The organism is Streptomyces sp. SCPE 10, assembly GCF_051980735.1.
Taxonomy (GTDB): Bacteria; Actinomycetota; Actinomycetes; order Streptomycetales; family Streptomycetaceae; genus Streptomyces; species Streptomyces misionensis.
This window is the reverse complement of sequence record NZ_CP197069.1, coordinates 3,329,313-3,386,704: the sequence shown is the minus strand read 5'-3', so window position 1 is coordinate 3,386,704 and position 57,392 is coordinate 3,329,313. Positions and strand designations below refer to the sequence as shown.

The window sequence follows — 57,392 nt, the reverse complement described above, 5'->3', positions numbered from 1 at the left end:
GTCCGGGGCCGAAGGGCCGTGTGTGGTGTGTACTGGAAGGCATGCCCGAGCATCTCTCGACGATCCAGCTGGCAGCCGCGGCCATCCTCACCGTCGCCGGTGTGGTCTGGGCGATCGGCGTCCTGCGTCTGCTGCGCCGGTATCGGGCACAGGCGATACGTGAACTCGCGGCCGCCCGCCTGCCGTTCCTGCCGGCCCAGCCGGGGACCGGCCCGCTGCGGGAGTCGGTGGAGCTGACCCCGGCCGAACAGGACGCCTTCGCCGGACTGATACGGCAGCTCGGCCACCGCTGACCGGACCGGCAGCCGCCCCGGCCCTCCGGGCCGACCGCCGCCCAGCCCGTCGCCTTGGCCGCCGCGCTCGCCTGTCGCCGACCCGGCTTGATCCAAACGAGAGGCCCTAGCCCTGTCGGGCCGCGCGCCGTTCCATCGCGGAGCGGGCCGCCTCCTCCGACGTGTACACCTCGCACATGTGCCGCCCGTCCGGCGTCGCCGTGTGCTCGACCTCCCACAGAGAGGCCTCGCTGCCGTCCGGCAGCAGGAACGCGTGCTCGTAGAGCACATAGCTCAGTCCCGACCGGCCCACCCGGCCCGGGCGGCCGAACGCCTGGGTGATCTCATGGGCCGTCGCCGTGGCCAGCAGGGCCGCCGTGCGGGCGTCGGGGCGGTCCGGGTTCTCCGCGCGGCGCAACAGCCGGCGGACGTGGTCGGCGCAGTCGCCGGAGGCGAACACATGCCGGGGCGTGGGAAGCGTCCACAGCCAGATCGGCGAGGGCAACTCCAGCTCGGGGGCGTCCGGCGCCAGTCCGAGGCGCGCGGTGGCGGCCCCCAGCTCCTCCTCGTCCACGTACACCTCGTGCTCCGGGGCGCCGCCCGGGGTGGTGTTGTGCACCAGCTCCCACAGCGTGACGGCCGAACCGTCGGCGAGCAGCCAGGTGTGCCGGTACGTCTCCCGGTGCAGCCCGGCGCTGTGGTGCGCCGAGTACAGCGAACTGTCGTGGGCCAGCGCGCAGTCGAGCCGCCGGATCACCTCGTCGGGCAGCTCGAAGGAGTTCAGGGCACGGCCGAGGAGCCGCGCGAGGTGCTCCTCCGGAGACTCGGGCGACTCGGCTGGTTCGTACGCTGCCGTCTCGTACGGAACGCTCAAGGCATCTCCCGGCGTTGCTGCATGTCACCTTGTGGGTGCATACCGTAGCCCCTGGGTCGGACATCATGTCCCGGGATTGAGGAAAACGAACACCGGGAAAACGCGCGGGCCGCGCGATAAGTTCCCGCGCGGCCCCACGTGATGTCAAAAGTCGCCGCTCAGACGGCACTTCCGGCGGTCCAGGCGCTCCAGGACATGTTCCAGCCGTTGAGGCCGTTGTCCGGGGAGACGGTGGAGTCGGGGGAGTTCTTCACGATGACGACGTCGCCGACGAGCGAGTTGTCGAAGAACCACTTCGCGGGGGTGTCGCCCTGCGCGCCCTGCACGTCCGCGAGGCCCACGCAGCCGTGGCTGGTGCCCTGGCGGCCGAAGGGCGGGTTGCCGCGGTTGTACCAGTAGTTGCCGTGGATGAAGGTGCCCGACGTGGTCAGCCGCATCGCGTGCGGCACGTCCGGGATGTCGTACTCCCCGCCGAAGCCGACCGTCGAGCCGTTCATCCGGGTCTGGGTGAACTTCTCGGAGATCACCATCTGCCCGTTGTACGTGGTGTGCTGCGGGCTGCCCGCGGAGATCGGCATCGTCTTGAGCGTCTGGCCGTCCCGCACCACGGTCATCGTCTCGGTGTTGACGTCGACCGTGGAGACCTGGGAGCGCCCGACGGTGAAGGAGACGGTCTTCTTCTGCACGCCGTAGACGCCCTGGGCGCCCTGCACGCCGTCCAGGTCGATGTTCATCGTGACCTTGGAGCCGGCCTTCCAGTACTCCTGCGGCCGGAAGTCCAGGCGGCGGTCGCCGAACCAGTGCCCGACCACCTGCTGGCCGCTGCTGGAGTTGACCGTGATGTGCGACTGCACGGCCTTCTTGTCGCTGATCGACTTGTCGAAGGTGAACGACACCGGCATGCCCACGCCGACCGTGGAGCCGTTGTCCGGGGTGTAGGTGCCGATGAAGCTGTTCGCGGAACTCACCGTGGTGAAGATGGCGTTGGCCGCCGCCGGGCGCCCGTCGGCGTCCTTGGCGGCCGCGGCTATCTGGTACTTCGTGCCGCGCTCCAGCTGCTGCTTCGGCTTCCAGCTGTGGCCGTCCGTGGATATCGCCCCCGGCACGGTCTGCCCGGACCCGGCCACGGTCATCTTCACGTCCGTCAGCCTGCCGTCGCTGACCTTCACCCCGGTCGCGTTGATGGACGCGTCCGTGGCGCCGTCCTTCGCCGAGATCGCTATCTTCGCCGTCGACGTCTTGGGGGAATCCTTGCCGCCGCTGTTGGAGGCGTTGGCGTTGCCGCCGCAGGCGGTCAGGGTGAGGGCGCCGACCATCAGGGCGGCACAGGCCCCCAGTGCGCGCCGCGCTGTAATGTCCGGCGTTGTCACGGGCTGCTCCAGGTTCGTGTGATGTGAGTGATCCGTTCCAGCGTCAATAAAGAGCGCGCAAACCCTCGCTGAGGTTCCCGCCAGCGCCCCGGAACAGCATGACGTGACAGAACCGCGACAATCCCCGTCCTCACCAAGCCTCTACGGGCGCCCGTACAACTCCCCGTACGACGGCCACGTCCCGCCCGGTCCGGCCACCGACTCGGCCGCGCGCACCGCCCGTACGATCGCCCGGGTCACCAGGTCCGCGCCCGCGGCGAGCAGTTCGTTGAGGGCGTACGGGCGCGCGTCCAGCGGGCGGGCGCCGGTGGCCAGGGCGAAGACCGTGTCGCCGTCGTGCAGCAGATGGACCGGGCGCACGGCACGGGCGATGCCGTCGTGGGCGGTGCCCGCCAGCTTCTGCGCCTGGGCCTTGGAGAGGTCCGCGTCGGTCGCGACCACCGCGAGCGTCGTGTTCAGCGGCGGCGCGCCGGCGGCACCGGCCTGCGCCAGCCGCCGCCGCGCCGCCTCGTGCACGTGCTGCTCCGGGTAGGCGACCCGGCCCTCGTACAACTCCCCGTACAGCACCCCCGTCTCCGGATCCAGCACCGAACCCGCGGCGTTGGCCACCACCAGCGCGGCCACCGTGATCCCCGAGCCGAGCACCGTGCTCGTGGTGCCCACGCCGCCCTTGAGCCGGCCGGCCACCGCGCCGGTGCCGGCCCCCACGCAGCCCTGCGGCACCGGGGCGCCCGGCGCGGTCGCGGCCGCCGCCTCCACCGCGGCGCGTCCCGTCGCGGCGTCCGGCCGGGCGCGGAAGTCGCCACCGCGCCCCAGGTCGAAGACGCACGCGGCGGGCACCACCGGCACGACGTGCGCCGGGTCCGTCCCCACCGGCACGCCCCGCCCGCGCTCCTCCAGCCAGGCCATCACCCCGGACGCCGCGTCCAGCCCGTAGGCGCTGCCCCCGGTGAGCACGATCGCGTCGATCCGCTGGACCATGTTGCGCGGGTCGAGGGCGTCGGTCTCCTTGGTGCCGGGCCCGCCGCCGCGCACGTCCACGGCGGCGACGGCGCCGCCCTCCGGGGCCAGTACGACCGTGGTCCCGGTGAGCCGGCCGTTCCCGGTGCGGGTGGCGTGCCCCACCCGCACCCCGGCGACGTCGGTCAGTGCGTCGACTGTCATGCCGGCCAGTCTGGCCCACTCCCGGCCGCCGCCGAAGGGGTCAGCCGGCCGGTGTCGTGGCGGTCGCCGCGCGTTCCGCGCGCACCGTGCGCGCCGTCAGCGTCACCCCGGTCGCCACCGCCGCCGCGCAGACCAGGCCCGCCGCGAGCACCGCCCGGTCGCCGAGGAAGGTGCAGCAGAGCACCAGCAGGGCCGTGACCGGCAGCACCAGTTGCTGGGCGAGGCCCACCTTGAAGTGCCGTGCGTGCAGTGCCCAGACGGCCAGCAGGTACAGCGCCGTGGGCAGGGTCACCGCCGCCGAGGCGGCCGTCGCGGAGAGGTGCGAGGAGCCGACGGCCTGCTCCACGGACACCTCCAGGCCCGCGCCGATCGCCGCCGCCGACGCGAAGATCAGGTAGTGGCCGTAGCCCCACAGGAACGCCCGCTTGCTGGAGCGCAGATGGCCGTGGATGGGCACCACGAAGTAGATCCACCAGGCGGAGAAGACGATCAGGAGCCCGCCGCCCGCGATCGGCAGCAGCTCGCCCAGCGCGGAGTGCCTGTCCATGGCCGACTTCACCGCGACCGTGGCCGCGGAGATCGTCTCGCCCAGCACGATGATCGTGAACAGGCCGTACCGCTCCGCGATGTGGTGCGGATGCCAGGACGTCTCGTGGTTGCGCTCGGCGAACAGCGGCACGCACATCTCCAGCACCGCCATCACCAGGAACACCCAGGGGCGGGCCGGCTGCGGCAGCACGACCAGACCGAGCCAGCCGACCTGGCACAGCAGCACGCCGCACGCGTACCGCAGCGTGGCCTGGCGCTCGGCGCCCCCGGCCGTGCGCGCCGCTCTCAGCCACTGGGTGGCCATCGCCACCCGCATGATCGCGTAGCCGAGCCAGACCGCCAGGAACTCGTGCTGCCGAAAGCCCTGGGAGACACCGGCGGCCAGCACCAGGACGCCGGCGATCTGCACCAGTGTGACGACCCGGTAGGGCACGTCGTCGTTGTCGTACGCCGAGGCGAACCAGGAGAAGTTCATCCAGGCCCACCAGATGGCGAAGAACAGCATGGCGTAGTCGAGGACCCCGGTGCCCGGGTGCCCGGTGCCGACGGCGTGCACCAACTGCACGCCCGCCTGTGCGATCGCCACGACGAAACACAGGTCGAAGAAGAGCTCCAGCGGGGAGGAGACGCGGTGGGCCTCGTTGCGCCCGCGCGCGGTGAGCCGCTTCACGGGGGAAGAGGGGTGCGGGGCGCCGGGGGAGGCGGGGGCCGGGGTGGAACTGGACGTCATGGCTCCCAGCACACCAGAAAACCGGGCCATCGGGTGGTGAAGCGTCTCACCGGCGGTCGGGGGGCCACCGGGACGGGGGCCGTACCCTGGACGCATGAGCGACGCCCCCGCATCCGAGCCGCGTGACCCGAAGCCCGCGCTGGTCTTCGACGATCCGCTGGACCAGCAGTCCGCGGACGACACCGACCGGGGCTGGGGCGAGCGGCCGGACCGCGACAGCGCGTCCGACCTCAAGCGCTTCCTGGACGAGAAGCCGCCGCACCACATCTGAGCCGGCGGCGGACACCGCCCTAACGTTCGTCGTGCCCCGCCGCGCGCTGGGCCAGCAGCGCGTCGCGGATCTCCTTGAGGACCTCCAGCTCGGTCACCTCGACGATCTCCTTCGTGCCCTCCCGCGCCGCCTTGCGGTCCGCCTGGCGGGCCAGGTACTTCGACATCGGCAGGACCATCAGGAAGTACACGACGGTCGCGGTGATCAGGAAGGACAGCGTCGCACCGAGGACGGAGCCCCACATCAGCTGGATGCCGTGCGTCCCGTGGCACGAGCCGCTCAGGCACGTGCTGTAGTTGTCCAGGTTCTGCGTGCCGATCGCACCCACCAGCGGGTTGATGATCCCCTTCACCAACGCGTTCACGATGTTCGTGAAGGCGGCGCCGATGACCACCGCGACGGCCAGGTCGATGACGTTGCCGCGCATCAGGAAGGCCTTGAAGCCCTGCCAGACGCTCGGTTCCTTCTTCGCGCTCACCTCTGGGACGCTCCTCGTGTACACAAGTTGTGGAACAAAACGCTCCGCAACCTACGGCACGGTGCCGCCATTGTGTCCAATCCTGTCCCTCGAACGAGCGACTTGACGGCGAGTCGTCCAGCAGGGGACCGCTCCGGTTCAGCACAGCGTCACCGCCAGCCGCGCCGTGGTGCCCGCACCGACGAGTGCCGTCGCCGTGGCGCGGGGCACCGCCAGCACGATCAGCGCGCCGCCCTCGGTCACGCCGTCCGGCGGCCGCGGCACCCTCGTCACCCGCGCTCCGCGCGCGAGCACCCGGGCGCCGCTCCCGGCCGCCGTGTCCTGCGCGGCCACGACGTCCACCCGGTCACCGGGGCGCAGCAGCCGGACCGTGTCCGCGTCCGCGATCCGCACGGGTGCCGCCACCAGTTCCGCCGGGCGCTGCCGGTGCGGGGCACTCGCCGGGTGTCCGCGCGCGTATCCGGTGTGCGGCGCCGCGGCGGGACGGTCCGCCGGAGCGCGCGGCCCCGCCGCCACCAGGGCCGCCGCGGTCACCGCGAGGCCGGCCGCGATCGCCCGCCCCCGGTGCCGTACCAGCCGCTGCACCCGGTACCGCCCGCCGCGCACCCGCACCGGAGCGAACGGCGGCACCTCGCAGGTCGCGGGCGCGTCCGTGCCCAGGGGCCGCGGCGGTCGCGGAAAAGGCGACGGCGCGGCGGACGAGGGCGCGGGAGGCGCGGGCGGAGGGAGCGAAGGCAGAGGGGAGGAGGGCGGGGAAGGCCAGGGCGGAGGGGACGTGGGCAGGTTGGACGACGGCTGGGCGGACAAGGGGGTGGACATCGGGATCACCGCCTGCGACGAGATTTCGGCTTGCGCTGCCACGATGACGCCTCGCGCCGCATCCCGCCGGAGCCTGTGGACCGCGGATCGCCTGTGGACAACTCGCCCACCCGAACGAGCCGTTCCGCTCCCGCTACCGCACCCCGTCCGCGTTTCCGCTACCGCACCCCGCTCCCGCACCCCGTCCCCGCTACGGCAGCTCGAAGCCCGGGTCCATCCCGCCGAGCGCCTGCGTGCACAGGCAGTCCCGCGCCCCGTTCTCCGGCAGCGCGGCCACCGCGTCGAAGAGCACCCCGCGCAGCCGCTCCACATTGGCCGCGAACACCCGCAGCACCTCCTCGTGGGAGACGCCCTCGCCGGTCTCGGCGCCCGCGTCGAGGTCGGTGACCAGGGTCAGGGAGGTGTAGCACAGCTCCAGTTCGCGGGCGAGGGCCGCCTCGGGGTGACCGGTCATGCCCACGACCGACCAGCCCTGCGCCTGGTGCCACAGCGACTCGGCGCGCGTGGAGAAGCGCGGTCCCTCGACCACGACCAGCGTGCCGCCGTCCACCGGCTCCCAGTCCCGGCCCCGGGCGGCCTTGAGCGCGACGGCCCGCCCGGTGGGGCAGTAGGGGTCGGCCAGCGAGACGTGCACGACGTTCGGCACCGTGCCGTCGGGCAGCGGCAGTCCGTCGAAGTAGGACTGGGCGCGGGACTTGGTGCGGTCGACGAACTGGTCCGGCACCAGCAGGGTGCCCGGCCCGTATTCGGGGCGCAGGCCGCCCACCGCGGAGGGGCCGAGCACCTGGCGCACGCCGAGGGAGCGCAACGCCCACAGGTTGGCGCGGTAGTTGATGCGGTGCGGCGGCAGATGGTGGCCGCGGCCGTGCCGGGGCAGGAAGGCGACCCGCCGGCCGGCGATCTCGCCGAGGAAGAGGGAGTCGCTGGGCGGCCCGTAGGGGGTGTCCACCTGGACCTCGGTCACGTCCTCGAGGAACGAGTAGAAGCCCGAGCCGCCGATTACGCCGATCTCTGCGTTCGCCATGGCCAAGACATTAGCTGGCCGCGCGCCCGCGCAGCAGGGGGTTCCGCGACGGCTCGCGCGCCCCGGCCGGGGGACGCCGTGGGCCCCGCCGTCGTGCGACAGCGGGGCCGGCGTCGAGCGGAAGGCGTCAGGCGGCGGAGCTGCCGGTCGAGCCAGTCGACGACGCGGACGACGTCGAGGACGACTTCGAGTCGGACGACGTCGAGGACGTCGACGAGGAGCCGGACGACTTCGCCGCCGGGCTGCTGCTCGACGTGGAGCCGCGGGAATCGTTGCGGTAGAAGCCGGAGCCCTTGAAGACGATGCCGACCGCGGAGAACACCTTCTTCAGGCGGCCACCGCAGCTGGGGCACTCGGTCAGGGCGTCGTCGGTGAACTTCTGCACCGCCTCGAGGCCCTCGCCGCACTCGGTGCACTGGTACTGGTAGGTCGGCACTGTCTTCCTCCTGGCACTCTCACTCAATGAGTGCTAACGACGCTCCATAGTGACGCATTCCCGGGGATCAGTCCACCGTGACCGGCGTGCGGTGACCGACGCCACGCGCCACCTCCTGGCTCGCGCGGCGTCCGGCGAGCCGGGAGCGCAGCGTGAGCAGGGTCACCAGGGCGAGCACCGTGCCGCCCATCGGCACCAGGAATCCCGAGCCGTCCCACAGCCGGTCCTCCAGTTGCCCGGCCACCGTGACCGCGGCCGCCTGGCCCAGCGCCACCGCGCCGGTCAGCCAGGTGAAGGCCTCGGTGCGCGCGCCCGCCGGCACCAGGCCGTCGACCAGGGTGTAGCCGGTGATCAGCGACGGCGCGATGCACATGCCGACCAGCAGGCCGAGCGCGCCCAGCAGCGGTACGGAGTGCGCCGTCCACAGCGCGGAGGCGGCCACCGCGAGCGCCGTGTAGCCGACGACCAGGCGGCGCTGGGGGGCCGTCTTCCAGGCGACGGCGCCGCAGACGACGCCGGACAGCATGTTGCCGGCGGCGAACACGCCGTACAGGACGCCGTTCAGGCCGGGCTCGCCGATCGACTGGGTGAAGGCGGCCAGGGAGACCTGCATGCCGCCGAAGACCGAGCCGATGCCGAGGAAGGTCACGATCAGCACGCGCACACCGGGCACGCGCAGCGCGGAGCCGTGGTCCTCGCGGGTGTGCCCGTCCCGCGCGCTCACCCGCGGCTGGGTGCCCTTCTGGGCGGCGAACAGCAGACCCCCGACGAGGGTCAGGCCGGCCTCGGTGAGCAGGCCGGCCGCCGGGTCGACGGCGGTGCACAGCGCGGTCGCCAGCAGGGGTCCGAAGACGAAGGTCAGCTCGTCGGTGACGGACTCGAACGCGGCCGCGGTGGCCATCAGGGGCGTGCCCTGGAGCTTCACGCCCCAGCGTGCCCGGACCATGGGGCCGACCTGCGGCACCGAGGCGCCGGTCGGGACGGCCGCCAGGAAGAGCGCCCACAGGGGGGCGTGCGCCAGCGCGAGCGCGGTCAGGGTCAGGCCGGACAGCGCGTGCACCAGGACGCCGGGGAGCAGCACGGCGCGCTGGCCGTAACGGTCGGCCAGGCGCCCGCTGTAGGGCGCGAACAGCGCCATGGAGACGCCGGTGACGGCCGCGGCGGCGCCCGCGGCGCCGTACGAGCCGGTGGTGTGCTGCACCAGCAGCACGATGGAGAGGGTGAGCATCGCGAACGGCTGCCGCGCCGCGAAACCGGGGAGCAGGAAGGTCCACGCGCCGCGGGTGCGCAGCAGTGGTCCGTATCCCGGGCGGGAGGACGCCGTCGAGGTCTTCGCCGATTCGTCGGTGACCGTGGATCCCACGGCCCGTGCCTTTCCGCCGCCTGGTAGCGCGCGGTCCCCGTGCGGGTCCGGTCGCCGAGAGCTGTCCTCTTGCGCGGACTGCGGTAGATACCGGCGCCCACGCTCAGGTGGGGGGCGTCCCGGCCGCCATACGGTCGCGCCAGCTCTGCGTCAGGCAGAGTTGGTTCGATCAGGGTGCGCCCTCATCGTACAGGCGTCACCGTTTTCCGGTGCTCGAGCCGCCGGCCTCCGCCCCGTCCGTGCCCAGCCAGCTCGCCAGCTTGCCGCCGTGGGCGACCGCGCGCAGCCGTCGCTCCGCCGCGTCGCGCACCGGGTCGGTGGCGACCACCAGCAGCTCGTCGCCGTGCCGCAGCACGGTGCTGGGCATCGGAACGAACGATTTTCCCTCCCGGACGACGAGAGTGACCGCGGAGCCCGCGGGCAGCCGCAGCTCGGCGATCTCCACGCCGTGCATCCGCGACTCCTCCGGGATGGTCACGGACAGCAGGTGCCCGCGCAGCCGCTCCAGGGGCGCCGACTCGATGCCGAGGTCGGCGGCCTCGCCCTTCTCGCCGAGCCGCAGCTTGCGCGCCAGCCAGGGCAGGGTCGGCCCCTGCACCAGGGTGTAGACGACGACCAGGACGAAGACGATGTTGAAGATGCTCCGGCTGCCCTCGACGCCGTTCACCATGGGGATCGTCGCCAGGATGACGGGTACGGCGCCGCGCAGTCCGGCCCACGACATCAGGGTCTGCTCCTGCCAGGGCACCCGGAACGGGGTCAGGCTGAGCACCACGCTGAGCGGCCGGGCCACCATGGTCAGCACCAGCCCGATCACCAGGGCGGGCACGACGTCGTCGCCCAGTTCGTGCGGGGTGACCAGCAGGCCGAGCACGACGAACATGCCGATCTGGGCGATCCAGCCGAGCCCCTCGGCGAAGCCGCGGGTGGCCGGCCAGTGCGGGAGCTTGGCGTTGCCGAGCACCATCGAGGCCAGGTAGACCGCGAGGAAGCCGCTACCGTGCCCCAGGGCGCCGGCCGCGTACGCCGAGATGGCGATGGCCATGACGGCGATCGGGTAGAGGCCGGAGGCGGGCAGCGCCACGTGCCTGAGTCCCCAGGCGCCGGCGAAGCCCACCGCGAGCCCGACGGCCGCGCCGATGGCCAGCTCCAGGGCTATCTCGCCCAGCAGCAGGGACCAGTGCTCGACCGGTCCGGCGGTGGAGAAGGCGACGACCAGGATGACCACCGGGGCGTCGTTGAAGCCCGACTCCGCCTCCAGGGTGCCGGTCACCCGGGACGGCAGCGGGATCCTGCGCAGCACGGAGAAGACGGCCGCCGCGTCCGTCGAGGACACCACCGCGCCGACGATGAGCGCCTGCCGCCACTCCAGCCCGACCAGATAGTGCGCGCCCGCCGCGGTCACCCCGACACTGACCGCGACGCCCCCGGTGGCGAGGACGGAGGCGGACGACAGGACCGGCCGAATCTCCTTCCATTTCGTGCCGAGACCGCCCTCGGCGAGGATCACGACCAGGGCCGCGTACCCCATGACCTGCGTCACGGCGGCGCTGTCGAAGCGGATGTGGCCCAGGCCGTCCTGCCCCATGACGACGCCGATCGCCAGGTACACGAGCAGGCTGGGGAGCCCGCTGCGGGAGGAGATCCGCACCGCCGCGACGGCGACGAGCAGGACGAGGGAGCAGACGAGCAGTAGCTGGTTGAGGTGGTGAACAGTCAGCGGCGGTTCCCTTCCTTGGCCCGGGCGCGGGGACGCGCGGACGGCGCGAACACAAGATCCGAGGCTGCGGCGCACCGCATCCAGGTACTTCGTTACCTTACCTAATTCTTGACGCTTTCTTGACGTTCTCCAGAGAAGACCGAACGCTCGTGCGCGTTCGTTCCCGACTCCGCGTCAAGGCGGGCGGGGTCCTGCGCCTATGGTTGCTCCAGCGCTCATTCAAAGTCACAGCCCGACCTGCCGCTCGCGTTAGGACAGCAAGGACAGCGATGCCCCCGAACACCACCGCCACAACGGGTGACACCGCCACCACCGGTGCCGCGCCCGCCAAGTCCGGCAGGAAGAAGGGGCGAAGAGCCCGACTGCTCGTACTGCTGCTGGTCATGGCCGTCATCGCAGGCATCGCCTACGGCGGGTACTGGTCGGTCAGCACGGTGCGCGCCTCCCTGCCACAGACCACCGGAACGATCAAGCTCGACGGTCTGTCGGGTCCGGTCGACGTCAAGCGGGACGCCAACGGCATCCCGCAGATCTACGCGTCCTCGGACGAGGACCTGTTCATGGCGCAGGGCTACGTCCAGGCGCAGGACCGGTTCTACGAGATGGACGTGCGCCGGCACATGACCGCCGGGCGCCTGTCGGAGATGTTCGGCAAGAGCCAGGTCAAGAACGACGAGTTCCTGCGCACCATGGGCTGGGACCGGGTGGCGAAGCAGGAGTACGACACCAAGCTGTCGGCCGCCACCAAGCGGTACCTGGACGCCTACTCCAAGGGCGTCAACGCCTACCTGAAGGGCAAGGACGGCAAGGACATCTCCCTGGAGTACGCCGCCCTCGGCCTGACCAACGACTACAAGCCCGAGCAGTGGACCCCGGTCGACTCGGTCTCCTGGCTGAAGGCGATGGCGTGGGACCTGCGCGGCAACATGCAGGACGAGATCGACCGCGCCCTGATGACGAGCCGGCTCGGCCCGCAGCAGATCCGGGACCTGTACCCGGACTACCCCTACAGCCGCAACAAGCCGATCGTGCAGGAAGGCCAGTACAGCGAGCTGACCAAGAGCTTCGAGCAGAACGCCGGCGCGGGCACGACGGGCACGGGGACCACGGGCACGACGGGTACGACCGGCACGACGGGTACGACGGGCACCGGCACGACCGGCGCCACGGGCTCGTCCACGGGCACCACGGGCACCACCGGCACCGGAACCTCCACCGGCACCGGTTCGGGCCTCACGAGCCAGCTGGGGGGCCTCTACAACGCCCTGGACAACCTCCCGACCGCCGTCGGCGTGAACGGCCAGGGCATCGGCTCCAACTCCTGGGTCGTCGCCGGGAAGTACACCATCACCGGCAAGCCGCTGCTGGCCAACGACCCGCACCTGGAGGCGTCCCTGCCGGGCGTCTGGTACCAGATGGGCCTGCACTGCCGCACCGTGTCGGCCAAGTGCCAGTACGACGTCACCGGTTACACGTTCGCCGGGATGCCCGGTGTGATCATCGGCCACAACGGCGACATCGCCTGGGGCATGACCAACTCCGGGGTCGACGTCTCCGACCTCTACCTGGAGAAGGTCACCGCGGGCGGCTACCAGTACAACGGCAAGGTGCGGCCCTTCAAGACCCGCGAGGAGACCATCAAGGTCGCCGGCGGCGCCTCGAAGAAGATCGTGGTGCGGCAGACCCAGGACGGGATGCCGCTGCTGTCCGACCGCGACGACGAACTGGTCCAGGTCGGCAAGAAGGCCACGGTCAACACCGCGGCCCCGGACCGCGGCGACGGCTACGGCATCGCCCTGCGGTGGACCGCGCTCGACCCCGGCACCTCCATGGACGCCGTGTTCGCGCTCGACAAGGCGTCCGGCTGGACCGACTTCCGCGCCGCGGCCGCCAAGTTCGACGTGCCCTCGCAGAACCTGATCTACGCCGACACCCACGACAACATCGGCTACACGCTGCCCGGCAAGATCCCCACGCGCTCCGCCGCCGACGACGGCTCCGTGCCGGCGCCGGGCTGGGACCCGCAGTACCGCTGGACCGGCTTCATCCAGCAGGACGAGCTGCCGTACGAGTTGAACCCCAAGCGCGGCTACATCGTCACCGCCAACCAGGCCGTGGTCGACAAGGACAAGTACCCGTACACCCTGACCACCGACTGGGGCTACGGCACCCGCAGCCAGCGGATCACCGACCTGATCGAGTCGAAGATCAAGGGCGGCGGCAAGATCTCCACCGACGACATGCGGCAGATGCAGCTGGACGACAGCAGCGAGATCGCCAAGCTGCTGGTGCCGAAGCTGCTGAAGATCAACCTGGACGACAAGAACGTGCGCGACGCGCAGAAGCTGCTGGAGGGCTGGGACTACACCCAGGACTCCGACTCGGCGGCCGCCGCGTACTTCAACGCCGTCTGGCGCAACATCCTCAAGCTCGCCTTCGGCAACAAGCTCCCCAAGGAGCTGCGCGTCAAGGGCCAGTGCCTGTGGGTCGACAAGATCGACAGCACCGGTCCGGTGGACGACGACACCAAGGTGCGCGAGTGCGGCCAGCGCGCCGACGACCAGGCGCAGCCGGACGGCGGCGACCGCTGGTTCGAGGTCGTGCGCAACCTGATGAACAAGCCGGACAGCGACTGGTGGAAGACCCCCAAGTCGGGCACCCGCCCGCCGGCCGCCAACATGGACCAGCTCTTCGCCCGCGCCATGATCGACGCCCGCTGGGAGCTGACCGCCAAGCTCGGCAAGGACATCGACACCTGGAGCTGGGGCCGGCTGCACCGCCTGTTCCTGAAGAACCAGACGCTCGGCACCGACGGCCCGAAGGTGCTCCAGTACCTGCTCAACCGCGGCCCGTGGAAGCTCAACGGCGGCGAGGCCGCGGTCGACGCGACCGGCTGGAACGCGGCCGGCGGCTACAACGTCGTCTGGGTGCCGTCGATGCGGATGGTGGTCAACCTCGCCGACCTCGACAAGTCCAGGTGGATCAACCTGACCGGCGCCTCCGGGCACGCCTTCAGCGCCCACTACACGGACCAGACGGACAAGTGGGCCAAGGGTGAGCTGCTGCCCTGGTCGTACTCCGCCAAGGCGGTCGACAAGAACACGAGCGACACGCTGGTCCTCCAGCCGTAGCCGCCGCGATCACCCGGGAACGGCCCGCCACACGCACGTGGCGGGCCGTTCGCGCGTCCACCGGACTACCGGCCTACCGGACGAAGCGGCGCACCCCGGACGGCGTCACCACCGCGTGCACCGGCCGGTCGTGCGCCTGCGCCGGGACCCGGTCGACGACCTCCGTGTCGTACAGCAGCACCACCAGCCGGGGGCGGGCCCCGGCGCGCTCCAGCCGGGCCAGCACCCGGTCGTACGAGCCGCCGCCGCGCCCCAGCCGCATCCCGCGCGCGTCCACCGCGAGCCCGGGCAGCAGGACCACGTCCGCGTCCGTCACGGCCCCGGGGCCGAGCCGCGCGCCCGCCGGCTCGAACAGGGCCATCCGCCCGCCGTGTCGGACCCGCGCCAGGGAATCCGGGCCGGTGAACTCGCCCCAGTCGAGATCGTTGTCGGGCAGCAGTACGGGCAGCAGGACCCGCGTCCCCCGCGCGCGCAGCGCGTCCAGCAGCGCGCCCGTGCCGGGTTCGGAGCCCACCGAGACGTACGCGGCGACCGTGCGCGCCCGCGCCAGCTCCGGCAGTTCCAGGGCGCGCGCGGCCAGCGCCCGCCCCGCTTCCCGCACGTCATCCTCGGGCAACCCGCTCCTCACCGAGAGGAGGTCTCGCCGCAACCTCCGCTTGTCAGACTCGTCCGCGCGTCCGTCGTGTTCCACGGGTCCGTCTCGCGCCCTTTCTTGATTTCCGTCATCGAAGGGACAGTCAACCTGAGCTCCGGAATGCCCCCAAAGGCACCGGTTAAGGTGGCGGGCATGACTCAGTCGCACCCCAGGATCAGCAAGGCTGTCATTCCGGCGGCAGGCCTTGGTACCCGGTTCCTTCCGGCCACCAAGGCCACTCCCAAGGAGATGCTGCCGGTCGTCGACAAGCCGGCGATCCAGTACGTGGTCGAGGAGGCCGTGTCGGCGGGGCTCGACGATGTCCTCATGATCACCGGTCGTAACAAGCGTCCCCTGGAGGACCATTTCGACCGCAACTACGAGCTGGAATCCGCCCTGGAGAAGAAGGGCGACGAGGAACGGCTCGCCAAGGTGCGGGAGTCCAGCGACCTGGCCACCATGCACTACGTCCGCCAGGGCGACCCCAAGGGCCTCGGCCACGCCGTGCTGTGCGCCGCCCCGCACGTCGGCCGCGAGCCCTTCGCCGTCCTCCTCGGCGACGACCTGATCGACCCGCGCGACCCCCTGCTGCGCCGCATGATCGACGCCCAGGAGCGGCACGGCGGCAGCGTCGTCGCCCTCATGGAGGTCGCGCCCGAGCAGATCCACCTGTACGGCTGCGCGGCCGTGGAGGCCACCGGCGAGGACGGTGTCGTCCGGGTGACCGGGCTGGTGGAGAAGCCGGACGCGGCGGACGCCCCGTCCAACTACGCGATCATCGGCCGCTACGTCCTCGACCCGCACGTCTTCGACATACTGCGGACGACCGAGCCGGGCCGCGGCGGCGAGATCCAGCTGACCGACGCCCTCCAGCAACTGGCCGACGACGAGAAGGTCGGCGGCCCGGTGCACGGCGTCGTCTTCCAGGGCCGCCGTTACGACACCGGCGACCGTGGCGACTATCTGCGTGCCATTGTCAGACTCGCATGCGAACGTGAAGACCTGGGCCCCGACTTCCGGGCCTGGCTCCGCAGTTACGTAGCCGAGGAGATGCAGCAGAGTTGACCAGCGCCGCGCCCCGCCCCACCGGCGAAGACGACCTGTGGTCGGTGGACGAGCACCTGGAGGACATCCTCTCCAGCGTCCACCCCCTGGAGCCCATCGAACTCCAACTGCTGGACGCCCAGGGCTGTGTCCTGGTCGAGGACGTCACCGTGCCGGTGTCGCTGCCGCCGTTCGACAACAGCTCCATGGACGGCTACGCGGTGCGGGTCGCGGACGTGGAAGGGGCCGGCGAGGAGTTCCCGGCCGTCCTGGAGGTCGTCGGGGACGTCGCGGCGGGCGCGGACGACCCGGTGCGGGTCGGCCCCGGCCAGGCCGCCCGGATCATGACCGGCGCCCCGCTGCCGCCCGGCGCCGAAGCCGTCGTCCCCGTCGAGTGGACCGACGGCGGGCTCGGCGAGGGCCCGGCCACCGGCATGCGGGCGCGCAGCCTCGCCCCCGAGGGTGCCGAGGGACAGGTGCGCGTGTACCGGCCCGTGGCGGCGCGCGCGCACGTACGGGCCGAGGGCAGTGACGTGAAGGCCGGGGACCGCGCCCTGGAGGCCGGTACGATCCTCGGCCCGCCGCAGATCGCGCTGCTCGCCGCGATCGGCCGCGGCACGGTGAAGGTGCGCCCCCGCCCCCGCGTGGTCGTCGTCTCCACCGGCAGCGAACTCGTCCAGCCCGGCGAGTCGCTGGGCGGCGGGCGGATCTACGACTCCAACAGCTTCGCCCTCACCGCCGCCGCGCGGGACGCAGGCGCCATCGCCTACCGGGTGGGCGCCGTCGCCGACGACGCCGAGACCCTGCGCTCCACCATCGAGGACCAGCTGATCCGCGCCGACCTGCTGGTCACCACGGGCGGGGTGAGCGTCGGGGCGTACGACGTGGTCAAGGAGGCGCTGGCGGACATCGGCGACGAGGACGTGGCGGGCAGCGGCATCGAGTTCCGCAAGCTGGCCATGCAGCCCGGCAAGCCCCAGGGCTTCGGCGCCATCGGCCCCGACCACACGCCCCTGCTGGCGCTGCCCGGCAACCCCGTGTCGTCGTACGTCTCCTTCGAGCTGTTCGTGCGCCCCGCGATCCGCGCCCTGATGGGCCTCACCGACCTGCACCGGCCGCGCGTGCGGGCCACCCTGAAGGCGGACGAGGCGCTGCGCTCCCCGAAGGGCCGCCGGCAGTTCCTGCGCGGCCGCTACGCCGACGGCGAGGTGACCCCGGTGGGCGGCGCGGGCTCCCATCTGGTCGCGGCGCTGGCCCAGGCGGACGCGCTGATCGTCGTACCCGAGGACACGGAGTCGGCCGAGCCCGACACCGAGGTGGAGGTCGTGGTGCTCGGCTGAGGCGCCTCCTGGTCAGCTGTGCGCGGCTACTTGGCGGTACCGTGTCGCGCACAACAGGCCCGCGCACCGCACGGCGACGGGCCCGGACCGGGAGCGCCGTACAGCATGACCGAACCGTCCCGGGGGCAGACCCCCGGATCCCCCGCACAGGACCGTCTGACGCACCTCGACGCGGCGGGCGCGGCCCGCATGGTCGACGTCTCGGAGAAGGACGTGACCGCGCGCACCGCACGCGCCGCCGGCCGCGTCCTGGTCTCGCCCCGCGTGATCGAGCTGCTGCGCGGCGAGGGGGTGCCCAAGGGGGACGCGCTGGCCACCGCGCGGATCGCGGGCATCATGGGGGCCAAGCGCACCCCGGACCTGATCCCGCTGTGCCACCCGCTGGCGCTGTCGGGTGTGAAACTGGACCTGTCGGTCACGGACGACGCCGTCGAGATCACGGCCACCGTGAAGACCACGGACCGCACGGGCGTCGAGATGGAGGCCCTCACCGCGGTGACGGTCGCCGCGCTCACGGTGATCGACATGGTCAAGGCGGTCGACAAGGGAGCGGTCATCACGGACGTACGGGTCGAGGAGAAGACGGGCGGCAAGTCGGGCGACTGGAGCCGGTCATGAGCTACCGCGCGCTGGTGGTCACCGCCTCCAACCGGGCCGCCGCGGGGGTCTACGAGGACAAGGGCGGCCCGCTGATCGCGGACGGCCTCGCGCGCCTCGGGTTCACGGTGGACGGCCCCCGGGTCGTCCCGGACGGGGAGCCGGTCGAGGCGGCCCTGCGCGAGGGGGTGGCCGCCGGGTACGACGCGATCGTCACCACCGGCGGCACCGGCCTCACCCCGACCGACCGCACCCCCGAGGCGACCCGCGCGGTGCTCGACCGCGAGGTGCCGGGCATCGCCGAGGCCATCCGGGCCTTCGGCCTCGCCAAGGTGCCGACGGCGGCGCTGTCGCGGGGCGTGGCCGGGGTGGCCGGGCGCACCCTGATCGTCAATCTGCCGGGCTCCACGGGCGGTGTGAAGGACGGCCTGGCCGTCCTGGAGCCCCTGCTGACCCACGCCGTCGACCAGATCCGCGGCGGCGACCATCCCAGACCCGGCCATGGGGGTGCGAGCTGAACGGCTCCATCTGGCCGGTCGTGCTGGCGGACGGCGACGTCGTCCTCCGCCCGATAAAGCTGCGCGACCAGGGGGCCTGGCGCGAGGTGAACCGGCGCAACCGGGACTGGCTGCGCCCCTGGGAGGCCACGATCCCGCCGCCCACCCCGAGCGGTCCGGTCGCGCACCGGCCGACCTACCGGCAGATGGTCCGGCATCTGCGCCGCGAGGCCAACGCCGGGCGGATGCTGCCGTTCGTCATCGAGTACCAGGGGCGGCTCGTCGGGCAGTTGACGGTGGCCGGGATCACCTGGGGGTCGATGTGCTCGGGGCACATCGGCTACTGGGTGGACGAGGCGGTGGCCGGGCGCGGGGTGATGCCGACGGCCGTGGCGCTGGCGGTGGACCACTGCTTCCGCAGCGTGGGGCTGCACCGCATCGAGGTGTGCATTCGCCCGGAGAACCGGCCCAGCCGGCGGGTGGTGGAGAAACTCGGATTCCGCGAGGAGGGGCTGCGCCCGCGTTATCTGCACATCGACGGCGCCTGGCGCGACCACCTGGTCTTCGCGCTCACCGCCGAGGAGGTGCCGGACGGGCTGCTCGGACGCTGGCGGCGGGCGCGCTCGGCGGCGCGGGGGGCAACGAAATCCGCGGAACAGTAATTGAATATATGTTCGAAATTGATCGGCGCTTGACCGTCTCTGCGGCTTTGAATTACCTCGTGTGAGCGGTCCGCTGATCGCATCGGTCGCAAAAAATGCTGGAAATATCAGCCAGATCGTGCGACACACCGGCCCAATTGGCCGATCCCCTCGGCCAAATCCCTCTACGGTGTGAGGCGTGAGCAGCAGCGGCCTCATCTACGCAGTCATTGTCGGGGCCTGGGCCGCCTACTTGGTGCCGATGTGGCTCCGTAGGCAGGACGAGCTGAACGAGGCCCGTCCGACGGAACGCTTCAGCACCGCCATCCGGCTGCTGTCCGGACGGGCGGGTATGGAGCGCCGGTACGCCAAGGACCTGCGGGCGCGCTCCACCCACGAGGGGGAGCCGGACGCCGTGGACCCGGACGCCGTCACCGACTCGGTGGACGTCCGGGCCTTCGCCATGCCTCCGACCCGCCGTCAGATCCCCCTGGACGCCGGCCCCGAGGCGTCCCGGAGCGCGGAACCGGACCGGGACCAGGATCCCGCCCGGCAGCACGCGCCGGCGCCCCGACGCACACCCTCGGCGCAGGCCGCCGCGGCGCGCGCCCGGCGCTCCAAGGTGCTCGCGCGCCGCCGGCGCACCACCGTGCTGCTCTTCCTCGCCTTCACCCTCGGCGCGATCGTCGCCGCCGTCGGCGGCCTCGCCTTCCTCTGGGCACCCGGCGTCCCCGCCGTCCTCCTGAGCGCGTACATCGCCTATCTGCGCACCCAGGAACGCCGCCGCTTCGCCTACCAGATGGACCGCCGCCGCGCCGAGGTCGCCGCCCAGCGGCTGCGCGAGCGCCAGCCGCGCCGACGGGTGCCCTCGCCCGAGGCGGCCCGTGCCGCCGACGAACCGGAGGAAGCCACAGGGACCGACACGGACCCCGGCCTCCTCGCGCTCGCCGCGGACCGGCGCGCCCTCGTGGAACAGACCGACCACGCCGAATGGGTCGACCAGCAGCGCGAGCGGCAGCAGCGCCCGGGACGCGGGGACAGCTGGGAACCCGTGCCGGTGCCGCTGCCCACCTACGTGACCGCCCCCGTCGCACCCCGGGCCACCTCCGGCGTCGACCTCGGCGGGCCCGACACCTGGAGCTCGGCCCGCTCCAGCGCCGTCACCCCGGAGGCCGAGGCGGGCCACCCGCCCGCCGAGGAGGACGAGCCGGAGACCGCCGCCGGGGACCGGCCGGCCGACGGCCGCAGCGACGCGCGCCGCGCCGCCTCCGCCCGCCGGGCACGCGAGCGCGGCCGCACCCCGCTCTTCGACCAGTACGAGGACGGCGACCGCCCGCGCGCCGCCAACGAGTGACGGCCACCACACCCCGGAAGCCGCCCCTGACCAGTCGGGGAACGGATTTCCAAGCACCCCGATCGGGATGCTAGAGTTTCACTCGTTGCAAGGGCCTGTGGCGCAGTCCGGTAGCGCACCTCGTTCGCATCGAGGGGGCCAGGGGTTCAAATCCCCTCAGGTCCACGCAGCATGAAGCCCCGGTCGGTTCTCACCGACCGGGGCTTCAGCGCGTCTACAGGAGCTTGGCGTAGCAGAGGCTCTCCTCGTGGAAGCGGTAGTAGCCGAACTTGGCGCACGGCTCGTAACCGCTGGAGGTGTACAGGGCGACGGCCTCCGGCTGCTTGGTGCCGGTCTCCAGCACCATGCGGACGCGGCCGGCCGCGCGGGCGTCCTCCTCCAGGGCGGCCAGTATTCGTCTGGCCAGGCCCCGGCCGCGCAGCTGCTCGATCACGAACATGCGCTTCAGCTCGGCGTCGCCGTCCGCGTAGCCCTCGTCGTTGCGGTCCTGACTGCGCCAGCCGCCGGTGGCCACCGGGCGGTCGGCCTCGTCGTACGCGATCAGGTAGAGGCCCCGGGGCGGGAGGAAGTCCTCCGGGGTGAGGACCGTTGCGTCGCCGTCGTCGCCGTAGCGCTCGGCGTACTCGGCCTGGACCACGTCGTTGAGCTTGATGGCGTCGGGATGGTCGAAACGGACGCGGCGGAGGTTCATGCTGGGCATCGCGCTTTCCTGCGAGAGGGGCCCCTCGGTGGTGAGGGCTCCGTCCAGTGTGCCGGTATCGTGCCCGGGTGCTGACTGTGACCTCGGTGAACGTGAACGGACTGCGGGCCGCCGCCAGGAAGGGCTTCGTCCCGTGGCTGGCCGCGACGGAGGCGGACGTCGTCTGCCTCCAGGAGGTGCGCGCCGAGCCGCACCAGCTGCCCGAGGAGGCCGGGCGGCCCGCGGGCTGGCACGTGGTGCACGCCCCGGCCGCGGCCAAGGGCCGCGCGGGCGTCTCGCTCTACACCCGGCGCGAGCCCGACCGGGTCAGGGTCGGCTTCGGCTCCGCGGAGTTCGACGGCAGCGGCCGCTACGTCGAGGCCGACCTGCCCGGCCTCACCGTGGTCTCCCTCTATCTGCCCTCCGGCGAGGTCGGCACCGAGCGCCAGGACGAGAAGGTCCGCTTCATGGGAGAGTTCCTCGCCCACCTCAAGCGGCTGCGCGAGCGGGCCGCCGCCGAGGGCCGCGAGGTGCTCGTCTGCGGCGACTGGAACATCGCCCACCGCGAGGCCGACCTCAAGAACTGGCGCGGCAACACCAAGAACTCCGGCTTCCTCCCCGAGGAGCGCGCCTGGCTCGGCCAGGTCCTCGACCCGTCCGACGGCGGCTACGTCGACGTCGTCCGCTCCCTGCACCCGGACACCGAGGGCCCCTACACGTGGTGGTCGTACCGGGGCCGGGCGTTCGACAACGATGCGGGGTGGAGGATCGACCTCGCCGTCGCGACGCCCGGGCTCGCCCGGCGTGCGGTCAAGGCCGTGGTGGAACGTGCTGCCAGCCATGCCGAGCGCTGGTCGGACCACGCCCCTGTGACGGTGGTCTTCGAGACGTGACGTCGAAGGCCGCCCGCGTGGCCTTCGTGGTCGCCGTCAGCCGCTCTGGGGCTCGCCGGTGCGTTCCGCGATCGTGAAGAAGAGGCGTGAGGTGTCCGGCCCGTCGGTGCGCGCGGGACCACCGCCGCGCCGCCCCTTGGCGACGGTGACACGCACTCCGTCGCGCAGAAGCTCTTCGCGGGTCGCGGGAGCGCTCCTTCCTGTTTCCCGGTGGTGGCAGTCGAGCACGTATCGCTCGAGCCAGTCCGCGCGCACCCCGGCCGGCGCCGGACACACGTCACCCCGAGCGGTCGCCCGGCACATGTAATCGCCGTACGAGTAGCCCTTGCGTGCGGCGAAGTACATGCGCCCGCCGCATCCTCCGCAGATCGCCACGCCGGTGAGCAGGGCGGTCGTTCGGCTTCTGGGGCGGCGCGTTCCGTTCGACCGGGCCGCGAGTGCGACCTGCAGTGCCTCGAACTCGGCGTCGGACAGCAAGGGGGTGCCGATGAGTACGGGGGCACCGGTCGCGTCGAGGACCGTTGTGCCGCCGTGTGTGCGGTGGCCCATCAGTGAGGGGCTGCGCAGCACTTTGGAGAGCGTGCCGGACGTCCACCTGAAGCGCTCGAAGTCCCGGCCGTGGCGGTGGCCGCCCGTGGGACGCCCCTGGAGCTGGGCATGGCGGTCGCGGGGCACCGGTACGCCCAGCTCGTTCAGTTCGCGTGCGATCGCGATCAACGAACGCCCCGAGTGCACGTCGTCGACGATGGATCGCAGAAGTGATGCGGTTTCGTCGTCGGGCTTCAGAGACCATCCGCTTCCCGAGGGGTGAGGGGCCTTCCGGTAGCCGAAGGGCACGAGTCCACCGCCGTAGCGCCCGGTTTCCCGTAACGCCGCGTGGGCGCTGGTGAGTCGCGCGGAGATGGTTTCTGCCTCTCGCTGAGCATCGTGGGCCAATGCCATGCAACGTTCGATGACGGAGCCTTCCGCAAGGGGTGTCACCACGAGCGGAAGAGTCTCCTCGGGCATCCCGAAAACGAGGATGCGGCCGTGGAGGCGGGCCCATGCGATCAACTCGGTCATGTGCTGGACGGAGCGCACGGCACGGTCCACGTGCGCCCAGATGACCGCCTCGAACGCAGAGGGCTGCCGGAGCCAGCTGGAGAGGACCGGCCGCTCGAACGGAGACGTCGTACGTGCCGATACGCCGACGTCCGAGGCCTCGCCGACCAGGGTGAAGCCGAGCCGGTCGGCGCAGTGCCGGACGGCCGAGCGCTGGCGACTCGGTGACGTGGTCCCGGCGGTCGGACAACTCAGACGGACGGCGGCCACTGCCCGGGGGCGCCCGGAGGCAAACGGGCCGGACCGGGTGGGAAAGGGCGTGAGCGGGCTACGTTCGGGCATGTCGACGCTCCATGGCAGGTCGGTTGTACCCCAGGGCTGATGGCACAGTCGCCGGGGGTGCCTTTCGGAGCCACTCTCGGAGGTCGAATCGGTATTCGTCCGTGCTTGCGGAAAAACTTCCCCGATAGGGTGAACCGTCCGTCCTAGTCCCGCTTGCTCAGCCTCCGGTCCAGGGCCAGGGACAGTTCCGCGTCGACCACGCTGCGGGCCAGTGGGCGCAGGCGGTGCAGGTCTTCTTCGGGGGCGTGGCGCAGGACCATGGTGGTGAACAGGTCGGCCAGGGCCTCGGCGTGTTCGCGGACGCGTTCGCCGGCGGCCAGGACCTCGGCGAGTGGGATGCCCTCGCGGACGAGGGCGGAGGAGACGTCCAGCAGCCGTCGGCTGATGTGCACGATCTCCTCGCCGTCGGTGCCCAGGTAGCCCGCCTTCAGTGCGGCGGCCAGGTTCTCCGGGGTGACCTGGCCCTCGAAGCGGGCGGCCAGTTCCTCCGGGGTGAGGCGGATCGGTTCCTCCTCGGTGGGGGTGCCCACGCCGAGCAGGTCGGCGACGTCCCGGCCCTGGTCGAGGGCCTCGGCGAGTTCCGCGATGCCGGTCAGGGTGTGGCCGCGTTCCAGCAGTGCGCCGATGGTGCGCAGCCGGGCCAGGTGGTGGTCGTCGTACCAGGCGAGGCGGCCCTCGCGGCGGGGCGGGGGCAGCAGCTTGCGCTCGCGGTAGAAGCGCAGGGTGCGCACGGTGATGCCGGCCAGCCGCGCCAGTTCCTCCGTGCGGTACTCGCGCGGTCCCTGACGGGGTGTCTCCGGGTGTTCTGCGTCTCCTGCCACGTCCGAAGCCTATGGCGTACCGCCGGTAACTTTCCTTTCCGCGCCCCCTACCGCTCGGTACGGAGCTGTTCTACAGTCCCATCGTGCCAGTGTTCACTGGCAGCATTTCTAGGCGAGGCGTGGAGGCTTCGGGATGGCCGAGCACGAGCATGTGAGGGTGGCGGTGATCGGGTCCGGCTTCGGCGGGCTGGGCGCCGCGGTGCGGCTGCGCCGCGAGGGGATCACCGACTTCGTCGTCCTGGAACGGGCCGGCAGCGTCGGGGGCACCTGGCGGGACAACAGTTACCCGGGGTGCGCCTGTGACGTGCCCTCCCATCTGTACTCCTTCTCCTTCGCGCCCAACCCCGAGTGGCCCCGCACCTTCTCCGGGCAGGAGCACATCCGCGCCTACCTGGAGCACGTCACCGACGTCTTCGGGCTGCGCCGGCACCTCCGCTTCGACTCCGAGGTGAAGCTGCTGAGCTGGGACCGCGAGGAACTGCGCTGGCACATCGAGACCACGCGGGGGCCGCTGACCGCCGACGTGGTGGTCTCCGCCACCGGTCCGCTGTCCGACCCGAAGACGCCCGACATCCCGGGCCTGGACTCCTTCCCCGGCAAGGTGTTCCACTCCGCCCGCTGGGACCACGACTACGACCTGCGCGGCAAGCGCGTGGCCATGGTCGGCACCGGCGCCTCCGCCATCCAGATCGTGCCCGCCATCCAGTCCCAGGTGGGCAGGCTCACCCTCTTCCAGCGCACCCCGCCGTGGGTGATGCCCCGCGTGGACCGCGCCATCAGCCCGGCCGAGCGCTGGCTGCACCGCTCGCTGCCGCTGACCACCCGGCTGCGGCGCGGGCTGCTGTGGGGCATCCGGGAACTCCAGGTGCAGGCCTTCACCAAGCACCCCGACGAACTCGGCCTGGTCGAGCAGCTCGCCAAGCGGCATCTGGCCCGCGCCGTCAAGGACCCGGCGCTGCGCGCCAAGCTCACCCCGGACTACCGCATCGGCTGCAAGCGCATCCTGCTGTCCAACACCTACTACCCGGCGCTGACCAGGCCCAATGTGGACGTCGTCGACAGCGGTCTCAGCGAGGTCCGCGGCTCCACGGTGATCGCCGCCGACGGCACGGAGACCGAGGTCGACGCGATCATCTTCGGTACGGGCTTCCACGTCACGGACATGCCGATCGCCGAGCGGGTGGTCGGCGCGGAGGGCATCACGCTCGCCGAGTCCTGGAAGGACGGCATGAAGGCGCTGCGCGGCGCCACGGCCGCCGGCTTCCCGAACTTCATGACGGTCATCGGGCCCAACACCGGCCTCGGGAACTCCTCCATGATCCTGATGATCGAGTCCCAGCTGAACTACATGGCCGACTATCTGCGCCAGCTCGATGTGCTCGGCGGCCGCACCGCCCTGGACGCCCGGCCGGAGGCGGTCGCGGCCTGGAACCACAAGGTGCAGGAGCGGATGCGGCGCACCGTGTGGAACACCGGCGGCTGCACCAGCTGGTACCTCGACGCGAGCGGCCGCAACACCACCGTCTGGCCCGGCACGACCGGCGAGTTCCGGCGGGTGACCCGGCACGTGGACCTCGGCGAGTACGAGGTGGTCCGCCCCGCGGCGGCCCGGCAGACCCCCGGGGGCGCGAAGTCCGGCGAGTCCGCGGGGCCTTCGCGGAGCGGGCGGAGCAGCGAGGTCGTCGCGTGAGCCGGATCACCGCCGTCACCTCCGGCCCGTACGCCCCGCCCGCCCCCGCCCGTGAACTCGCCGTCCCCTCCACCGACGGTGCCCGGCTGCACGTCGAGGTGCACGGCCCCGAGGACGCGCCCCCGGTCGTCCTGCTGCACGGCTGGACCTGTTCGACCGCCTTCTGGGCGGCGCAGCTGCGGGACCTGGCGGCCGACCACCGGGTGATCGTGTACGACCAGCGGGGCCACGGGCGCAGTCCGCTGAGCCCGGTGTGCACCACCCGCGCGCTCGCCGACGACCTGGAGGCGGTGCTCGCCGCGACGCTCGCGGACGGCGAACGGGCGCTGGTCGTCGGGCACTCCATGGGCGGTATGACGATCATGGCGGCCGCCGAGCGCCCCCGGCTGCGCGCCCATGCCGCCGCCGTCCTGCTGTGCAGCACCGGCAGTTCCCGGCTGGTCGCCGAGGCACGGGTGCTGCCGCTGCGCGAGGGGCCGGTGCGCGCCTGGCTCAGCGGGCGCGTGCTCGGCTCGCGCGTCCCGCTCGGACCGGTCACCCCGCTCGCCAAGCGGATCCTGAAGTACGGCACCATGGGCGCCCGTTCGACGCCTGGGATGGTGGAGGCGTGCGCGCGGATCGTGCACGCCTGTCCGACGCCCGCGCGGCACGCCTGGTCCCAGGTGCTGGCCACGCTCGATCTCGACCACGGCATACGGGCGTTGAGCATGCCCACCGCGATCGTGCACGGCTCGGCCGACCGTCTGGTGCCCCCGGTGCACGCCCACTCCATGGCCGCCGGGCTGCCGAACTGCGTCGGTCTGACCGAACTGCCCGGCGTCGGCCACATGACCCCCGTCGAGGAGCCCGAACTGGTCACGGGCCGCATCCGGGAACTCGTCACCACGTATGTCACGGGGGCCGGCGAGCCCGCTTCCGTGCGGATCAAGGAGGGCGCATGAGCAGGGTGAGCTTGGAGGGACAGGTCGCGGTCGTCACCGGAGCGGCGCGTGGTGTCGGCGAGTTGCTGGCGCGCAAGCTCTCGGCGCGCGGCGCGAAGGTGGCCCTGGTCGGGCTGGAGGAGGAGGTCCTCAAGGAGGTCTCCGGCCGGCTGCACAGCGAGAGTGCCCACTGGTACGCCGACGTCACCGACCACGAGGCGATGAGCCGGGTGGCGCGGGAGGTGAAGGAGCGGTTCGGCAAGGTCGACATCGTGGTCGCCAACGCCGGTGTGGCGACGGGCGGTCCGTTCGTCGACTCCGATCCGGAGGCCTGGCGGCGGGTGATCGAGGTGAATCTGATCGGCTCGGCGGTGACCGCCCGCGCGTTCCTGCCGGTGCTGGTCGAAAGCCGCGGCTATCTCCTTCAGATCGCCTCGCTGGCGGCGATCACGCCGGCGCCGATGATGACGGCGTACTGCGCCTCCAAGTCCGGTGTGGAGGCGTACGCGCACAGTCTGCGGGCCGAGGTCGGCTACCTGGGCGTGCGGGTCGGTGTCGGCTATCTGTCGTGGACCGACACGGACATGGTGCGCGGCGCCGACCAGGACGACGTGATGCGGGAGTTGCGGCAGCGGCTGCCGTGGCCGTCCAACAAGACGTATCCGCTGGGTCCCGCGGTGGACCGGATCGTCGCGGGCATCGAGCGGCGTTCCTCGCACGTGTACGCGCAGTGGTGGCTGCGCGGGATGCAGGGTGTGCGCGGGTATCTCCCGGCGCTCATCGGGACGGTGGGGCAGCGGGAGATGAAGCGGTTCGCGCCCCGGCTGGAGGGGATGCGGTCCGGGCTGGTGGGTGCGGGAGGAGCGGCGGACGAGGCCGCGCGCGTCACGCACCGTCACTGATCCACATGCGGAGCGTGGTCGGCCGTGTGAATCTGGTCGTGGCCCCGCAAGGGGCCGACTCCCCACTCTCATCACCACAGGAGTGAACCCACATGGGTATCAAGGACCAGCAGGGCCAGGCCGGCCAGCACAAGGGCAAGGGCAAGATGGACCAGGCGCGCGAGCGGGCCGGCCAGCGCGGCCAGCAGCAGCCGCAGCCCAACCGTGGCCGCCAGGACATGGAGGACACGGAGATGCAGGACCGGCTCGACCACGACTACGACGCGTAGTCGGGGCGCTCGGCTCCGGCCGGGTGCGCGGGGTGCCCTTCCTCCGGGGGGCACCCCGCGTGCGTCGTCGGTTCCTTCGGGGCGCTCACGTCCTCCTCGGCGGGAGCTTCGGACGGCTGCGGTCGGGGACCTCGCTGTAGTCCGGGGGGACCGCCGGCGGGTTGGACTCCAGGAGTTCCAGGGCGAGTTGGACGGCGTCGTCGAGCTGGGCGTGCCGGCCCTCCGCCCAGTCCAGGGGGGTGCGCAGGATCTCCAGGTCGGGGGAGACGCCGTGGTTCTCCACGGACCAGCCGTAGGCGTCGAACCAGGCGGCGTTCATGGGGACGGTGATGACGGTGCCGTCGCCGAGGCGGTGGCGGCCGGTCATGCCGACCACGCCGCCCCAGGTGCGCTGGCCCACCACCGGGCCCAGCTTGAGGAGTTTGAACGCGGCCGTGATCATGTCGCCGTCGGAGGAGGTCGCCTCGTCGGCCAGCGCCACCACCGGGCCCCGGGGTGCGTTGGAGGTGTACGACACCGGCTGGGCGTTGCGGGTCAGGTCCCAGCCGAGGATGGTGCGGGACAGCTTCTCGATGACGAGTTCGCTGATGTGGCCGCCCGCGTTGCCGCGCACGTCCACGATCAGCGCGGGGCGGGAGACCTCCATGCGCAGATCGCGGTTGAACTGGGCCCAGCCCGAGCCGCCCATGTCGGGGATGTGCAGGTAGCCGCACTTGCCGCCGCTCAACTCGCGGACCACGGCCCGGCGTTTGGCGACCCAGTCCTGGTAGCGCAGCGGCCGGTCGTCGACCAGCGGGACGATGGCGACGCGGCGGGGCGGCCCGGTGCCCTCGGCGGGGGCGAACGTCAGCTCCACCGTGGTGCCGCCCGCGCCGGCCAGCAGCGGGAAGGGGCCGGTGACCGGGTCGACGGGGCGGCCGTCGACATGGGTGAGCACCGCGCCCTCGCGGATGCCGGTGCCGGCCAGCGGTGAGCGGGCCTTGGAGTCGGAGGAGTCGCCGGGCAGGATGCGGCGGATGGTCCAGCCGGCCTCGCGGGGCACGAGGTTGGCGCCGAGCAGGCCCTGCCAGCGCTGGTAGTGGGGCGGGCCCTCGTTGCGCCGGGAGGCGGTGACGTAGGCGTGGGAGGTGCCGAGTTCGCCCAGGACCTCGCGGAGCAGGTCGGCGAACTCGTCGGGGGAGGCGACCCGTTCGACCAGCGGGCGGTACTGGTCGAGCACCGCGTCCCAGTCGATGCCGCTCATGCCGGGGTCCCAGAAGTAGGCGCGGGTGAGCCGGCCGGCCTCGTCGTACGACTGGCGCCACTCGGCGGGCGGGTCCACCTCGTGCAGGATGCGGCGCAGGTCGATCCAGACGGTGGTGTCGCCGTCGCCGATCTCGGTGGAGGGCACCGCGCGCAGCTCGCCCTCGTCCACCACGACCAGCCGGGTGCCGTCGCCGCTCACCGCGAACCAGTCGAGGTGGCCGACGAGTTCGGACTTCTTCGCCTTGGTGATGTTGAAGTGCTCCAGTGTCGGGCGGCCGCTGATGTCGGCCGGGTTGACGAAGGTCTCGCCGAGCGCGCCGGAGATCGGCCAGCGCAGCCAGACCAGGCCGCCGCCCGCGACCGGGTGCAGCGAGGAGTACTTGGAGGCGATCACCGGGAACGGGGTGACCCGGCTGGCCAGGCCCTCGACCTCCACCATGACCGTGCCCGCCTCGCCGGTCCCCTCGTCCTCCAGCGGGTCGAGTCCGCCCGCCGCCGGCCGGCCCTCGGGGTTGAGGGCGAAGGGGGAGGGGGTCGCCGAGGACAGCGGCACCAGGTAGGGGCGGCTGCCGAGCGGGAAGGACAGGTCGCCGGTGTGCACGTCGTACACGGGGTCGAAGCCGCGCCAGGACAGGAAGGCCAGATAGCGGCCGTCGCGGGTGAAGACGGGGGTCTCGTCCTCGAAGCGGCCGTCGGTGACGTCCACGATCAGCCGGTCCTTGATCCGGGCCAGCTTGATCTGGCGCAGCGAGCGGCCGATGCCGGGGTGCGACCAGGTGAGCCAGGAGCCGTCGGGGGAGAAGGCGAGGTCGCGCACCGGTCCGTTGACGGAGCGGATCAGCTCGGTGACGGCGCCCTCCTCGGTCTCCGCGCCGACGCCGGTGCCGGGTGCCTCCGGCTCCCCGGCGCCCGCTTCCTCGGGCACGTCGATCAGCAGCAGGCGCCCGTCGTGGGAGGCGACGGCGAGGCGTTCGCCGGCCGGGTCGGACACCATCTCCAGGACCCGGCCGAGGGCGCCGGAGGCGAGCCGGCGCGGCGGGCGGTCGCCGGTGGCCCGGGGCAGCTGGGCGATCTCCACCGCGTCCGCGCCGCCCGCGTCGGTCACATAGGCCACCTGCCCCATGGAGCCGAGCATCTCCGGCAGCCGGACCCGGACCCCGGGGGTGTCGGCGATGGTGCGGGCCGGGCCGTCGCGGTGGGTGAGCCAGTACAGGCTGCCGCGCACCACGACCGCGCTGGCCCGGCCGGTCTCGTCCACCGAGATGCCGTCCACGTTCTGCGCGGCCGGCACCTGGTAGCGGCGGCGGCCCGCGGCGGGGCCGGCGAGGCGGATGTCGAGCCTGCGCGGGGTGCCGCCCGGGGAGAAGTCGTCCACCAGCCACAGGTCGCCGGCGCACTGGTAGACCACCCGGGTGCCGTCGCTCGCGGCGTGCCGGGCGTAGAAGGCGTCGTGGTCGGTGTGGCGGCGCAGGTCGGTGCCGTCGTAGGCGCAGGAGTAGAGGTTGCCGACGCCCTCGTGGTCGGAGAGGAAGGCGATCCGGCCGGCGACGTACATGGGGCTGGCCAGGTGGCCCCCGATGTCGGGCAGCAGCCGCCTGCCGTGCAGCCACAGCCGGCCCATGGCGCCGCCCCGGTAGCGCTTCCAGGAGGCCGGTTCGTGCGGCGGGGTGCCGGTGAGCAGCAGGGTCTTGCGTTCGCCCGCGAGGTCGGCGACCTGGATGTCGGTGACCGGGCCCCAGGGCAGCCGGCCGCCCGGGTCGCCTTCGGTGGTCACCTTGTAGGCCCAGGTGAAGTAGGAGAAGGGCTGCCCGTGGGAGGCCACCGCGAGGATGTCGCCGTCCGGGGTCCAGCCGCACACCTGGGTGTCGGTGCTGCCCCAGTACGTCAGCTGCCGGGTGGGGCCGCCGGTGACATCGACCAGATGGATCTCGGGGACCAGGCTGCGCCAGTTCGTGTAGGCGATGCGGCTCCCGTCCGGGCTGAAGCGGGGGTGGCCGGTCTTCGTGCGGTCGGCGGTGAGCCGCCAGGCGCGGCCCGGGGTGTCGAGGGGGGCCAGCCAGAGGTCGTCCTCGGCCACGAAGCAGAGCAGGTCGCCGCTGAGGTGGGGGAAGCGCAGATAGCTCACCCTCCCCATGCTTTTCCGCCCGCTGGAGGCGGGCAACTTATGTGCCCTTCTTATGCGTTCCTCACGTTCGTGACGGAGCCCACGTACGAAACCGTTTCGTTTCGCAGAACAGGGAGGGTATCTTCATCTCGTACGAAGATGTACGTACGAGAAGGAAGTTCCGGAGCGGAAGGGTGAGCGGCATGACCGAGTCCGTCGCGGCGGCACGGCGCAGCCGGATCACCCCCGAGCGCGAGGCCGAGCTGTACGAGGCCGTGCTCGATCTGCTCCGGGAGGTCGGCTACGACGCCCTCACCATGGACGCCGTCGCCGCCCGCACCCGGTCCAGCAAGGCCACGCTCTACCGCCAGTGGGGCGGCAAGGCCCAGCTGGTGGTCAAGGCGCTGCGGCACTCCAAGCGCGGCCACCCGGAGGACATCGACACCGGTTCCCTCCGCGGCGACCTGCACGCCCTCGTGGCGGTGGAGGACGACTGCACCATGGCGCAGAACTCCGCGCTGATGCGGGGCATCGCCATGGCGATCCACCACAACGAGGATCTGCGCGACGCCTTCAAGGAGCAGATCGTCGACGTGGAGATCGTCAGCGGCCGGCGGATGCTCCAGCGGGCCATCGACCGGGGCGAGGTCCGTCCGGACTGTCCGGCGATCGACTTCATGGTGCACATGATGGTCGGCGGCTTCGCCACCCGGACGCTGCTGGAGGACCAGCCGCCCACCCGGGCCTTCCTCACCTCGTACATCGACGCCGTGGTCCTCCCCGCCCTCGGCGCCTGACCCCCTTTGACGCCCCTCCCCGGCTAGCCCACCACCTGACGTCACCGCTCACGTCGTCGGGCTGATCGCCCCTGCCCTGATGAACCCCACGACCTGACCGGGAGTACGCCCCCGTGGCCACATTCCTGTACCGCATCGGCCGACTCGCCTTCCGGCGACGGCACTTCGTCGCCCTGATCTGGGTGGCGCTGCTCACCCTCGCCGGGGTGGGCGCCGCCTCCGCGCCGGCCGCCGGCAACAGTTCCTTCTCCATCCCCGGCACCGAGGCCCAGAAGGCCTTCGACCTGCTGGAACAGCGCTTCCCCGGGATGAGCGCCGACGGCGCCACCGCACGGGTCGTCTTCAAGGCGCCGGCCGGCGAGAAGATGACCGACAAGCCCAACAAGGCCGCCGTCGAGAAGACGGTGCGCGAGCTGGGGCACGGCTCGGAGGTCGCCTCCGTCGCCGACCCGTACACCGGGCACACCATCAGCCGGGACGGCTCCATCGCCTACACCTCGGTGAAGTACAAGGTCTCCGGCATGGAGCTGGAGGACTCCTCCCGGGACGCCCTGAAGGAGGCCGCGCAGGATGCGCGGGACGCCGGGCTGACCGTCGAGATCGGCGGTGACGCGCTCAACGCCATGCCCGAGACCGGCTCCGGCGAGGTGATCGGCATCGCCATCGCCGCCGTCGTCCTCGTCATCACCTTCGGCTCCCTGCTCGCGGCCGGGCTGCCGCTGCTGACCGCGATCATCGGCGTCGGCATCGGCGTCTCAGCGATCACCGCGCTCGCCTCCCCCCTCGACCTGGGCAGCACCACCTCCACCCTGGCGACGATGATCGGCCTCGCCGTCGGCATCGACTACGCCCTGTTCATCGTCTCCCGCTACCGCGCGGAACTCGCCGAGGGCCGCGAGCGCGAGGAGGCGGCGGGCCGCGCCGTCGGCACGGCCGGCTCCGCGGTGGTCTTCGCGGGTCTGACCGTCGTCATCGCCCTGGTCGGACTGTCCGTCGTCAACATCCCGATGCTGACGAAGATGGGCATCGCGGCGGCGGGCACGGTCGCCATCGCCGTACTGATCGCCCTCACCATGATCCCGGCGCTGCTCGGCTACGCGGGCCGCAGGGTCAAGCCGGCCGGCGAGAAGAGCAGGCTGCTCGGCGGCGGCCGGAAGCCGAAGAACCCGGGCCGCCCCAACATGGGCACCCGCTGGGCCGCCTTCGTGGTCCGCCGCCCGGTCGCGGTCCTCCTGCTCGGCGTGATCGGCCTCGGCGCGGCGGCGGTCCCGGCCGCCTCCCTGGAACTGGGCCTGCCCGACGACGGTTCCCAGCCCACCTCCACCACCCAGCGCCGCGCCTACGACCTCCTGTCCGAGGGCTTCGGCGCCGGCTTCAACGGCCCCCTGATGGTCGTGGTCGACGCCAAGGACAGCGGGCACCCGCGGACGGCCTTCACCGAGGTCTCCACGGAGATAAAGGGCCTCAAGGACGTCGTCGCGGTCACCCCGGCCACGCCCAACAAGGCCGGCGATACCGCGATCATCACGGTGGTCCCCAAGTCCAAGCCGTCCTCGAAGTCCACCGAGGACCTGGTGCACGCGATCCGCGACAAGGGCGAGGCAACGGCGGCGAAGTCGGACGCCGAGGTCCTGGTCACCGGCTCGACGGCGATGAACATCGACGTCTCCCAGCGCCTGAACGACGCGCTGCTGCCGTACCTCGCCCTGGTGGTCGGCCTCGCCTTCCTCCTGCTGATCGTGGTCTTCCGCTCGGTCCTCGTCCCGCTGAAGGCGGCCCTCGGCTTCCTGCTCAGCGTGCTCGCGGCGCTCGGCGCGGTCGTCGCGGTCTTCCAGTGGGGCTGGCTGTCCGGCCTGCTGAACGTCCAGCAGACCGGCCCGGTCATGTCGATGATGCCGATCTTCATGGTGGGCGTGGTCTTCGGCCTCGCGATGGACTACGAGGTCTTCCTCGTGACCCGGATGCGGGAGGCGTACGTCCACGGCGAGAAGCCCGGCCAGGCGGTGGTGACCGGCTTCCGGCACGGCGCCCGCGTGGTCACGGCCGCGGCCGTCATCATGATCGCCGTCTTCTCCGGCTTCATCGGCTCCAGCGAGTCCATGATCAAGATGATCGGCTTCGGCCTCGCCATCGCGGTCTTCTTCGACGCCTTCGTCGTCCGCATGGCGATCGTCCCGGCGGTGCTCGCCCTGCTCGGCAGGCACGCCTGGTGGCTGCCGAAGTGGCTCGACCGGATGCTGCCCAACGTGGACGTGGAGGGCGAGGGCCTGCGCACCCGGTCCACCGCGGAGGGCACGGAGGACGAGCGGGAGCTGGTACGCGCGTGACGTACCGCTGCTGACCGAAGCGGCCGGTGAGGGTGCCCGTGGGGACGGGGTGCGCACCCTCACCGGCTTTTCGCCATCCGGACGTCCCCGCACCGCCCGGCCGTCCTCGCTACCGTTCCCCCATGACGACTGCCGCCACGGACGCCGACGGATCGGGAGCGCACCCGCGTTTCGCGCAAGCACTGAGGGAACTGGGCCTGGAAGAGGTGCTCGGGCGGGCCCGGAGATTCCCCGAGGGGACCAGGACCGCCGTGGAGGCCGCCGCGGCGGTCGGCTGCGAGCTGAGCCAGATCTGCAAGTCGCTGGTGTTCGCGGCCGACGGGGTGCCGGTCCTGGTCCTGATGGACGGGGCCTCCCGCGTCGACGTGGAACGGGTGCGCGCGGAACTGGGCGTGCGGAAGGTCGGCCGGGCCGACGCGCAGGCGGTGCGGGAGGTCACCGGGTACGCCATCGGCGGCGTGCCGCCCTTCGGGCACCGCACCCGCACCCGGGTGCTCGCCGACCGATCGCTGCTCGCCCACGACGTGGTGTGGGCCGCGGCCGGAACGCCGTACGCGGTTTTCCCCATCGAGCCGAAGGAACTCGTCGCCCACGCCGGGGCCACACTGGTGGACGTGCGCGAGCAGCGGGCGTGACGCCGCATGCGACGGCGGTCGCCCCGTTCGCCGTCGTACGCGCCGGGTGAGGCCCGTCGCCGCACCGCTCGCCGCGGTGGGGCAGGCTGGAGACACACAGCGACTTCAGGGAGCGTCAATGAGCGACAAGCCGACCGTCGGCGTCCTGGGCACCGGCATCATGGGCGCGGCGATGGCCCGCAATCTGTGCCGCGCGGGGCTGGAGGTGCGGGCCTGGAACCGCACCCGGGACAAGGCCGAACCCCTCGCCGTCGACGGTGCCCGGGTCACGGACACCCCCGCCGAGGCCGTCGAGGGCGCCGACGTCGTCCTGACCATGCTGTACGACGGCAACACCGTGCTGGACGTGATGCGCGAGGCCGCCCCGGCGCTGCGCAGGGGCGCCGCCTGGGCGCAGTCCACCACCGCCGGGACCGAACTCGTCGCCGACCTGGCCGCCTTCGCCCGCGAGCACGGGCTGCTCTTCTACGACGCCCCCGTCCTCGGCACCAAGGAGCCCGCCGAGGCGGGGAAGCTCACCGTGCTGGCCGCCGGGCCCGAGGAGGGGCGCGCGGCGGTCGGGCCGGTGTTCGACGCGGTGGGCGCCAAGACCCTGTGGACCGGCGAGGACGGCGGCGCGGGCAGCGCCAGCCGGCTGAAACTGGTCGCCAACAGCTGGGTGCTCGCGGTCACCGCGGCCACCGGCGAGACGCTGGCGCTCGCCAAGGGCCTCGGTGTCGACCCGGCGCACTTCTTCGAGCTGATCGACGGCGGCCCGCTCGACATGGGATACCTGCGGGCCAAGGCCCGGGTGCTGCTCGACGGCGAGCTGACCCCGCCGTCGTTCGCGGTGACCACCGCGGAGAAGGACGCCCGGCTGATCGTGGCGGCGGGCCGGGGCAGCGGTGTGCGCCTGGACGTGGCCGAGGCCACCGCCGAACGGCTCGCCCGTGCCGCCGCCCAGGGGCACGCCGACGAGGACATGGCCGCGGCGTACTTCGCCAGCTTCGACGGCGAGGACCGAGCGGACTGAACCGGGCCGCCGAGATGACGTGACCCGTGGCCGGGAGGCACCCTGGAGACAGCCGGAACGAGTGTTTCCCGGAGGTGGCCGCCATGACCCAGACCATGCAGCAGACGCAGACCATGAGCCACACCGCCGTCGGGTGGCATGTCGAGCTGGAGTTCGAGGAGGACGGTCAGCACACGCGCGCGGCGGCCCTGGTGCGCTTGCCCGACGGCTCCGAGATCCGGGGACACGGGCACGCCAGCCGCCACCACATCGACAACGACCAGCCGAGGGTCGGCGAGGAGATCGCCGGGGCCCGGGCCCTCAACCAGATCGCCATGCAGCTGCTGGACAAGGCCCACGGCGAGATCGACGCGGATTCCGGGCGCACCTCGCACCCGATCCACGTGTGAGCCGATCCGTGGGCGAGTTCGGTCGGCTCCCGGGCGCCGGTCAGCTCGCGAGTGCCGTACGCAGCGCCCGCACCAGGGACTGCGCCCGCGGGTCCGCCGTCACGCTCGCGCGGAAGCCGCCCGTGACATAGCCGAAGGCGATGCCGGACTCCGGGTCGGCGAAGCCCAGGGAGCCGCCGCGGCCCGGGTGGCCGAAGGAGCCGGGGGACAGCAGCGGCGAGGCGCTGCCGTGCAGCATGTAGCCGAGGCCGAACCGGGTGTTCACCACGAGCACCCGGTCCGGTCCCGCCGACTGTTCGGCACGGGCCAGCTCCGTCGTGGCGGGGGTGAACAGGCGGCTGCCGCCGTCCACTTCGCCGATGAGCGAGGCGTAGACGCGGGCCAGGCCGTCGGCGGTGGCGATGCCGTTGGAGGCGGGCAGGGACGCGGCGCGGTAGGCGGGGTCGTTCTCGTCCGGCATCGGGGTGATCGCGGCGAAGGCGCGGCGGGTCAGCGACTCCGGGTCGGCGTAGGCCTCGGTCACGGCCCGCTTGGGCCGCAGCCTCAGCGCGCCCGACTCCTGCGGGGCCTCGATGTCCCCGACGCGGCCCGCCCGCCCCCGCTCCGCCTCGGGCAGCCCGAGCCAGACGTCCGCGCCGACGGGCCGGGCGATCTCGTCCGCGATCCACTCGCCGACCGGGCGCCCGGTGACGCGCCGCACCAGTTCCCCGGTGAGCCAGCTGTAGGTCTGGGCGTGGTAGCCGTGGTCGGTGCCCGGCTCCCACACCGGCGCCTGCGCGGCGACGGCCGCCGCGCCGAGGTCCGGGTCGGCGGCCTCGGCCGGGGTCAGCGGGCGGTCGAGCACCGGCACGCCCGCGCGGTGCGCGAGCAGGTGCCGTACCAGGGTGTGCTCCTTGCCCGCCGCCTTGAATTCGGGCCAGTACGCGCCGACCGGTGCGTCCAGGTCCAGTTCACCGCGCTGGTGCAGCAGCAGGAGCGCGGCGGCGGCGACGCCCTTGGTCGCCGAGCGCACGATCTGGGCGGTGTCGCGCTGCCAGGGCGCGGTGCCGTCGACGTCCTTGGTGCCCGCCCACAGGTCGACCACCCGGTGCCCGTCGCGGTACACGGCGACGGCGGCGCCGCGCTCCCCGAGCCGGGCGAAGTTCGCCGCGAAGGCCTCCCTGACCGGTTCGAAGCCCTCGGCCACCGTGCCGTGCACGTCCGTCTCGTCCGCCCCCATGGTCCGGGTCCCCTTCCACACTCGCCTGCGACAGTGGGTGCAACAGCGGGCGCGGGCCTGCGATTCCTTGGCGGGAGCCGGGTGTCCGTAATCGTTGTCTTTGTCACCCGCGGGTGGTCCGCGCCACCGAGCGCGGATCGAAGCCGAACGGCAGCTCCAGCCGGTGCGCCCGCATCAGCTCCTCGTCGGACAGCAGGTCCCCCGTCGGCCCGTCGGCCGCGATCACGCCGTCGCTGAGGATCAGCGAGCGCGGGCACAGCTCCAGGGCGTACGGCAGATCGTGCGTGACCATGAGGACGGTCACGTCCAGCGAGCGCAGGATGTCGGCCAGCTCGCGCCGGGAGGCGGGGTCGAGGTTGGAGGACGGCTCGTCCAGGACCAGGATCTCCGGCTCCATGGCGAGCACGGTGGCCACGGCGACGCGCCGCCGCTGCCCGAAGGAGAGGTGGTGCGGCGGCCGGTCGGCGAACTCGGCCATGCCGACCCGCTCCAGGGCGTGCCGTACGCGCTCCTCCAGCGCGGCGCCCCTGATCCCGGCGGCGGCCGGTCCGAACGCCACGTCCTCGCGCACCGTCGGCATGAACAACTGGTCGTCCGGGTCCTGGAAGACGATGCCGACCTTCTGCCGGACGGCGGCCATGTGCTGTTTGCCGACGGGCAGCCCGGCGACGGTCACCGAGCCGGTGCCGCCGCCGAGGATGCCGTTGAGATGCAGCACCAGGGTGGTCTTGCCGGCGCCGTTGGGGCCGAGCAGCGCGACCCGTTCGCCGCGCTCCAGGGTGAAGTCCACGCCGAACAGGGCCTGGTGGCCGTCGGGGTAGGCGAAGGCGAGGCCGGAGACCTCCAGCGAAGCGGTGGGCGTACTCACAGGATCCATCCCAACAGGCAGACGACGAGGGCCGAGCAGGGGAGCGCGAGGGCGAGGCGCCACTGCGCCGGGGACGCGACCGCCTCCTCGACGACCGGCATCGAACCGGTGTACCCGCGGCTCACCATGGCCAGGTGGACGCGCTCCCCGCGCTCGTAGGAGCGGATGAACAGCGCGCCGGCGGACTTGGCGAGCACGCCCCAGTGCCGCACGCCCCGCGCCTCGAAGCCGCGTGAGGCGCGGGCGATCCGCATCCGGCGCATCTCGTCGGTGATGACGTCGCCGTAGCGGATCATGAAGCCGGCGATCTGCACCAGCAGCGGCGGCAGCTTCAACCGCTCAAGGCCCAGCAGGAGCTGGCGCAGCTCGGTGGTGGCCGCGAGGAGGACGGAGGCGGCGACGCCGAGGGTGCCCTTGGCGAGCACGTTCCAGGCGCCCCACAGCCCGTTGACGCTCAGCGAGAGGCCGAGCACGTGCACCCGCTCGCCCTGAGCGACGAACGGCATCAGCACCGCGAACGCGACGAACGGCACCTCGATCAGCAGCCGCTTGAGCAGGAAGCCGGCGGGCACCCGGGCGAGCCGGGCCGCCGCCGCGAGCAGCACGGCGTACACCGCGAACGCCCACATCGCCTCGCGCGGGGTGGAGACCACGACCAGCACGAAGAGGAAGGCGGCGGCCAGCTTGGTGTGCGGCGGCAGGGCGTGCACGGGCGAGGTGCCGTGCCGGTAGAGCCGGTGCGCGTGTCCAGCGCCCATGTCACAGACCGGGGTTGGCGGGCGAGACGTCCGCGCCGCGGCGCCTGCGCACCGCCCAGAACACCGCGCTGCCCGCCACCACGGTGACGCCGACGCCGATCACGCCCGCGAGCCCGCCGGACAGGCGCGCGTCGGAGACGTCCTTGACGCCGTAGTCGGCGAGCGGGGAGTCGGCCGAGGCGTGCTCCTTCTCCTTGGTGTCGATGCCCTTGTCGTGCGCGACCTTCTCCAGGCCGTCCGGGTCGGCGGAGGCGTAGAAGCTGACGAAACCGGCGAGCACCAGGGAGGCGACCAGGCCGGTCAGCCACACCGCGCGCCGCGAGGTGCGCGCCGCCACGGGCACGGCGACGGGCTCGGGCGCGTCCACCAGCTCGCCGTCGACCCGCAGCCGGAGCCGCTGCCGTAGCCCGCGCGCCCCGTGCACCAGGTCCGGGCGCACGGCGATCACGGCGCCGACGGTGAGCGCGGTGATCACCGCCTCGCCGATGCCGATCAGCACATGGACGCCGATCATCGCGGTGGCGACCTTGCCGAGGGAGACGTCGGTGGTGCCGCCGATCGCGTAGATCAGGGTGAAGGCGACGGCGGCGGCCGGCACCGACACCAGCGCGGCGACGAAGGAGGCGACGGTCACCGAGCGCCGCTTGCGGGGCAGCACGGCGAGCAGACCGCGGAAGACGGCGTACGACACCACGGTGGTGACCAGCGCCATGTCCGTGATGTTCACGCCGAGCGCGGTCAGCCCGCCGTCCGCGAACAGCACGCCCTGCATCAGCAGCACCACCGACACGCACAGCACGCCGGTGTACGGGCCGACCAGGATGGCGGCGAGCGCCCCGCCCAGCAGATGGCCGCTGGTGCCGGCCGCGACGGGGAAGTTGAGCATCTGCACGGCGAAGATGAACGCCGCCACCAGCCCGGCCAGCGGGGCCGTTCTCTCCTCCCCGAGTTCGCGGCGGGCGCCGCGCAGGCTCACCGCGAGGGCGCCGGCGGCGACCACCCCGGTGACGGCGGAGGTGGGGGCGTCGATGAATCCGTCAGGTACATGCACCTTTCGATTTTAGAGGCTTGTTGCGAACCTTTTGCAAGTACCAGGACGTCGCCTGCCCATTCGGTGGGACGGCGCCGTCTCCGGGAGCGCCCTGGGGAAAATGTGCGACATTGGAGAGCAAGCGGATGCACAGCCTTCGCATAGGTCACTCAGTGTGAAAGGGCGTTCCGATGTCTGTGATCGAACAGTACGCACGCGCCCATGTCGTCACGGACGACGAGGACCCGGGGGCCGTCCCGGTACTGCTGCGGTACGACCCCGACCGTGACCCGCGTTCCGTGCGGATCGGCCTTCCGGGCACCCACGAGTGGACCTTCTCCCGCGCCCTGCTGGAGCGCGGGCTGCGGGCGCCGGCCGAGAGCGGCGCCGTCCGGGTGTGGCCCTGCGGCCGGGTCCAGGCGGTCGTGGAGTTCCACTCCGACGGCGGTGTCGACGTGCTCCAGTTCGACGCCAAGGCGCTGGTCAGATTTCTGCGCCGGACCTACACCGCCGAGCCCGTGCACAACTGAGCCATCCGGTCAGCCGCCCATGCGCAGCAGGTCCGCCACGATCGGACCGGCCGTGTCGCCGCCGTGGCCGCCGGCCTGCACCACGCCCGCGGCCGCCAGATCGCCCCGGTAGGCGGTGAACCAGCCGTTCGGCTGCTTCTGCCCGTCGACCTCGGCCGAGCCGGTCTTCGCGCCGTAGTCCGGGCCGAGACCCGCCATCGCCTTCGCGGCCGTGCCGTAGTCCGCCGTGAACTTCATGACCTCTTCGAGCTGGGACCGGGTCGTGGCGGACATGGTGCGCGAGGCCGTCGCCAGGGTGCGGTGGTCGACCTCGGGGGAGACCAGGTACGGCTGGTGGAAGCGGCCCGACTGCACGGTGGCCGCCACCGAGGCCATGTTCAGCGGGTTCATCCGCACCCCGCCCTGGCCGATCAGCGAGGCGCCCATCTGCGCGCCGCTCTGCACCGGGACCGAGCCGTCGAAGGAGGGCACCCCGATGGCCCAGTTGTCCATGCCGAGGCCGTAGACCTGCTGGGCCTCCTTGGTCAGGTCGCTGTCGGACAGCTTGGGCGCGAAGTCGATGAAGGCGTTGTTGCAGGAGGCGCCGAAGGAGTCCTTGAACGTTCCCTTCTTGATCTCGGAGCCGGCGTCGTTGTGGAACGTCCAGCCCGCGAGCTTGTACGTCTTGGGGCAGGGGTGCGAGGCGTCGGCGGTGACGAGCTTCTTCTCGAACAGCATGGTCGACGTCACGATCTTCATCGTGGAGCCGGGCGCGAGGGAGCCCTGGAAGCCGACGTTGAAGCCGTGCTCGCTGTTGGCGACCGCGAGGATCTCGCCGGTGGAGGGCCGCAGGGCGACCACGGAGGCGCGCGCCCGCTTGCCGACCTGGCGCTCGGCCTCCGCCTGGAGCGCCGGGTCCAGCGTGGTCTTCACCGTGCCCGGGGTGCCCTGGCTCAGCGTGACCAGCGTCTTGTCGGACAGCTTGGCCTTCTGCGACGCCTTGCCGCGCACCACGCGCAGTTCCACGCCCGCCGAGCCGCCCGCGATCTTGCCGTACTTCTCCCGCAGCCCGTCGAGCACGGTGCCCAGCGACGGGTACCTGGCGGCCGTCAGCTCGCCGCCGTCGCGGTCCAGGGTCTTCACGGGCGGGGTGCCCGCGTGCCCGGTGACGAGCGTGTCGCCGTCCCTCAGGTCCGGATGGACGACGGAGGCGTGCCAGCCGACCAGCGGCTTGCCGTCGCTCGTCCGCCGTACGACGGTGAGCGAACTGGCGTACGCGAGCGGCTTGTCCACGCCCTTGTACGACACCGTCGCCTTGACGGAGAACGGCACCTTGGCGCCCTCGGCCGGGCCCGGGGTGAGGGTGACGTCCTTGAGGTGGGCGTCCTTGGCGTAGCCGGTGAGCAGGGCGCCGGCCGCCGACGGGTCGTCGGTGGCGGCCGCCGCGTCGGCGACCTTGCCCTGCTGCCAGGAGTCCAGGAAACGGGTGGCGACGGTGTGCACCTCGGCCGCGCTCGGCGGGCCGGTCCTGATGTGCCGCTCGCCGGCCGTGGAGGTGGACGCGCCGGCCGCGGAACCGCCGTCGTACACCGCGTAGACGGTCAGCGCCGCGCCGCAGACGGCCAGGGCGACCACCCCGCCGACGACACCGCGACCGGCCGTACGCCGCTCGGCGACCCGTCTTCTCTTCCCCACAGCCTCTGTTCCTCCACGCTCGCCCAGGGTCCCCCGCGGCCCCTCGCCTCCCCAACGACGGCACTCACCCTAAAGTCCCGATCGCGGCGGGTGACGCCCCCGGTCGGTTCGTAGCACGGTTGCGACAATGGGACCGGCTCAGCCGGGCACGGAGCGGAACTCCTCGACGGGGGCGTACCTCAACAGCTGCTCGCCGGGCGCGAGTCCACCGCGTGCGGCCCGCTCACGGAGTGCGGACATGCCCATGATCATAGGGCCGCCGCGGCCACCCGGCCGCTACACCCACGTGTCCAGCCACATCCGCGCCCGCCACTGGTCGATCGGGATCGCCGTGCCGGTGTACAGGGGCCAGAAGTAGATGAAGTTCCAGGCGATCAGCAGGACCAGGACGCCGGCCGAGGTGGCGCCGACCACGCGGCGGGTGTCGCCGGAGCCCGGTGGGCCGATGATCGCGCCGATCAGCATCGCCACCGCCAGACACAGGAACGGCACGAAGACGATCGCGTAGAAGAAGAAGATCGTCCGCTCCTGGTAGAGGAACCAGGGCAGATAGCCGGCCGCGATGCCGCAGGCGATGGCGCCGGCCCGCCAGTCGCGGCGGAACGCCCAGCGCCACAGGATGTAGACGATCGCGATGCAGGCGGCCCACCACAGCAGCGGGGTGCCCAGCGCCAGGACCTCGCGGGCGCACTTCTGGCCCGCGTCGGCCGGGCAGCCGTCGGCGCCGGGGGAGGGGGACTCGTAGAAGTAGGACACCGGACGGCCCAGCACCAGCCAGCTCCACGGGTTGGACTGGTAGGTGTGCGGGGAGTCCAGGTGCAGGTGGAACTCGTACACCTCGTGCTCGTAGTGCCACAGGCTGCGCACCCAGTCCGGCAGGAAGGTCCAGCTGCCGCCCCGGCCGTCGGTGATCGCCCAGTTGCGGAAGTAGCCGCCGCTGCCGTCCGTGGGGGAGAGGATCCAGCCCAGCCAGGACAGCACGTAGACCGCGATGGCCACCGGGACCGTCGCCAGGAAGGTGATCCCGGTGTCGTACTTCAGGACCGCCCGGTACGGGTGGCGCGCCCCGGCCACCTTGCGGGCGCCGACGTCCCACAGCACCGCCAGCACACAGAACGCGACCATCACGTACAGGCCGTTCCACTTCGTGCCCGCGGCCAGGCCCAGCATCAGCCCGGCCGCCCAGCGCCAGGGCCGCCAGCCCAGCCGGAAGGTGTCGCCGACCCGCTCGTCCGGGCGGACCCGGCCGTCCGGATCGGCGGGCAGCGCGGCGGCCAGTCTGCCCCGTGTCCGGTCCCGGTCCAGCAGCAGGCAGCCGAACGCGGCCAGCACGAAGAACATCAGCACGCCGTCGAGCAGCGAGGTGCGGCTCATCACGAAGTGCAGCCCGTCCACCGCCATCAGCGCGCCCGCCAGGCAGCCGAGGAACGTCGAGCGGAACATCCGGCGCCCGATCCGGCACAGCATCAGCACGCTCAGCGTGCCGAGCAGCGCGGTCATGAACCGCCAGCCGAACGGGTCGAAGCCGAACATCAGCTCGCCCAGCCCGATCACGTACTTGCCGACCGGCGGGTGCACCACGTAGGCCGCGTCCGACGGGATCGCGAGATGGCCGTGCGTCTGGAGGACCAGGTCGTTGGCGTTCTTGTCCCAGTTGACCTCGAAGCCGCGGTGGACCAGCGCCCACGCGTCCTTGGCGTAGTACGTCTCGTCGAATATCACCGCCCGCGGGCTGCCCAGGTTCCAGAACCGCATCAGGCCCGCCACCAGCGTCACCAGCAGCGGCCCGCCCCAGCCCGACCAGCGGGTGATCCGCTCGGCCAGAAGGGGCGGCAGGCCGAGCGACCGCCACAGCCGGGGACTCGGCCGCGTGTACGGCGGCACCAGCCGGTCCCGTACGTCGCCCGCGGGCGCGCCCTTCGCCGGCGCGTACCCGAATCGGCGCAGCCGCTGCTGCCACGGCGGCCCGGTGTCGTGCGGCGCCTGGCCCTGCCGGAGATCCATGGAGGACGCGGTACTGGTCACCGCGCCATCGTAGGGAACCGGGCTGTGGGAGTCCCGTGCATGCGCGGCGCGGGCCGCGAAGCGGTCGTTTTCCTCCGGCTTCCGGACCCCTGCGAGGATGGGGGCGTGACTGGAACCCTTGTCCTCGCAGGAACCCCCATCGGCGACGTCGCGGACGCGCCGCCCCGGCTGGCCGAGGAGCTGTCCGGCGCGGACGTGGTCGCCGCCGAGGACACCCGGCGGCTGCGCCGGCTCACCCAGGCCCTCGGCGTCACGCCCCGGGGCCGGGTGGTGTCGTACTTCGAGGGCAACGAGTCCGCGCGCACCCCCGAGCTGGTCGAGGAGCTGCTCGGCGGGGCGCGGGTGCTGCTGGTCACGGACGCCGGCATGCCGTCGGTCTCCGACCCCGGGTACCGGCTGGTCGCCGCCGCGGTGGAGAAGGACATCCGGGTGACCGCGGTGCCCGGCCCCTCCGCCGTGCTCACCGCGCTCGCCCTGTCCGGTCTGCCCGTGGACCGGTTCTGCTTCGAGGGCTTCCTGCCGCGCAAGGCGGGCGAGCGGCTGTCCCGGCTGCGCGAGGTCGCGGCCGAGCGGCGCACGCTGGTCTACTTCGAGGCCCCGCACCGGCTCGACGACACCCTCGCCGCGATGGCGGAGGTCTTCGGCGCCGAGCGGCGGGCCGCGGTGTGCCGGGAGCTGACCAAGACGTACGAGGAGGTCCGCCGTGGCCCGCTGGCCGAGCTGGCGGGCTGGGCCGCGCAGGGAGTGCGCGGCGAGATCACGGTGGTGGTCGAGGGCGCTCCCGAGACCGGCCCCGAGGAGCTGGACGCGGAGGAACTGGTGCGCCGGGTGCGGGTGCGCGAGGAGGCCGGCGAACGCCGCAAAGAGGCGATCGCGGCGGTGGCGGTGGAGGCGGGACTGCCCAAGAGGGTCGTCTTCGACGCGGTCGTCGCAGCGAAGCGTTCCGCCGGTTGAGGGGCGCTTGATCCGGGAGCGACGCCAGGTAAAAAGTGCCCTCTGAGCAGGGGACTTCTCCGGTGAGCGAGCAGGCCACGGGGCGGTAAAGGGCTGTCGCCGAAGGCAAAGCGGAAAGGCTCGGACGGGGCCTTTTCGGCAAGGACGGATCAAATCGCCTCCAACACTCGACAGCCCTGCTGCATTCGCGTCGGCGAAGGCGTCCACTGGTCGAAGAGACCCCGCACAGGGGGGCTTGTCCAGCGGACAAGAGGAGCTGGCATGAGTGAGATCGCAGGGCAGACCGGCCTCCGCGGTACGGCCACAGCCGTCGTCCACGAGTCGTATTCCTTCGCCTGCATGAGGTGCGGGCACGGCTGGGAGCAGTCGTACGCGATAGAGCACCACACGGACGCCGACGGGCAGGAGTTCGTGATGTACGTGGCCGACGGCCGGATCGTGCCGTCGCCGCTGCGCCGGCCCAGCTGCCAGAACTGCGACGGCCACGTGGTGCGCATCATGCGCGCCGGGCAGGTCTCGTCGGTGCGCGGCGCGCAGGCGCACCACCACCACATCGCGCCGCAGGCCGGCCCCGTCGAGGTGCCGCCGGTGCCCGCCGCGGGCGAGCGGGCCGCCGGGCCGGCCCCGGCCGGGGACCACCACTGGCACCTGTCCGACCTGCTGCACCCCTTCCAGCGCAAGGCGGGCTGAGCCCGGGGCGGGGGTCCGGGGGCGGGCGCCTTCCGTAGGATCGGGGCATGCCTTCGAACGCCGGCCGCAGCTCATCGGGCGACAAGAACGCGGCACCGCCGCTGCCCGCACCCCTGGGGGTCCCCGTCGCCGACTCCCACACCCACCTCGACATGCAGTCCGGCACGGTGGCGCAGGCGCTGGCGAAGGCCGCCTCGGTCGGGGTGACCACGGTCGTCCAGGTCGGCTGTGACGTCGACGGCTCCCGGTGGGCCGCCGAGACCGCGCGGGCGCACGAGAACGTGCACGCCGCCGTCGCCCTGCACCCCAACGAGGCCCCGCGCATCGTGCACGGCGACCCCGACGGATGGTCCCGGCAGGGGGCCCGCGAGCCGGGCGGCTTCGGCGCGCTGGACGAGGCGCTCGCCGAGATCGACCGGCTCGCCGCGCTGCCCCACGTCAGGGGCGTCGGCGAGACCGGCCTCGACCACTTCCGCACCGGTCCCGAGGGCAAGGAGGCGCAGGAGCGGTCCTTCCGCGCCCACATCGAGATCGCCAAGCGGCACGGCAAGGCCCTCGTCATCCACGACCGCGAGGCCCACGCCGACGTACTGCGGGTCCTGAAGGAGGAGGGCGCCCCCGAGCGCACCGTCTTCCACTGCTACTCCGGTGACGCCGAGATGGCTGCGATCTGCGCCCGCGAGGGCTACTTCATGTCGTTCGCCGGCAACGTCACCTTCAAGAACGCCCAGAACCTGCGCGACGCCCTCGCCGTCGCCCCGCTGGAACTGGTCCTCGTGGAGACCGACGCGCCCTTCCTGACCCCGGCGCCGTACCGCGGACGGCCCAACGCGCCCTACCTCGTTCCGGTCACCGTGCGCGCGATGGCCGCGGTGCGCGGCATCGACGAAGACACGCTGGCGGCGGCCCTGAACGCGAACACCGCCCGCGCCTTCGACTACCCGGCGTAGCGCACCCTTCGCTACTTTGCGTAGTCGATCCGCTTTGGAGAGTGACCGGGGCTCCGCTAGGTTCTGCCCCCGATCCGGACCTTTCGGCCCCTCTGGAGCGTGTCGGCGTGAGCAGCAACCACCGGTCCAAGACCCGTGCGGCATACGGGCCGTCGCCCGCGCAGGGCGGCGGGCGCCGGCGCCGGGCACGGGCCGCCGAGCGCCCGGACTCCGTCGTACGACGGCTGCTGCCGCAGGCGCTGGTGGTGGCGTTCCTGGTCGGCGGCACCACCGCGTTCGTCGCCGAGGACCGGGCGATCCGGCTCACCGTCGACGGCCGGCCGCGGGTCCTGCACACCTTCGCCGACGACGTGCACGCGCTGCTCGCCGAGGAGGGCGTACGGGTGGGCGAGCACGACCTGGTGGCGCCCGCCCCGGACACCCCGCTGGCCGGTGGCGACGCGATCGCGGTGCGCCACGGCCGCCCCGTGCGGCTCACCCTGGACGGCAGGCGGTACGAGGTGTGGACGACGGCGCACACGGTGGACGGAGCGCTGCGGGAGCTGGGGGTGCGCGCCGAGGGCGCGTATCTGTCGGCCTCGCGCTCCCAGCGCATCGGCCGCGCCGGCCTCGCGCTCGACGTGCGCACGGAACGCCGGTTCACGGTCCTGGCGGACGGCCGGGCCCGCACCATCCGCACCAACGCGGCGACCGTCGAGGAGGCGGTCCGGGAGGCCGGGGTCATCCTGCGCGGCCAGGACGTGCTCTCCGTTCCCGCCGACAGCTTCCCGCGGGACGGGCAGACGGTGACCGTGCTGCGGGTGAGCGGCAGCCGTCAGGTGCGCGAGGAGCAGATCCCGTTCCGGGTCGAGCGCACCTACGACCCCACGCTGGCGCGGGGCACCGAGGTCGTCGCGCGTCCCGGGCGGCCCGGGCTGCGCCGGACCACCTACCTGCTGCGCACGGTCAACGGGGTGCGGCAGCGGCCCCGCCGGGAGGGGGCGGAGGTGGTGCGCCGGCCGCGCGAGCAGGTGGTGCGCGTCGGCACGAAGGCGCTGCCGCGCTCCCCCGAGGGGGCCGACGGGCTGAACTGGCACGGGCTCGCGATGTGCGAGTCGGGCGGCGATCCGCACGCGGTGGACGCCTCGGGCACGTACGGCGGGCTCTACCAGTTCGACACGCACACCTGGCACGCCCTCGGCGGCTCCGGCAGACCGCAGGACGCGCCGGAGTCGGAGCAGACCTACCGGGCGAAGAAGCTGTACCTGCGGCGGGGGGAGAGTCCCTGGCCGCACTGCGGGGAGAGGCTGCACGGCTGAGCGGGGGAGCCGTGCCGCGGCTGAGGGCGGCCGCACGAGCGGTCGTACGGCCGGGAGGGCCGCGGGGCGCCCCGGTCGGGCGGGGACGCCCTGGCGAGGCGGCCTCCGGCGGCCCCGTACCCTTGTCCCGTGAGCAGCCCCGCCCCCGACTCCCTCCTCGGCCCCGCCGACATCCGCGAACTCGCGGCAGCGCTCGGTGTCCGTCCCACCAAGCAGCGCGGCCAGAACTTCGTGATCGACGCCAACACGGTCCGCCGCATCGTGCGCACCGCCGAGGTCCGCCCCGACGACACCGTCGTGGAGGTCGGCCCGGGGCTCGGCTCGCTCACCCTCGCGCTGCTGGAGGCCGCCGACCGGGTCACCGCCGTCGAGATCGACGACGTGCTCGCCGCCGCCCTCCCCGCGACCGTCGCCGCCCGCATGCCCGCCCGCGCCGACCGCTTCGCGCTGGTCCACTCCGACGCGATGCACGTCACCGAGCTGCCGGGCCCCGCCCCGACCGCCCTGGTCGCGAACCTGCCCTACAACGTCGCCGTCCCCGTGCTGCTGCACATGCTCGACACCTTCCCGAGCATCGAGCGCACCCTGGTGATGGTGCAGTCCGAGGTCGCCGACCGCCTCGCCGCCGCCCCCGGCTCCAAGGTGTACGGCGTGCCGTCCGTGAAGGCCAACTGGTATGCCGAGGTCAAGCGGGCCGGCGCCATCGGCCGCAACGTCTTCTGGCCCGCGCCGAACGTCGACAGCGGGCTGGTCTCCCTGGTGCGGCGCACCGAGCCGATCCGGACCACGGCCACGAAGCGGCAGGTCTTCGCGGTGGTCGACGCCGCCTTCGCGCAGCGCCGCAAGACCCTGCGGGCCGCGCTCGCGGGCTGGGCCGGTTCCGCGGCCGCCGCCGAGGCCGCCCTGGTCGCCGCCGGTGTCTCCCCGCAGGCCCGCGGCGAGTCGCTGACGGTCGAGGAGTTCGCCCGCATCGCCGAGCACGCCCAGCAGGGCGCGTAGCGCCGGCACCCCGTACCGAGCCCGAGGAGCGCAGTGAGCGTCACGGTCCGTGTCCCCGCCAAGGTCAACGTCCAGCTCGCGGTGGGCGCGGCCCGCCCCGACGGGTTCCACGACCTCGCCAACGTCTTCCTGGCCGTCGGCCTGTACGACGAGGTCACCGTCACCCCGGCCGACGAGCTGCGCGTCAGCTGCGCGGGCCCGGACGCCGCGCAGGTGCCGCTGGACCGCACCAACCTCGCCGCCCGCGCGGCCCTCGCGCTCGCCGCGCGCCGGGGCGTCGAGCCGAACGTGCATGTGCACATCGCCAAGGACATCCCGGTCGCCGGCGGCATGGCGGGCGGCAGCGCGGACGGCGCGGGCGCCCTGCTCGCGTGCGACGCGCTGTGGGGCACCGGGGCCTCGCGCGCCGAACTGCTCGACATCTGCGCGGAGTTGGGCAGCGATGTGCCGTTCAGTCTGGTCGGCGGGGCCGCGCTCGGCATCGGGCGCGGGGAGCGGCTGACCGCCCTGGAGGTGGGCGGCACCTTCCACTGGGTGTTCGCGATGGCCGAGCGGGGGCTGTCCACGCCGGCCGTCTTCCGGGAGTTCGACCGGCTGGCCGAGGGCCGGGAGGTCCCCGAGCCGGTGGCCTCGCAGGACCTGCTGGACGCGCTGGCGAAGGGCGACGCCGACGCGCTGGCGGCGGCCGTCACCAACGACCTCCAGCCCGCCGCTCTCTCCCTCTTCCCGGAGCTGGCCGACACCCTGGCCGCGGGCCGCGCCGCGGGTTCCCTCGCCGCCCTGGTCTCCGGCTCCGGCCCGACGACGGCGTTCCTCACCCGGGACGCCGAGGCCGCGGAGCGGGTCGCGACGGCCCTGCGGGACTCCGGCACCTGCCGCACGGTACGGACGGCGGCGGGACCGGTGCCGGGGGCGACGGTCCTGTAGGTGCCGGCGGTCGGCGCCCTCCGCGGCGGGCGCCCGCTCCCGATCGGATCATCACAAAGCGTGACCATCCCCTCGCGCGTCACCATGCACCCCGGAGGGCCTACGCTAGAAGGCTGACCCACGCGGCGGAGCCGCGAGTGGATACAGCCCCGTGCGCAGGAGTGAAATGGCCGTCAACCTGGTCAATGTCGAGAACGTCAGCAAGGTCTACGGCACCCGTGCCCTGCTGGACGGCGTCTCGCTCGGTGTGTCGGAGGGGGACCGGATCGGGGTCGTCGGACGCAACGGCGACGGCAAGACCACCCTGATCCGGATGCTCGCCAAGCTGGAGGAGGCGGACACCGGGCGGGTCACCCACTCCGGCGGGCTGCGGCTCGGCGTGCTCACCCAGCACGACTCCCTCGACCCCGCCGCCACCGTCCGCCACGAGGTCATCGGCGACATGGCCGACCACGAGTGGGCCGGCAACGCCAAGGTCCGGGACGTGCTGACCGGCCTGTTCGGCGGTCTCGACCTGCCCGGCTTCCCCAAGGGCCTGGACACCGTCATCGGCCCGCTGTCCGGTGGCGAGCGGCGCCGGATCGCGCTGGCCAAGCTGCTCATCGAGGAACAGGACCTGATCGTCCTGGACGAGCCCACCAACCACCTCGACGTCGAGGGCATCGCCTGGCTCGCCCGGCACCTCCAGAACCGCCGCTCGGCCCTGGTCTGCGTGACCCACGACCGGTGGTTCCTGGACCAGGTCTGCACCCGCATGTGGGACGTGCAGCGCGGCGACGTGTACGAGTACGAGGGCGGCTACTCCGACTACGTCTTCGCCCGCGCCGAGCGCGAGCGGATCGCCGCCACCGAAGAGGTCAAGCGGCAGAACCTGATCCGCAAGGAGCTGGCCTGGCTGCGCCGCGGCGCCCCCGCCCGCACCTCCAAGCCCCGCTTCCGGGTGGAGGCCGCCAACGAGCTGATCGCCGACGTGCCGCCGCCCCGCGACAGCAGCGAGCTGATGAAGTTCGCCTCCTCCCGCCTCGGCAAGACGGTCTTCGACCTGGAGGACATCACCGTCCAGGCCGGGCCGAAGGTGCTGCTCAAGCACGTCACCTGGCAGCTCGGCCCCGGCGACCGGATCGGCCTGGTCGGCGTCAACGGCGCCGGCAAGACCTCGCTGCTGCGCGCCATGGCCGCCGCCGCCCGCAGCGAGGGCGAGGAGCAGCCGGCCGGCGGCCGGATCAACGTCGGCCGGACGGTCAAGCTCGCCTACCTCTCCCAGGAGGTCGCCGAACTCGACCCCACCTGGCGGGTGCTGGAGGCCGTGCAGCGGGTCCGCGAGCGCGTCGACCTCGGCAAGGGGCGCGAGATGACCGCCGGGCAGCTGTGCGAGACCTTCGGGTTCAACAAGGAGAAGCAGTGGACGCCGGTCGGCGACCTCTCCGGCGGTGAGCGGCGCCGGCTCCAGCTGCTGCGGCTGCTGATGGACGAGCCCAACGTGCTCTTCCTGGACGAGCCCACCAACGACCTCGACATCGAGACCCTGACCCAGCTGGAGGACGTCCTCGACGGCTGGCCCGGCTCGATGATCGTCATCTCCCACGACCGGTTCTTCGTGGAGCGCACCACGGACCGGGTGTTCGCCCTGCTCGGCGACGGCACCCTGCGGATGCTGCCGCGCGGCATCGACGAGTACCTGGAGCGGCGCCGGCAGATGGAGGAGGCGGTCGCCGCGCAGAGCGCCGCCACGGCACCCAAGCCCGCCACCACCGAGAAGAGCGCCGCCGACCAGCGCGCCGCCAAGAAGGAACTCCAGAAGATCGAGCGGCAGTTGGACAAGGTCTCCGAGAAGGAGACCAAGCTGCACGCCCAGATCGCCGAGCACGCCACCGACTTCGCGAAGGTGGCCGAACTCGACGCTCAGCTGCGGGAACTCGCCGGTGAGCGCGAGGAACTGGAGTTGCGCTGGCTGGAACTGGCGGAGGACGCGTAGCGCGCCCGCCGCAGAGCGCCCGCCACGAATCAGCCAGCGCCCCGAACGGCGTGCGAGGGGTGGCGCGTGCGCCCCGTGAAGGGTGCGTGAAAGCGCATAACGGCGGCATCACGGGCCGGTTCTCCCTTGGGAACAGGGAGGGTTCCGGCCCGTTCCGCTGTCCGTACCGGGTGATAGAAAGATGCGTCTGAGAACCGTCTGCACAACGACCTTGGGTCCGTCGAGAACCTCAGGGCGTGGCTAAAAATCAGTGAACGAGGGGGAAGAGCGCTGATGACTCAGCCGCCCGACCAGTCGCCCGACGGCGGCTTCGGAGCACCGCAGGACCCGAGAGATCCCAGAGATCCGAGAGATCCCAGAGATGCGAGGGCCCCGGAACGGCCTCCGCAGGATGGCACACCGGCCCCGCCACCGCCCGTTTCACCGCCGCAGCCGGTCGCCCCGCCGCCGACGATGCTCGACAAGCCGTCCGCGCCCCCGCCACCCGCTCCCGCGCCGCCCGAGGCCCCGCCGCAGCCCGGCTACGGCCACCCGCAGCAGCCCGCCCCGTACCCCGCCCCCGGCCCCTACGGCACCCCTACGACCCCCGGTCCCTACGGCGCCCCCGCGGCCCCGGGCCCCTACAACACCCCGACGGCTCCCGGCCCTTACGGCCACCCGCAGCTCCAGCAGCCGGGCCCCTACGCGCAGCAGCCGCAGCCCGGTCACGGGTATCCGCGGCAGCCGCCGTACCCGGGCGCTCCGGGCACCGCTCCCGGCGCCCCCTTCCCGGGGCAGGGCAGTGGCGCGGGCGGGAAGAAGACGGCGCTGGTGGTCGGCGCCGCGGTGGCCGCGCTTGCCCTCATAGGCGGCACCGTCTACGCCCTCACCAGCGGCGGCGACGGTGACAAGAAGCCCGTGGCCGGACACAGCGGCGGCGCCGCACCGGCCGCGTCCGGCGATCCGTCGCCGTCCTCCTCCGCGTCCGGCGGGGACGACCCGGAGAACCTCAACGAGGGCCGCGCGCCCGGCGAGGCCAAGGTGCTCTGGTACAAGTCGGCGCCGGACGCCCCGGGCGAGGGCGCCGACGCACCCGGCATGTGGATCGCCGGGAACACCGTGGTGAAGGCGGCGTACAAGCAGGTCTTCGCCTACGACGCGGGCAACGGCAGCTCCCCGTGGGGCCCCGTCGACCTCCCACAGAAGATCTGCTCGGTCACCCCGCAGAAGTCGGCGGACGACAAGGTCGTCGTGGCGTACATGAGCGGCCCCGGCGACAACGCCAAGTGCGACCGGCTCCAGCAGCTCGACCTGCGCACCGGCAGGAAGGGCTGGAGCGGCCGTGTCGCCGACGGCGGGCTCTTCGACAGCGCGCTCAACATCGAACTCGGCGTCGCCGGCGGCACGTTGATGGTCGGCCGCTCGGAGTCGGGCACGGCGTACGACATCGACAGCGGCAAGAAGCTGTACGACAAGAAGCGCTACGGCGACTCCTGCTTCCCGGCCGCCTTCGCGGGCGGCTCCGGCCGGCTGGTCCAGGTGGCGTCCTGCGGCGCCGGCACCGGCACCGAGCACGACGAGATCCAGGAACTCGACCCGGCCACCGGCAAGGTGAAGTGGACCCAGCCGGTCAAGAAGGGCTGGCAGGCCGCCCGGGTGTACTCGATGGACCCGCTGGTCGTCTATCTGACCAACGAGAGCAAGAAGACGTGGAACATCTCCGCCTTCACCAAGGACGGCAGGTTCCGCTCCGAGGTCAAGGTGGACGAGAAGTTCGCCCCCACCTGCGGCTGGGCGGTCCTCGCCCGCGATCTGCAGGGCTGCCGGGGGGTCGCGGCCGACGCCGACACGCTCTACCTGCCCACGGGCACGACCGCGAGCGCCAACGAGATCGTGGCGATCAGCCTCGCCGACGGCAAGGCGAAGTGGCGGGCCAAGTCCCCCGCCGACGAGCCGATGTCCCCGATGAGGACCGAGGGCGGCAAGCTCATCGCGTACGTGCAGCCGTCGTACGACACGGGCGGCCAGGTCGTGTCGATCCCGACCACCGGCGCCTCGCACACCACCACGAAGCTGCTGCAGAACCCGCGGGGCACCGCGCAGATCGAGGACACCTTCTACGACGGCGTCGTGGACTGGGCCGACGGACGGTTCGTCATCTCGGCCGGCCGGCTGAACGGCAGCGACCAGGCGAAGGAGAAGCTGATCATGGCTTTCGGCAACTGAGCCCGGCCCGCCTCCCGTTCCGTCCGACGTCCTGCCTTCCGAGTGTCACCGAGGTACCCGAACCATGACCCAGCCGCCTCCGCCCCCGCCGAACCAGCCCCCGAACCAACCCCCGCAGCCGGGCGGCTTCGGCCCGCCGACCCCGCCCGGCCCCCCGGCGCCGCCGGTCCCGCAGCACCCGCAGGGCACCCCGGCCCCGCCGCCCGCGGGGCCCGTGCCGCCCCTGCCCCCGCAGCAGCCGCAGCCCGGGTACGGCTACCCGGGGCCCGCCCAGCCGCCCCAGCCCCAGCCGGGCTACGGCTATCCCGCCGCGCCCCCGAACCCGTACGGGCAGCAGCCCGCCACCCCGTACGGGGCGCAGCCGCAGAACCCGTACGCCATGCCCACCCAGCCCCTGCAGGGGCCGCCGCAGCCGGGCTACGGCTATCCGGGCCAGCCCCCGACCATGCCGATGCACCCGCAGGGCGGCCCGGGCGGCAAGCGGAACAACACCGTGCTGTACATCGTCATCGCGGCGGTCGTCGTCATCGCGCTGATCGTCGTCGGCGGCATCGTGTACGCCGTCTCCGGTGACGACGGCAAGAAGCAGGACACCGCCTCCTCCGGCGGCACCTCCGGCGGCGGCGGGGACAAGGGCTCAGGCGGCACCACCGGCGGCAAGGAGAAGGCGCCGGCGAACACCGCGGCCAAGGTCCTCTTCCAGATCCCGACGCCCACCGTGCAGGACACCGTCAGCACCTCGGGCTCCTGGCTGACCGACAAGGTGTACGCCAAGACCGGCGTCGACGAGATCGTCGGCTACGACCCGGTCAAGGGCGGCAAGCTGTGGACGGTCAAGCTGCCCGGCCCGGTCTGCGCGGCCAGCCGGCACATGACCGACGACGACAAGACCGCGATCACGTACCAGCCGACGAACAAGAAGTACGACGGCTGCACCGACATCGCCGCGATCGACCTCGACACGGGCAAGCAGCTGTGGACGCGCACCGTCAAGTCCGGTGACTACCCGGTCAACTACCAGAACGTGACGGTCGCCCAGCACACCGTCGCACTCGGCGACAGCAACGGCGGCGCGGCCTTCGACATCGACTCCGGCAAGCCGCTGTGGCAGCCGAAGCCGGCCGAGGACTGCTACGACGCGGGCTACGGCGGCGGCGCCAAGCTGGTCGCGGTGCGCAGCTGCGGCGACTCCGACAACACCCGGTTGTCGATCCAGACCATCGACCCGGAGTCCGGGAAGGTGATCTCCGAGTACCGGATGGACCCGGGCATCGAGTACGCCTCGGTGGTCTCCACCGACCCGCTGGTGGTGGCCGCCGACGTCGGCGACAGCGCGGGCGACGGCAGCGGCATCTCGGACTACTTCTCCATCGACGGCAAGACCGGCAAGCTGCTCGCGCGGATCTCCGCGCCCGGCAAGACCTACGGCGGCCGCTGCGACGGCATCACCCGGATCGAGGACTGCAAGGAGATCGCCGTCGGCAACGGCAAGCTGTACGTGCCGACCGAGGAGCACGACGGCAGCGGCGCCTACAGCACCACCAACGAGATCGTCGCCTTCGACCTGGCAACCGGCAAGCCCACCGGCCAGCGCGCCGAGGCCGGGGACGGCTATCTGCTGTCCCCGCTGCGCATGGACGGCGGCAATCTGCTCGCCTACAAGAAGCCGCCGTACGACAAGGGCGGACAGGTCGTCAGCATCGACGGCGCCACCTTCAAGGAGACCAAGCTCCTGGAGAACCCGGCGCAGGAGAGCGTGCGGCGGGCGGAGGGCAGCATGCTGCCGGACTACGCGGAGATCCTCTTCGGGCACGGCCGGCTGTACATGTCCGACGTCTTCGTGGACAAGGCGGACCCGGGGGACGACCGGCAGTATCTGGCGCTGGCCTTCGGCACGGACGGCTGACCCCCGCCTACAACCACCCGAACGGGTGATGCGGTGAGCGGTGCCCCGGATGTAATCGATCCGGGGCACTTCCGCTCTCCAGGGGCAGCGCCGCGTCGAACAAGCGTGTAGCTTCCGGGACGTGAAGGGGCGGGGTGCCGGGGGGCCCTCTGTCCAACGGGCCGGTGGGCGTCCATAGTGGGGCATCCATGGGCGGGACTGGGGGGTTGCTCTATGGCGGTGCGGCTCATGGTCGTGGACGACCATCGCCTGCTCGCGGAGGCGCTGGCATCGGCGCTGAAACTGCGCGGGCACCGGGTGCTCGCGTCGGCGGCGCCCGCCGCGGGCGCGGCGGACCTGGTGATCGCGCGGGCGCCGGAGGTGTGCCTGCTGGGTACGGCGGCGCCGGCCGAGCCGGGCGCGTTCGACCCGGTGGTGAGGATCAAGCGGGAGCGGCCGCAGGTGGCGGTGGTGGTGCTCGGCCCGGTGCCCTCTCCGCGCGGGATCGCCGCGGCGTTCGCGGCCGGGGCGTCGGGGTACGTACGGCACGACGAGCGGATCGAGGGCGTCGAGCGCGCGCTCGTGAAGGCGCGGGCGGGGGAGGCGGCGGTGGCCCCTCAGCTCCTCCAGGAGGCCTTCGCGGAACTGCTGAACCCCGCCGCCCAGCCGGACGACGAGGCCCAGCGGCTGCTGAGCGTGCTGACGCCGCGCGAGGTGGAGGTCCTCGTCCGCGTCGCCGACGGCGAGGACACCCGGGTCATCGCCTCCGGTATGCGCATAGCGCCGAGCACGGCCCGCACCCATGTCCAGCGGGTGCTGATGAAGCTGGGGGTGGGCTCGCGGCTGGAGGCGGCGGCGCTGGCCGCCCGCACCGGGCTCCTGGACCGGGCGGGCGGCCACCGCACCCCGTGAGGGGCGCGGGTCCGCGCCGGTGCGGCGTTACTCCTCCGGCTCCTGCGGCAGCGCCGTCGGCCTGAGCTTCAGCCACACCAGGAAGAAGACGCCCAGCACCAGCATCCCGATCCCGGTCC

52 protein-coding genes and 1 tRNA gene (1 of these 53 only partly in view) are annotated in these 57,392 nt (G+C 72.5%); 31 read left to right on the top strand and 22 right to left on the bottom strand.

The genetic code is table 11. The features are described 5' to 3' along the window. The first annotated feature begins 41 nt into the window (after window positions 1–41). Complete coding sequence (locus ACSP97_RS15770; RefSeq protein ID WP_355321914.1) at window positions 42–293, top strand: hypothetical protein; 252 nt, start codon at window positions 42–44, stop codon at window positions 291–293. Window positions 294–399: 106 nt separating this feature from the next. On the opposite strand, the gene ACSP97_RS15765 is transcribed toward ACSP97_RS15770, so the two are convergent. The 4 genes from ACSP97_RS15765 to ACSP97_RS15750 form a co-directional block, all read right to left on the bottom strand. Then, window positions 400–1,146 carry a DUF6227 family protein gene (locus tag ACSP97_RS15765; RefSeq protein WP_355523605.1) on the bottom strand — a complete coding sequence of 249 codons (747 nt, stop codon included), beginning with the start codon at window positions 1,144–1,146 and terminating at the stop codon, window positions 400–402. 158 nt (window positions 1,147–1,304) lie between these two features. Continuing rightward, window positions 1,305–2,516 carry a L,D-transpeptidase gene (locus ACSP97_RS15760; RefSeq protein ID WP_355523602.1) on the bottom strand — a complete coding sequence of 404 codons (1,212 nt, stop codon included), beginning with the start codon at window positions 2,514–2,516 and terminating at the stop codon, window positions 1,305–1,307. 141 nt (window positions 2,517–2,657) lie between these two features. Further along, entirely contained in the window at window positions 2,658–3,680 is a 1,023-nt protein-coding gene (locus tag ACSP97_RS15755; protein WP_355523599.1) for a P1 family peptidase, read from the bottom strand. A 40-nt stretch (window positions 3,681–3,720) separates the two neighbouring features. Then, the gene (locus ACSP97_RS15750) at window positions 3,721–4,959 is read right to left on the bottom strand and encodes a low temperature requirement protein A (protein WP_355523596.1); all 1,239 of its coding nucleotides are present in this window, start codon (window positions 4,957–4,959) and stop codon (window positions 3,721–3,723) included. 94 nt (window positions 4,960–5,053) lie between these two features. On the opposite strand from ACSP97_RS15750, the gene ACSP97_RS15745 reads away from it, so the two are divergent. After that, on the top strand, window positions 5,054–5,230 hold the full coding sequence (locus ACSP97_RS15745) for a hypothetical protein (RefSeq protein ID WP_355147853.1): 177 nt from the start codon (window positions 5,054–5,056) through the stop codon (window positions 5,228–5,230). Window positions 5,231–5,249: 19 nt separating this feature from the next. On the opposite strand, the gene mscL is transcribed toward ACSP97_RS15745, so the two are convergent. The 6 genes from mscL to ACSP97_RS15715 all read right to left on the bottom strand — a co-directional run bounded on the left by mscL (window position 5,250) and on the right by ACSP97_RS15715 (window position 11,154). Beyond that, window positions 5,250–5,708, bottom strand: a complete 459-nt coding sequence (mscL, locus tag ACSP97_RS15740; protein WP_388294359.1) for a large conductance mechanosensitive channel protein MscL — start codon at window positions 5,706–5,708, stop codon at window positions 5,250–5,252. Between the two features lie 138 nt (window positions 5,709–5,846). Then, entirely contained in the window at window positions 5,847–6,527 is a 681-nt protein-coding gene (locus tag ACSP97_RS15735; protein WP_440557982.1) for a hypothetical protein, read from the bottom strand. A 190-nt stretch (window positions 6,528–6,717) separates the two neighbouring features. Then, entirely contained in the window at window positions 6,718–7,551 is an 834-nt protein-coding gene (locus tag ACSP97_RS15730) for an S-methyl-5'-thioadenosine phosphorylase (protein ID WP_355147847.1), read from the bottom strand. Between the two features lie 127 nt (window positions 7,552–7,678). Continuing rightward, window positions 7,679–7,987 (bottom strand): FmdB family zinc ribbon protein, encoded by a 309-nt coding sequence (locus ACSP97_RS15725; RefSeq protein ID WP_355523585.1) that lies wholly within the window; start codon window positions 7,985–7,987, stop codon window positions 7,679–7,681. A 67-nt stretch (window positions 7,988–8,054) separates the two neighbouring features. Beyond that, entirely contained in the window at window positions 8,055–9,350 is a 1,296-nt protein-coding gene (locus ACSP97_RS15720; RefSeq protein WP_440557979.1) for an MFS transporter, read from the bottom strand. 196 nt (window positions 9,351–9,546) lie between these two features. Further along, window positions 9,547–11,154: a potassium/proton antiporter gene (locus ACSP97_RS15715; protein WP_382014198.1), complete on the bottom strand. Its 1,608-nt coding sequence runs from the start codon at window positions 11,152–11,154 to the stop codon at window positions 9,547–9,549. A 185-nt stretch (window positions 11,155–11,339) separates the two neighbouring features. Here ACSP97_RS15715 and ACSP97_RS15710 point away from each other — a divergent pair, with 185 nt between their 5' ends. Further along, entirely contained in the window at window positions 11,340–14,201 is a 2,862-nt protein-coding gene (locus ACSP97_RS15710) for a penicillin acylase family protein (protein WP_382014193.1), read from the top strand. Between the two features lie 73 nt (window positions 14,202–14,274). Here ACSP97_RS15710 and ACSP97_RS15705 read toward each other — a convergent pair whose 3' ends face one another. After that, a complete protein-coding gene (locus ACSP97_RS15705; RefSeq protein ID WP_358275331.1) occupies window positions 14,275–14,892 on the bottom strand; it encodes a 5-formyltetrahydrofolate cyclo-ligase in 618 nt (205 codons plus the stop codon). 96 nt (window positions 14,893–14,988) lie between these two features. On the opposite strand from ACSP97_RS15705, the gene galU reads away from it, so the two are divergent. The 7 genes from galU (at window position 14,989) to ACSP97_RS15670 (ending at window position 20,473) form a co-directional block, all read left to right on the top strand. Next, entirely contained in the window at window positions 14,989–15,900 is a 912-nt protein-coding gene (galU, locus tag ACSP97_RS15700; protein ID WP_355523574.1) for a UTP--glucose-1-phosphate uridylyltransferase GalU, read from the top strand. Then, window positions 15,897–17,219 carry a molybdotransferase-like divisome protein Glp gene (glp, locus tag ACSP97_RS15695; RefSeq protein WP_358275328.1) on the top strand — a complete coding sequence of 441 codons (1,323 nt, stop codon included), beginning with the start codon at window positions 15,897–15,899 and terminating at the stop codon, window positions 17,217–17,219. Before galU ends, glp begins: the two co-directional genes overlap by 4 nt. A 105-nt stretch (window positions 17,220–17,324) precedes the next feature. Further along, window positions 17,325–17,837 carry a cyclic pyranopterin monophosphate synthase MoaC gene (gene moaC, locus ACSP97_RS15690; protein WP_355147833.1) on the top strand — a complete coding sequence of 171 codons (513 nt, stop codon included), beginning with the start codon at window positions 17,325–17,327 and terminating at the stop codon, window positions 17,835–17,837. Continuing rightward, window positions 17,834–18,334 (top strand): MogA/MoaB family molybdenum cofactor biosynthesis protein, encoded by a 501-nt coding sequence (locus ACSP97_RS15685; protein ID WP_355147831.1) that lies wholly within the window; start codon window positions 17,834–17,836, stop codon window positions 18,332–18,334. Before moaC ends, ACSP97_RS15685 begins: the two co-directional genes overlap by 4 nt. A 20-nt stretch (window positions 18,335–18,354) precedes the next feature. Further along, window positions 18,355–18,975, top strand: a complete 621-nt coding sequence (locus ACSP97_RS15680; RefSeq protein ID WP_355523572.1) for a GNAT family N-acetyltransferase — start codon at window positions 18,355–18,357, stop codon at window positions 18,973–18,975. 178 nt (window positions 18,976–19,153) lie between these two features. Beyond that, window positions 19,154–20,308 (top strand): divisome protein SepX/GlpR, encoded by a 1,155-nt coding sequence (gene sepX / locus ACSP97_RS15675; protein WP_364723275.1) that lies wholly within the window; start codon window positions 19,154–19,156, stop codon window positions 20,306–20,308. A 91-nt stretch (window positions 20,309–20,399) separates the two neighbouring features. Next, a tRNA-Ala gene (locus ACSP97_RS15670) sits at window positions 20,400–20,473 on the top strand. A 49-nt stretch (window positions 20,474–20,522) separates the two neighbouring features. Here ACSP97_RS15670 and ACSP97_RS15665 read toward each other — a convergent pair. Beyond that, entirely contained in the window at window positions 20,523–20,999 is a 477-nt protein-coding gene (locus tag ACSP97_RS15665; RefSeq protein ID WP_355148185.1) for a GNAT family N-acetyltransferase, read from the bottom strand. Between the two features lie 86 nt (window positions 21,000–21,085). Here ACSP97_RS15665 and ACSP97_RS15660 point away from each other — a divergent pair, with 86 nt between their 5' ends. Beyond that, a complete protein-coding gene (locus ACSP97_RS15660; protein WP_391871080.1) occupies window positions 21,086–21,880 on the top strand; it encodes an exodeoxyribonuclease III in 795 nt (264 codons plus the stop codon). Window positions 21,881–21,916: 36 nt separating this feature from the next. Here the strand turns inward: ACSP97_RS15660 and ACSP97_RS15655 are convergent, their stop codons facing one another. Continuing rightward, complete coding sequence (locus ACSP97_RS15655; protein WP_440557974.1) at window positions 21,917–23,263, bottom strand: recombinase family protein; 1,347 nt, start codon at window positions 23,261–23,263, stop codon at window positions 21,917–21,919. Between the two features lie 143 nt (window positions 23,264–23,406). After that, complete coding sequence (locus ACSP97_RS15650; protein ID WP_355147823.1) at window positions 23,407–24,084, bottom strand: MerR family transcriptional regulator; 678 nt, start codon at window positions 24,082–24,084, stop codon at window positions 23,407–23,409. Between the two features lie 133 nt (window positions 24,085–24,217). On the opposite strand from ACSP97_RS15650, the gene ACSP97_RS15645 reads away from it, so the two are divergent. From ACSP97_RS15645 to ACSP97_RS15630, 4 genes are all read left to right on the top strand, one after another. Then, the gene (locus ACSP97_RS15645; RefSeq protein WP_358275320.1) at window positions 24,218–25,774 is read left to right on the top strand and encodes a flavin-containing monooxygenase; all 1,557 of its coding nucleotides are present in this window, start codon (window positions 24,218–24,220) and stop codon (window positions 25,772–25,774) included. Beyond that, complete coding sequence (locus tag ACSP97_RS15640) at window positions 25,771–26,715, top strand: alpha/beta fold hydrolase (protein ID WP_382072936.1); 945 nt, start codon at window positions 25,771–25,773, stop codon at window positions 26,713–26,715. Before ACSP97_RS15645 ends, ACSP97_RS15640 begins: the two co-directional genes overlap by 4 nt. After that, complete coding sequence (locus ACSP97_RS15635) at window positions 26,712–27,596, top strand: SDR family oxidoreductase (RefSeq protein WP_355321944.1); 885 nt, start codon at window positions 26,712–26,714, stop codon at window positions 27,594–27,596. Before ACSP97_RS15640 ends, ACSP97_RS15635 begins: the two co-directional genes overlap by 4 nt. Window positions 27,597–27,688: 92 nt before the next feature. Then, on the top strand, window positions 27,689–27,865 hold the full coding sequence (locus ACSP97_RS15630; protein WP_355147815.1) for a hypothetical protein: 177 nt from the start codon (window positions 27,689–27,691) through the stop codon (window positions 27,863–27,865). A gap of 85 nt (window positions 27,866–27,950) precedes the next feature. Here ACSP97_RS15630 and ACSP97_RS15625 read toward each other — a convergent pair whose 3' ends face one another. Next, a complete protein-coding gene (locus ACSP97_RS15625) occupies window positions 27,951–31,235 on the bottom strand; it encodes a S41 family peptidase (RefSeq protein WP_364723266.1) in 3,285 nt (1,094 codons plus the stop codon). Window positions 31,236–31,417: 182 nt separating this feature from the next. Between ACSP97_RS15625 and ACSP97_RS15620 the strand changes: the two genes are divergently transcribed. The 5 genes from ACSP97_RS15620 (at window position 31,418) to ACSP97_RS15600 (ending at window position 36,374) form a co-directional block, all read left to right on the top strand. Further along, window positions 31,418–32,011 (top strand): TetR/AcrR family transcriptional regulator, encoded by a 594-nt coding sequence (locus tag ACSP97_RS15620; RefSeq protein ID WP_355147811.1) that lies wholly within the window; start codon window positions 31,418–31,420, stop codon window positions 32,009–32,011. 113 nt (window positions 32,012–32,124) lie between these two features. After that, complete coding sequence (locus ACSP97_RS15615; RefSeq protein ID WP_355321948.1) at window positions 32,125–34,338, top strand: MMPL family transporter; 2,214 nt, start codon at window positions 32,125–32,127, stop codon at window positions 34,336–34,338. Window positions 34,339–34,460: 122 nt separating this feature from the next. Then, entirely contained in the window at window positions 34,461–34,973 is a 513-nt protein-coding gene (locus ACSP97_RS15610; protein ID WP_355321950.1) for a YbaK/EbsC family protein, read from the top strand. 118 nt (window positions 34,974–35,091) lie between these two features. Continuing rightward, complete coding sequence (locus ACSP97_RS15605; RefSeq protein WP_440557970.1) at window positions 35,092–35,985, top strand: NAD(P)-dependent oxidoreductase; 894 nt, start codon at window positions 35,092–35,094, stop codon at window positions 35,983–35,985. A 113-nt stretch (window positions 35,986–36,098) separates the two neighbouring features. Next, window positions 36,099–36,374: a DUF1876 domain-containing protein gene (locus ACSP97_RS15600; protein ID WP_355148183.1), complete on the top strand. Its 276-nt coding sequence runs from the start codon at window positions 36,099–36,101 to the stop codon at window positions 36,372–36,374. A gap of 40 nt (window positions 36,375–36,414) precedes the next feature. Here the strand turns inward: ACSP97_RS15600 and ACSP97_RS15595 are convergent, their stop codons facing one another. From ACSP97_RS15595 to ACSP97_RS15580, 4 genes are all read right to left on the bottom strand, one after another. Then, a complete protein-coding gene (locus ACSP97_RS15595; RefSeq protein ID WP_355523558.1) occupies window positions 36,415–37,593 on the bottom strand; it encodes a serine hydrolase domain-containing protein in 1,179 nt (392 codons plus the stop codon). A 103-nt stretch (window positions 37,594–37,696) separates the two neighbouring features. Then, window positions 37,697–38,470 carry an energy-coupling factor ABC transporter ATP-binding protein gene (locus ACSP97_RS15590; RefSeq protein WP_355147801.1) on the bottom strand — a complete coding sequence of 258 codons (774 nt, stop codon included), beginning with the start codon at window positions 38,468–38,470 and terminating at the stop codon, window positions 37,697–37,699. After that, the gene (gene cbiQ / locus ACSP97_RS15585; RefSeq protein WP_355147799.1) at window positions 38,458–39,219 is read right to left on the bottom strand and encodes a cobalt ECF transporter T component CbiQ; all 762 of its coding nucleotides are present in this window, start codon (window positions 39,217–39,219) and stop codon (window positions 38,458–38,460) included. The genes ACSP97_RS15590 and cbiQ overlap by 13 nt, the downstream gene beginning before the upstream one ends. Window position 39,220: 1 nt before the next feature. Beyond that, entirely contained in the window at window positions 39,221–40,270 is a 1,050-nt protein-coding gene (locus ACSP97_RS15580) for an energy-coupling factor ABC transporter permease (protein WP_355147797.1), read from the bottom strand. A 170-nt stretch (window positions 40,271–40,440) separates the two neighbouring features. Here ACSP97_RS15580 and ACSP97_RS15575 point away from each other — a divergent pair, with 170 nt between their 5' ends. Further along, window positions 40,441–40,779 carry an SsgA family sporulation/cell division regulator gene (locus tag ACSP97_RS15575; protein WP_355321956.1) on the top strand — a complete coding sequence of 113 codons (339 nt, stop codon included), beginning with the start codon at window positions 40,441–40,443 and terminating at the stop codon, window positions 40,777–40,779. Window positions 40,780–40,788: 9 nt separating this feature from the next. Here the strand turns inward: ACSP97_RS15575 and ACSP97_RS15570 are convergent, their stop codons facing one another. Next, the gene (locus ACSP97_RS15570) at window positions 40,789–42,453 is read right to left on the bottom strand and encodes a penicillin-binding transpeptidase domain-containing protein (protein WP_440557966.1); all 1,665 of its coding nucleotides are present in this window, start codon (window positions 42,451–42,453) and stop codon (window positions 40,789–40,791) included. 276 nt (window positions 42,454–42,729) lie between these two features. Beyond that, entirely contained in the window at window positions 42,730–44,478 is a 1,749-nt protein-coding gene (locus tag ACSP97_RS15565; RefSeq protein ID WP_355147792.1) for a dolichyl-phosphate-mannose--protein mannosyltransferase, read from the bottom strand. Between the two features lie 105 nt (window positions 44,479–44,583). Here ACSP97_RS15565 and rsmI point away from each other — a divergent pair, with 105 nt between their 5' ends. From rsmI to ACSP97_RS15515, 10 genes are all read left to right on the top strand, one after another. Then, window positions 44,584–45,432: a 16S rRNA (cytidine(1402)-2'-O)-methyltransferase gene (rsmI, locus tag ACSP97_RS15560; protein ID WP_355147790.1), complete on the top strand. Its 849-nt coding sequence runs from the start codon at window positions 44,584–44,586 to the stop codon at window positions 45,430–45,432. A gap of 261 nt (window positions 45,433–45,693) precedes the next feature. Beyond that, a complete protein-coding gene (locus ACSP97_RS15555) occupies window positions 45,694–46,122 on the top strand; it encodes a hypothetical protein (protein ID WP_355147788.1) in 429 nt (142 codons plus the stop codon). A 47-nt stretch (window positions 46,123–46,169) separates the two neighbouring features. Beyond that, window positions 46,170–47,072, top strand: coding sequence for a TatD family hydrolase (locus ACSP97_RS15550; RefSeq protein WP_355147786.1), 903 nt, complete (start codon window positions 46,170–46,172; stop codon window positions 47,070–47,072). A 41-nt stretch (window positions 47,073–47,113) separates the two neighbouring features. Then, the gene (locus ACSP97_RS15545; protein WP_440557964.1) at window positions 47,114–48,370 is read left to right on the top strand and encodes a ubiquitin-like domain-containing protein; all 1,257 of its coding nucleotides are present in this window, start codon (window positions 47,114–47,116) and stop codon (window positions 48,368–48,370) included. 129 nt (window positions 48,371–48,499) lie between these two features. Beyond that, window positions 48,500–49,369 (top strand): 16S rRNA (adenine(1518)-N(6)/adenine(1519)-N(6))-dimethyltransferase RsmA, encoded by an 870-nt coding sequence (gene rsmA, locus ACSP97_RS15540; protein WP_070023731.1) that lies wholly within the window; start codon window positions 48,500–48,502, stop codon window positions 49,367–49,369. 33 nt (window positions 49,370–49,402) lie between these two features. Beyond that, window positions 49,403–50,296, top strand: coding sequence for a 4-(cytidine 5'-diphospho)-2-C-methyl-D-erythritol kinase (locus tag ACSP97_RS15535; RefSeq protein WP_355321968.1), 894 nt, complete (start codon window positions 49,403–49,405; stop codon window positions 50,294–50,296). A 166-nt stretch (window positions 50,297–50,462) separates the two neighbouring features. After that, window positions 50,463–52,271 (top strand): ABC-F family ATP-binding cassette domain-containing protein, encoded by a 1,809-nt coding sequence (locus ACSP97_RS15530; protein WP_382073014.1) that lies wholly within the window; start codon window positions 50,463–50,465, stop codon window positions 52,269–52,271. A gap of 273 nt (window positions 52,272–52,544) precedes the next feature. Continuing rightward, window positions 52,545–54,476: an outer membrane protein assembly factor BamB family protein gene (locus ACSP97_RS15525; protein ID WP_440557961.1), complete on the top strand. Its 1,932-nt coding sequence runs from the start codon at window positions 52,545–52,547 to the stop codon at window positions 54,474–54,476. 64 nt (window positions 54,477–54,540) lie between these two features. After that, complete coding sequence (locus tag ACSP97_RS15520) at window positions 54,541–56,382, top strand: outer membrane protein assembly factor BamB family protein (RefSeq protein ID WP_440557959.1); 1,842 nt, start codon at window positions 54,541–54,543, stop codon at window positions 56,380–56,382. Between the two features lie 213 nt (window positions 56,383–56,595). Next, window positions 56,596–57,273 (top strand): helix-turn-helix transcriptional regulator, encoded by a 678-nt coding sequence (locus ACSP97_RS15515; protein ID WP_355147776.1) that lies wholly within the window; start codon window positions 56,596–56,598, stop codon window positions 57,271–57,273. 27 nt (window positions 57,274–57,300) lie between these two features. On the opposite strand, the gene ACSP97_RS15510 is transcribed toward ACSP97_RS15515, so the two are convergent. After that, window positions 57,301–57,392, bottom strand: the 3' portion of a protein-coding gene (locus ACSP97_RS15510) for a hypothetical protein (RefSeq protein WP_355147774.1). It continues 214 nt past the right edge of the window; 92 of the gene's 306 nt are visible here — the last part of the coding sequence; its start codon lies beyond the right edge, outside the window; the stop codon is at window positions 57,301–57,303.

Coding starts and splice junctions, on each gene's coding strand:
- ACSP97_RS15710 (WP_382014193.1), top strand. CDS start 11,340: ATGCCCCCGAACACCACCGCCACAACGGGTGACACCGCCACCACCGGT.
- ACSP97_RS15575 (WP_355321956.1), top strand. CDS start 40,441: ATGTCTGTGATCGAACAGTACGCACGCGCCCATGTCGTCACGGACGAC.
- ACSP97_RS15520 (WP_440557959.1), top strand. CDS start 54,541: ATGACCCAGCCGCCTCCGCCCCCGCCGAACCAGCCCCCGAACCAACCC.
- ACSP97_RS15735 (WP_440557982.1), bottom strand. CDS start 6,527: ATGTCCACCCCCTTGTCCGCCCAGCCGTCGTCCAACCTGCCCACGTCC.
- ACSP97_RS15730 (WP_355147847.1), bottom strand. CDS start 7,551: ATGGCGAACGCAGAGATCGGCGTAATCGGCGGCTCGGGCTTCTACTCG.
- ACSP97_RS15655 (WP_440557974.1), bottom strand. CDS start 23,263: ATGCCCGAACGTAGCCCGCTCACGCCCTTTCCCACCCGGTCCGGCCCG.
- ACSP97_RS15525 (WP_440557961.1), top strand. CDS start 52,545: ATGACTCAGCCGCCCGACCAGTCGCCCGACGGCGGCTTCGGAGCACCG.
- ACSP97_RS15550 (WP_355147786.1), top strand. CDS start 46,170: ATGCCTTCGAACGCCGGCCGCAGCTCATCGGGCGACAAGAACGCGGCA.
- cbiQ (WP_355147799.1), bottom strand. CDS start 39,219: ATGGGCGCTGGACACGCGCACCGGCTCTACCGGCACGGCACCTCGCCC.
- ACSP97_RS15685 (WP_355147831.1), top strand. CDS start 17,834: ATGAGCTACCGCGCGCTGGTGGTCACCGCCTCCAACCGGGCCGCCGCG.
- ACSP97_RS15645 (WP_358275320.1), top strand. CDS start 24,218: ATGGCCGAGCACGAGCATGTGAGGGTGGCGGTGATCGGGTCCGGCTTC.
- ACSP97_RS15755 (WP_355523599.1), bottom strand. CDS start 3,680: ATGACAGTCGACGCACTGACCGACGTCGCCGGGGTGCGGGTGGGGCAC.
- ACSP97_RS15590 (WP_355147801.1), bottom strand. CDS start 38,470: ATGGATCCTGTGAGTACGCCCACCGCTTCGCTGGAGGTCTCCGGCCTC.
- ACSP97_RS15750 (WP_355523596.1), bottom strand. CDS start 4,959: ATGACGTCCAGTTCCACCCCGGCCCCCGCCTCCCCCGGCGCCCCGCAC.
- ACSP97_RS15745 (WP_355147853.1), top strand. CDS start 5,054: ATGAGCGACGCCCCCGCATCCGAGCCGCGTGACCCGAAGCCCGCGCTG.
- ACSP97_RS15555 (WP_355147788.1), top strand. CDS start 45,694: ATGAGTGAGATCGCAGGGCAGACCGGCCTCCGCGGTACGGCCACAGCC.
- ACSP97_RS15635 (WP_355321944.1), top strand. CDS start 26,712: ATGAGCAGGGTGAGCTTGGAGGGACAGGTCGCGGTCGTCACCGGAGCG.
- ACSP97_RS15665 (WP_355148185.1), bottom strand. CDS start 20,999: ATGAACCTCCGCCGCGTCCGTTTCGACCATCCCGACGCCATCAAGCTC.
- ACSP97_RS15610 (WP_355321950.1), top strand. CDS start 34,461: ATGACGACTGCCGCCACGGACGCCGACGGATCGGGAGCGCACCCGCGT.
- ACSP97_RS15630 (WP_355147815.1), top strand. CDS start 27,689: ATGGGTATCAAGGACCAGCAGGGCCAGGCCGGCCAGCACAAGGGCAAG.
- ACSP97_RS15515 (WP_355147776.1), top strand. CDS start 56,596: ATGGCGGTGCGGCTCATGGTCGTGGACGACCATCGCCTGCTCGCGGAG.
- ACSP97_RS15595 (WP_355523558.1), bottom strand. CDS start 37,593: ATGGGGGCGGACGAGACGGACGTGCACGGCACGGTGGCCGAGGGCTTC.
- ACSP97_RS15605 (WP_440557970.1), top strand. CDS start 35,092: ATGAGCGACAAGCCGACCGTCGGCGTCCTGGGCACCGGCATCATGGGC.
- ACSP97_RS15620 (WP_355147811.1), top strand. CDS start 31,418: ATGACCGAGTCCGTCGCGGCGGCACGGCGCAGCCGGATCACCCCCGAG.
- ACSP97_RS15770 (WP_355321914.1), top strand. CDS start 42: ATGCCCGAGCATCTCTCGACGATCCAGCTGGCAGCCGCGGCCATCCTC.
- galU (WP_355523574.1), top strand. CDS start 14,989: ATGACTCAGTCGCACCCCAGGATCAGCAAGGCTGTCATTCCGGCGGCA.
- ACSP97_RS15530 (WP_382073014.1), top strand. CDS start 50,463: ATGGCCGTCAACCTGGTCAATGTCGAGAACGTCAGCAAGGTCTACGGC.
- moaC (WP_355147833.1), top strand. CDS start 17,325: ATGACCGAACCGTCCCGGGGGCAGACCCCCGGATCCCCCGCACAGGAC.
- ACSP97_RS15600 (WP_355148183.1), top strand. CDS start 36,099: ATGAGCCACACCGCCGTCGGGTGGCATGTCGAGCTGGAGTTCGAGGAG.